General features: G+C 65.3%; 43 protein-coding genes (2 of these 43 running past the window's edge). 19 read left to right on the top strand and 24 right to left on the bottom strand.

Going from position 1 to position 57,671, the window contains the following annotated elements:
* The 3 genes in view from ACFQGD_RS31955 to ACFQGD_RS31945 are tightly spaced (at most 18 nt apart) and all read right to left on the bottom strand, a layout consistent with a single transcriptional unit that may run on beyond the window.
* Positions 1 to 499, bottom strand: partial view of a formate--tetrahydrofolate ligase gene (locus tag ACFQGD_RS31955; RefSeq protein ID WP_345392439.1) — the start only. The gene continues 1,193 nt to the left of window position 1, outside the view; the window shows 499 of its 1,692 coding nt (coding positions 1-499); the start codon lies at positions 497 to 499; its stop codon lies off the left edge, out of view.
* Between the two features lie 18 nt (positions 500 to 517).
* Entirely contained in the window at positions 518 to 1,378 is an 861-nt protein-coding gene (locus ACFQGD_RS31950; protein WP_345391872.1) for a methylenetetrahydrofolate reductase, read from the bottom strand.
* 6 nt (positions 1,379 to 1,384) lie between these two features.
* Entirely contained in the window at positions 1,385 to 2,596 is a 1,212-nt protein-coding gene (locus ACFQGD_RS31945; protein ID WP_345391869.1) for a glycine cleavage T C-terminal barrel domain-containing protein, read from the bottom strand.
* 325 nt (positions 2,597 to 2,921) lie between these two features.
* Between ACFQGD_RS31945 and ACFQGD_RS31940 the strand changes: the two genes are divergently transcribed.
* Together ACFQGD_RS31940 and ACFQGD_RS31935 are read left to right on the top strand one after the other, a co-directional pair.
* The gene (locus tag ACFQGD_RS31940) at positions 2,922 to 3,257 is read left to right on the top strand and encodes a type II toxin-antitoxin system Phd/YefM family antitoxin (RefSeq protein WP_345391866.1); all 336 of its coding nucleotides are present in this window, start codon (positions 2,922 to 2,924) and stop codon (positions 3,255 to 3,257) included.
* On the top strand, positions 3,254 to 3,670 hold the full coding sequence (locus ACFQGD_RS31935) for a type II toxin-antitoxin system VapC family toxin (protein ID WP_345391863.1): 417 nt from the start codon (positions 3,254 to 3,256) through the stop codon (positions 3,668 to 3,670). Before ACFQGD_RS31940 ends, ACFQGD_RS31935 begins: the two co-directional genes overlap by 4 nt.
* A 56-nt stretch (positions 3,671 to 3,726) precedes the next feature.
* Here the strand turns inward: ACFQGD_RS31935 and ACFQGD_RS31930 are convergent, their stop codons facing one another.
* Entirely contained in the window at positions 3,727 to 4,038 is a 312-nt protein-coding gene (locus tag ACFQGD_RS31930) for a hypothetical protein (protein ID WP_345391860.1), read from the bottom strand.
* Positions 4,039 to 4,290: 252 nt separating this feature from the next.
* On the opposite strand from ACFQGD_RS31930, the gene ACFQGD_RS31925 reads away from it, so the two are divergent.
* A complete protein-coding gene (locus tag ACFQGD_RS31925; protein WP_390221133.1) occupies positions 4,291 to 4,860 on the top strand; it encodes a phospholipase D-like domain-containing protein in 570 nt (189 codons plus the stop codon).
* The gene (locus ACFQGD_RS31920) at positions 4,857 to 7,331 is read left to right on the top strand and encodes a DEAD/DEAH box helicase family protein (RefSeq protein ID WP_390221131.1); all 2,475 of its coding nucleotides are present in this window, start codon (positions 4,857 to 4,859) and stop codon (positions 7,329 to 7,331) included. The genes ACFQGD_RS31925 and ACFQGD_RS31920 overlap by 4 nt, the downstream gene beginning before the upstream one ends.
* A 1-nt stretch (position 7,332) precedes the next feature.
* Here the strand turns inward: ACFQGD_RS31920 and ACFQGD_RS31915 are convergent, their stop codons facing one another.
* The 5 genes from ACFQGD_RS31915 to ACFQGD_RS31885 form a co-directional block, all read right to left on the bottom strand.
* Positions 7,333 to 8,079 carry an ESX secretion-associated protein EspG gene (locus ACFQGD_RS31915; protein ID WP_345391854.1) on the bottom strand — a complete coding sequence of 249 codons (747 nt, stop codon included), beginning with the start codon at positions 8,077 to 8,079 and terminating at the stop codon, positions 7,333 to 7,335.
* A 1,241-nt stretch (positions 8,080 to 9,320) separates the two neighbouring features.
* On the bottom strand, positions 9,321 to 10,085 hold the full coding sequence (locus tag ACFQGD_RS31910; protein ID WP_390221130.1) for a DUF3558 domain-containing protein: 765 nt from the start codon (positions 10,083 to 10,085) through the stop codon (positions 9,321 to 9,323).
* 1 nt (position 10,086) lies between these two features.
* On the bottom strand, positions 10,087 to 10,455 hold the full coding sequence (locus ACFQGD_RS31905) for a hypothetical protein (RefSeq protein WP_345391845.1): 369 nt from the start codon (positions 10,453 to 10,455) through the stop codon (positions 10,087 to 10,089).
* A 307-nt stretch (positions 10,456 to 10,762) separates the two neighbouring features.
* Positions 10,763 to 12,148 carry an ERCC4 domain-containing protein gene (locus ACFQGD_RS32030; protein ID WP_465261644.1) on the bottom strand — a complete coding sequence of 462 codons (1,386 nt, stop codon included), beginning with the start codon at positions 12,146 to 12,148 and terminating at the stop codon, positions 10,763 to 10,765.
* A gap of 65 nt (positions 12,149 to 12,213) precedes the next feature.
* Entirely contained in the window at positions 12,214 to 12,387 is a 174-nt protein-coding gene (locus tag ACFQGD_RS31885) for a hypothetical protein (RefSeq protein WP_345391836.1), read from the bottom strand.
* Between the two features lie 17 nt (positions 12,388 to 12,404).
* On the opposite strand from ACFQGD_RS31885, the gene ACFQGD_RS31880 reads away from it, so the two are divergent.
* The gene (locus ACFQGD_RS31880; protein ID WP_345391833.1) at positions 12,405 to 13,055 is read left to right on the top strand and encodes a hypothetical protein; all 651 of its coding nucleotides are present in this window, start codon (positions 12,405 to 12,407) and stop codon (positions 13,053 to 13,055) included.
* On the opposite strand, the gene ACFQGD_RS31875 is transcribed toward ACFQGD_RS31880, so the two are convergent.
* Both ACFQGD_RS31875 and ACFQGD_RS31870 read right to left on the bottom strand, forming a co-directional pair.
* A complete protein-coding gene (locus ACFQGD_RS31875) occupies positions 13,052 to 13,468 on the bottom strand; it encodes a nitroreductase/quinone reductase family protein (RefSeq protein WP_345391829.1) in 417 nt (138 codons plus the stop codon). The genes ACFQGD_RS31880 and ACFQGD_RS31875 overlap by 4 nt on opposite strands.
* Before the next feature lie 22 nt (positions 13,469 to 13,490).
* Entirely contained in the window at positions 13,491 to 13,754 is a 264-nt protein-coding gene (locus ACFQGD_RS31870; protein WP_345391826.1) for a DUF1905 domain-containing protein, read from the bottom strand.
* 200 nt (positions 13,755 to 13,954) lie between these two features.
* Here ACFQGD_RS31870 and ACFQGD_RS31865 point away from each other — a divergent pair, with 200 nt between their 5' ends.
* Complete coding sequence (locus ACFQGD_RS31865; RefSeq protein ID WP_345391823.1) at positions 13,955 to 14,410, top strand: AlbA family DNA-binding domain-containing protein; 456 nt, start codon at positions 13,955 to 13,957, stop codon at positions 14,408 to 14,410.
* Positions 14,411 to 14,786: 376 nt separating this feature from the next.
* Here the strand turns inward: ACFQGD_RS31865 and ACFQGD_RS31860 are convergent, their stop codons facing one another.
* From ACFQGD_RS31860 to ACFQGD_RS31815, 10 genes are all read right to left on the bottom strand, one after another.
* Positions 14,787 to 16,883 carry a DEAD/DEAH box helicase gene (locus ACFQGD_RS31860; RefSeq protein ID WP_345391820.1) on the bottom strand — a complete coding sequence of 699 codons (2,097 nt, stop codon included), beginning with the start codon at positions 16,881 to 16,883 and terminating at the stop codon, positions 14,787 to 14,789.
* Positions 16,880 to 18,199, bottom strand: a complete 1,320-nt coding sequence (brxD, locus tag ACFQGD_RS31855) for a BREX system ATP-binding protein BrxD (protein WP_345391817.1) — start codon at positions 18,197 to 18,199, stop codon at positions 16,880 to 16,882. Before brxD ends, ACFQGD_RS31860 begins: the two co-directional genes overlap by 4 nt.
* Entirely contained in the window at positions 18,196 to 20,856 is a 2,661-nt protein-coding gene (pglZ, locus tag ACFQGD_RS31850) for a BREX-2 system phosphatase PglZ (RefSeq protein ID WP_345391814.1), read from the bottom strand. The genes brxD and pglZ overlap by 4 nt, the downstream gene beginning before the upstream one ends.
* The gene (locus tag ACFQGD_RS31845) at positions 20,856 to 24,578 is read right to left on the bottom strand and encodes a PglY protein (protein ID WP_345391811.1); all 3,723 of its coding nucleotides are present in this window, start codon (positions 24,576 to 24,578) and stop codon (positions 20,856 to 20,858) included. The genes pglZ and ACFQGD_RS31845 overlap by 1 nt, the downstream gene beginning before the upstream one ends.
* A 13-nt stretch (positions 24,579 to 24,591) precedes the next feature.
* Complete coding sequence (pglX, locus tag ACFQGD_RS31840) at positions 24,592 to 28,296, bottom strand: BREX-2 system adenine-specific DNA-methyltransferase PglX (RefSeq protein WP_345391808.1); 3,705 nt, start codon at positions 28,294 to 28,296, stop codon at positions 24,592 to 24,594.
* A 156-nt stretch (positions 28,297 to 28,452) separates the two neighbouring features.
* Complete coding sequence (locus tag ACFQGD_RS31835) at positions 28,453 to 29,235, bottom strand: hypothetical protein (RefSeq protein ID WP_345391805.1); 783 nt, start codon at positions 29,233 to 29,235, stop codon at positions 28,453 to 28,455.
* 448 nt (positions 29,236 to 29,683) lie between these two features.
* The gene (locus tag ACFQGD_RS31830; RefSeq protein ID WP_345392436.1) at positions 29,684 to 30,079 is read right to left on the bottom strand and encodes a UDP-N-acetylglucosamine 2-epimerase; all 396 of its coding nucleotides are present in this window, start codon (positions 30,077 to 30,079) and stop codon (positions 29,684 to 29,686) included.
* Positions 30,063 to 30,671: a UDP-N-acetylglucosamine 2-epimerase gene (locus tag ACFQGD_RS31825; RefSeq protein ID WP_345391802.1), complete on the bottom strand. Its 609-nt coding sequence runs from the start codon at positions 30,669 to 30,671 to the stop codon at positions 30,063 to 30,065. The genes ACFQGD_RS31830 and ACFQGD_RS31825 overlap by 17 nt, the downstream gene beginning before the upstream one ends.
* A 101-nt stretch (positions 30,672 to 30,772) precedes the next feature.
* Positions 30,773 to 31,450 (bottom strand): NUDIX hydrolase, encoded by a 678-nt coding sequence (locus ACFQGD_RS31820; RefSeq protein ID WP_390221129.1) that lies wholly within the window; start codon positions 31,448 to 31,450, stop codon positions 30,773 to 30,775.
* Positions 31,447 to 31,857: a hypothetical protein gene (locus ACFQGD_RS31815; RefSeq protein WP_345391797.1), complete on the bottom strand. Its 411-nt coding sequence runs from the start codon at positions 31,855 to 31,857 to the stop codon at positions 31,447 to 31,449. The genes ACFQGD_RS31820 and ACFQGD_RS31815 overlap by 4 nt, the downstream gene beginning before the upstream one ends.
* A 365-nt stretch (positions 31,858 to 32,222) precedes the next feature.
* Between ACFQGD_RS31815 and ACFQGD_RS31810 the strand changes: the two genes are divergently transcribed.
* The 5 genes from ACFQGD_RS31810 (at position 32,223) to ACFQGD_RS31790 (ending at position 35,381) form a co-directional block, all read left to right on the top strand.
* A complete protein-coding gene (locus tag ACFQGD_RS31810; protein ID WP_345391794.1) occupies positions 32,223 to 33,344 on the top strand; it encodes a hypothetical protein in 1,122 nt (373 codons plus the stop codon).
* An 8-nt stretch (positions 33,345 to 33,352) separates the two neighbouring features.
* Complete coding sequence (locus tag ACFQGD_RS31805; RefSeq protein WP_345391791.1) at positions 33,353 to 33,751, top strand: hypothetical protein; 399 nt, start codon at positions 33,353 to 33,355, stop codon at positions 33,749 to 33,751.
* Positions 33,748 to 34,221, top strand: a complete 474-nt coding sequence (locus ACFQGD_RS31800) for a hypothetical protein (RefSeq protein ID WP_390221128.1) — start codon at positions 33,748 to 33,750, stop codon at positions 34,219 to 34,221. The genes ACFQGD_RS31805 and ACFQGD_RS31800 overlap by 4 nt, the downstream gene beginning before the upstream one ends.
* A 140-nt stretch (positions 34,222 to 34,361) precedes the next feature.
* Positions 34,362 to 34,826, top strand: a complete 465-nt coding sequence (locus ACFQGD_RS31795; protein WP_345391785.1) for a helix-turn-helix domain-containing protein — start codon at positions 34,362 to 34,364, stop codon at positions 34,824 to 34,826.
* A gap of 3 nt (positions 34,827 to 34,829) precedes the next feature.
* Entirely contained in the window at positions 34,830 to 35,381 is a 552-nt protein-coding gene (locus ACFQGD_RS31790; RefSeq protein WP_345391782.1) for a PIN domain-containing protein, read from the top strand.
* A gap of 29 nt (positions 35,382 to 35,410) precedes the next feature.
* Here the strand turns inward: ACFQGD_RS31790 and pglW are convergent, their stop codons facing one another.
* Entirely contained in the window at positions 35,411 to 39,772 is a 4,362-nt protein-coding gene (gene pglW, locus ACFQGD_RS31785) for a BREX system serine/threonine kinase PglW (protein WP_345391779.1), read from the bottom strand.
* A 259-nt stretch (positions 39,773 to 40,031) separates the two neighbouring features.
* Between pglW and ACFQGD_RS31780 the strand changes: the two genes are divergently transcribed.
* The gene (locus tag ACFQGD_RS31780) at positions 40,032 to 43,310 is read left to right on the top strand and encodes a hypothetical protein (protein WP_345391776.1); all 3,279 of its coding nucleotides are present in this window, start codon (positions 40,032 to 40,034) and stop codon (positions 43,308 to 43,310) included.
* The gene (locus ACFQGD_RS31775) at positions 43,307 to 47,959 is read left to right on the top strand and encodes a DEAD/DEAH box helicase (protein WP_345391773.1); all 4,653 of its coding nucleotides are present in this window, start codon (positions 43,307 to 43,309) and stop codon (positions 47,957 to 47,959) included. The genes ACFQGD_RS31780 and ACFQGD_RS31775 overlap by 4 nt, the downstream gene beginning before the upstream one ends.
* 182 nt (positions 47,960 to 48,141) lie before the next feature.
* On the opposite strand, the gene ACFQGD_RS31770 is transcribed toward ACFQGD_RS31775, so the two are convergent.
* A complete protein-coding gene (locus tag ACFQGD_RS31770; protein ID WP_345391770.1) occupies positions 48,142 to 48,879 on the bottom strand; it encodes a hypothetical protein in 738 nt (245 codons plus the stop codon).
* 164 nt (positions 48,880 to 49,043) lie between these two features.
* On the opposite strand from ACFQGD_RS31770, the gene ACFQGD_RS31765 reads away from it, so the two are divergent.
* The 3 genes from ACFQGD_RS31765 (at position 49,044) to ACFQGD_RS31755 (ending at position 52,009) form a co-directional block, all read left to right on the top strand.
* The gene (locus ACFQGD_RS31765; protein WP_345391767.1) at positions 49,044 to 50,300 is read left to right on the top strand and encodes a sensor histidine kinase; all 1,257 of its coding nucleotides are present in this window, start codon (positions 49,044 to 49,046) and stop codon (positions 50,298 to 50,300) included.
* 9 nt (positions 50,301 to 50,309) lie between these two features.
* Positions 50,310 to 51,005, top strand: coding sequence for a response regulator transcription factor (locus ACFQGD_RS31760; RefSeq protein ID WP_345391764.1), 696 nt, complete (start codon positions 50,310 to 50,312; stop codon positions 51,003 to 51,005).
* Positions 51,006 to 51,127: 122 nt separating this feature from the next.
* Positions 51,128 to 52,009, top strand: a complete 882-nt coding sequence (locus ACFQGD_RS31755) for a hypothetical protein (RefSeq protein ID WP_345391761.1) — start codon at positions 51,128 to 51,130, stop codon at positions 52,007 to 52,009.
* A gap of 45 nt (positions 52,010 to 52,054) precedes the next feature.
* On the opposite strand, the gene ACFQGD_RS31750 is transcribed toward ACFQGD_RS31755, so the two are convergent.
* Positions 52,055 to 52,870 carry an alpha/beta fold hydrolase gene (locus ACFQGD_RS31750; protein ID WP_345391758.1) on the bottom strand — a complete coding sequence of 272 codons (816 nt, stop codon included), beginning with the start codon at positions 52,868 to 52,870 and terminating at the stop codon, positions 52,055 to 52,057.
* A gap of 145 nt (positions 52,871 to 53,015) precedes the next feature.
* Here ACFQGD_RS31750 and ACFQGD_RS31745 point away from each other — a divergent pair, with 145 nt between their 5' ends.
* From ACFQGD_RS31745 to ACFQGD_RS31735, 3 genes are all read left to right on the top strand, one after another.
* Positions 53,016 to 53,678, top strand: a complete 663-nt coding sequence (locus tag ACFQGD_RS31745; protein WP_345391755.1) for an alpha/beta hydrolase — start codon at positions 53,016 to 53,018, stop codon at positions 53,676 to 53,678.
* Positions 53,679 to 53,747: 69 nt separating this feature from the next.
* Positions 53,748 to 54,368 (top strand): L-threonylcarbamoyladenylate synthase, encoded by a 621-nt coding sequence (locus ACFQGD_RS31740; protein ID WP_345391752.1) that lies wholly within the window; start codon positions 53,748 to 53,750, stop codon positions 54,366 to 54,368.
* A gap of 94 nt (positions 54,369 to 54,462) precedes the next feature.
* Positions 54,463 to 57,671 carry the 5' portion of a DEAD/DEAH box helicase gene (locus ACFQGD_RS31735; protein WP_390221127.1) on the top strand. Its footprint extends 79 nt past the window's final position, so the window shows 3,209 of its 3,288 coding nt (coding positions 1-3,209); it begins with the start codon at positions 54,463 to 54,465; its stop codon lies beyond the right edge, outside the window.

The following is a 57,671-nucleotide window of genomic DNA, read 5'->3' as shown; positions in this document are numbered from 1 at the left end:
GCACCCGCCGCCATGAGATCGAGAACGGGTCGATGTCGAGCGGGTTGCCCTTGTGCAGGTGGTTGTCGAGCATCGCGGCGAGCAGGTTGTGCGCCGAACTGACGGCGTGCAGGTCGCCGGTGAGGTGCAGGTTCACCGACTCCATCGGTGCGACTTGCGAGTAGCCGCCACCTGCCGCGCCGCCTTTGATGCCGAAGGTCGGCCCCATGGACGGCTGCCGGATGGCGATGACCGCGCGGTGTCCAATGTGGCCGAAGCCCTGGCCGAGCCCGACCGTTGTCGTCGTCTTGCCCTCGCCGAGCGGGGTCGGGGTGAGCGACGAGACGACTACATAGCGGGCACGCGGGCGGTCGGCCAGCTCCTCGATCGCGTCGAGCGAGATCTTGGCGACCGAGCGGCCGTATGGCTCGATCAGGTGCTCACCGATGCCCATGTCGGCGGCGACGTCGGTGAGCGGTTTGAGCGTTGCGCTGCGGGAGATCTCGATGTCCGTTGGCATGGTTGCCATAACCCCTCCTTATGCCGCCCGCCGGTGCGTGTTGCGCACCCAGCGAGCGGTCGCCGCGACGTGGTTGAAGGTGTAGAAGTGCAGGCCAGCGAGGGTGCAGTCGCCATAAGCGACGCGGCTGGCGAGTTTGCGGACAAGGCCGTCCGGCCGGTAGCCGCCCGGTCGCAGTAGCTTGCCCGTGACCGAGGCGTTGCCGCGCGCGAACCGCAGCGAGTCGCCGACGCCGATCTTCAGCCCGACCCGCAGCAGCTTGGTGACATCGACGACCCCTGGCGCACCGACCACCACCGGCAGCGTGATGCCGCGCCGCCGCGCCTCCGCGGCGAACCGGCAGATGGCGTCCGCGTCGAAGCACAACTGCGTGACGGTGTAGGTGGCGTACTCCTGCTTGGCACGCAATGACGTCCACAGCGTGGCATCGTCGATGGTGTGGTGTCCCTCCGGATAGGACGGCACCCCGACGTCGGTGGGCAGTCTGCCCAGGTCGGCCATGCCCCGCAGCAGGGCGAGGCCGTCCGCGAAGTCGCCAGCCGGGTCGTGGTTGTCGCCGCCGACGACGAACACCTCGTCGATGCCAGCCGCGTCGAGGCGGTCGAGGACGCCGGCCAACTCGGCGCTGTCACGGAACTGCCGTGCCGCGAGGTGCGGCACGGCGCGCATCCCCTGCGCCGCCACGTCCTCGACGAGGTCGATGGTCGCGTGCAGGCCCTTGTGCGGTGATGCCGTGACCGTGACGACCGAGCCCGCCGGGAGTTGCTCGGTCGCCTCAAGGGCTCTCGGCAGCGGCAGGATTTCGTAACGCGGCGCGGCGAGCAGCGGGGCGACGGCCCGCCGCGTGCGCGGCACCTTCGGGAGCGGCTGGAAGCTCATACCGCGTCAGCCCTTCGGGGTTTCCTTGCGCGGGTCGATGAAGGGCTTCTCGACAACGGTGCCGGTCCGCAGGCCGGTCGGTGTGCGCACCGTGACGGTGTTGCCCAGTTCGGTCAGCTCGATCGGCAGCATGGCGAGCCCGATGTTGCGCTCCAACCGGGGCGAGTAGCAGGCGCTAGTCACCCGGCCGACCGGTTCGGTCGAGCTGGCGTAGACGTCGAATGGCTCGATCATGGAGCCGTCGTTGTAGGTGCCGAGCGGTGGTCCGTCGATCTCGACGCCTGCCATGCGGCGGGTGATGCCTTCCGCCTTGATACGGGTCAGCGCGTCCTTGCCGATGAAGTCGGCGTCCTGGTCGAGGTCGACCATCCAGTGATAGTCGTAGCCGACTTCGAGCGGATTGGTGTCGAGCGTGATGTCGCTGCCGTAGGCGAGCATGCCGCCTTCGATCCGACGCATGTGGCACGGCCCGATCGGACGCATGCCGTGCGGCTCGCCCGCCTGCCACACCGCGTCCCACAGCCGCTCGGCGTCGCGGGAGGCGTTGTAGAGGTAGATCTCGTAGCCGATCTCGCCGGAGTAGCCGGTGCGGCTGACCACGACGTCCATGTCGTCGACGGTGAAATCGCGCAGCCGGTAGTACGGCACGTCCAGGATTTCCGCGCCGAACAGGTCGGACATGACCTGCTTCGACTTCGGTCCTTGGATCTGTAGCGGGGCGACGTCGGCCTCGCGGATCCGGACGTTCCAGCCGCCCGCGTGGGCCAGCCCCATCGCCCACAGCCCGACGTCACTGTCGGCGAGCGAGAGCCAGAACCGGTTCTCCTCGACCCGCAGCAGCACGGGGTCGTTGATGATCCCGCCGTCCGGCGCGGTGACGAACACGTACTTGCACTGGCCGACGTCGCACTTGCTGAGGTCGCGCGGTACCAGCATGTTCGTGAAATCGAAGGCGTCCGGGCCGGAGATCTCGACCTGCCGCTCCACGCCGACGTCCCACAGCGTCACACCCTGCAACAGGGCCCAGTACTCGCCGACGGGGTCACCGTAGTGGCGGGGGTGATAGGTGTGGTTGTAGACGCTGTACGCGGCGACGCCGTGGGCCCGCGACTTCCAGAAGTACGGCGACTTCCTGAGCCGCGTGTAGAGCATCACGGCTGGCTGGTCCACCGCCGTTGTCGGGTGGGCCGCTGGGTAGGGGTGTAGTACGTCTGTCATGAGGGACACCTCGCTGTTGCGCCTGGGAATCCGGAGTAGGGAGATGTGGCGGACTGGGTGGCCGGAGCCGGGTGCCGTAGCTGATGTGCGGCCCGTAGCTGACGATGCGTGTCGCGGCGCTCGTTGCGTAATGCACATCAGTTGTGTTCTACGCAACACCAGTCTGCGACTGGAGTGGTCAAGCCGTCAAGGGGAGATTGCTCGTCCGTTGGAGCGACATCGCGGGTGATGGCGCACTTAGGGAGCGCTTTTCGCCAGCGCCACGCGCGGTTCGTGTTGGTGTGGTTCTTGACCATCACCAGAACGTGCTGTCTAGACTGTCTAGATGGATCGTCGATGGCCCACGCAAGACGCCAAGCAACGCCTCAGCGAACTGCTGCGGGCGGCTCGGGAGGACGGTCCGCAAGTCGTCACGAAGCACGGGGTAGACGTGGCGGTGGTGCTCGACGCCGCGGAGTACCGGCGGCTGGCGGGTCTCGACGTCGAGGTGGATCTCAAGCAGGCACTGGTGGGGGAGGCGGCTGACGGGGCTTCGGGTGACGTCGCTGGCTCGGCTTCCGGTATCGCTGTGTCCGCCACGGCGGCCGAGGTCCTGATCGACGTCGTCGCCGACCGGGAGCGGGATCAGCCACGTGATCTCGACGTGGGCGGGGCGCGATGAGCTACCTCATCGACACCGACGTCGTGGTCGAGATCCGTAAGTCCGAACCGGACCGGGGTGTCGCCGCGTGGTGGGAGCGAGTGTCAGCGCACGAGCTGTTCCTGAGCGCGGTGACGATCGGCGAGCTGCAGCGGGGCGCGGAACGCCTACGGCAGCGCGGCGATGACGCGGAGGCGAGCCGGTTGCACGACTGGCTCGGCGGGATCGTGACGCGGTTCGATGACCGGATCCTGCCGGTGACGGCGGCGGTGACCAGCGCGTGGGGACGGCAGGACAGCACGCAGCCCATCCCGGTGCTTGACGGCCTGATCGCCGCGACGGCCAGTGTCAATGGACTTGCCGTCGTCACCCGCAGGAGTGGTGACATGGCAATGGCGGGCGCACGTGTACTGAATCCGTACGCGGCTGTATAGGGCGGCGCGGCTGTCGCGGCGCGAGCGTCATTCACCGCCCGTGGTCGTGACGTTCTTCAGGCGCTGCGGGATCGCGTTGACACGGGACGTCCGGAGTTGGCCTGATCAGCCGAGGCGTTTCTGGTGAACGGCGGCTGGGACGGCCAGCTGTAGTGGTACTCCGCCGCGATCGCTTTCCGGAGGTTCACGATCAGGCGTGCGGCGTCGTTCGGTTCGAGGTACACGGTCTCGCTGTCCTCACCCACCCGGAGCGCGATGTTGAGCTTGCCGTTGGCCTGGGCGAGGCCGACGACGACGGGACACGAGCGGCCCGATGGTTCGGCGCCGTGCACGATCAATGCGGTGTGCAGTCCATGCTGTTCGGCCATGACATGCCTCCGAGTCCTGCCGAAGCGGGTTTGGGCGTTCGCAGGACGGTACGGCGAGGTTGCCGGTTCTACGAGCGCTCTTGCCTGGTCATCGCATCACCGGCCCTATGCGTTTCGCTACGTGACGAATTGATCCCAGTGCTTACTCCGCGTAGACGACCCACGGGAGTGGTACCAGCCGGTCCGTTCGGGTGCGACAGGGCGGTACCAACCTCGCGAGTGTTAAAGAGGGTTACGTGGCAAAGTTGGCGCATGGACCCGCTGGCCGACGGTATCCCCGACGCCGTCCGCACCATTCGCCTTGAGCGCACGCTCGCGGTCCTGCGCACTCGCTTTCAGCCGGGGGCATCGGTCGGCCGTGCTGCCGAACCGGTCCAATCACCCGAGGCCATCGCGCGGCGGGTCGCCGAAGCCGTACGCCGACGTATCGAGACGGAACCGGACGACGAACGGCGAAACGACCTGGTCAACCGGGTGCTCGAACTACTAGACGACGATGACGGCGGCTCAGGCTCGCTCGACCGTTTCATGGCGTTCACCGGCTTCGACTCGGGGGCGGTTCCGCGCCAGCAGCTGCCGGCGGCAGGCGATGGGGTGGCTGCCATCGGTGCGGCCGCCAGCCGGTTGCTTGCCCACAGGTCGTCGTCCGACGACGTGCTGTCCGGCGGGACCGCGTCGTCATCGCTTGCTGTCGCCTTGCGGGCTGAACTCGCCAGCGCCGATCGAGTGGACCTACTGTGCGGGTTCGTGCGCCGCGACGGTCTGTCGCTACTCGACGATGCGTTCAACGACCTACGCCAGAGGGTGTACCGGTCCGGGTGATCACCACGGCAAGGCACGGCGCGACGGAGCGTGCGGCCATCGACCACTTGGTCGAGCGCGGCAACGCCGAGGTCCGCATCGGCTACGGCACGGAACCCGAACGGCCGCACGCCAAGGCGTGGCTGTTCCACCGCACGTCCGGGGACGACACGGCGTTCGTCGGCAGCACGAACTTGTCCCGAGCGTCGCTTGCCGAGGGCATGGAATGGACGCTGCGGCTGTCCGGCACCGCGACCCCTGAGCTGCTACGCAAGTTCCAGGCCGCGTTCGATAGCCACTGGACGTCCAGTGCGGTCGAGCGGTATGACCCCGCCCGTGATGCGCCCCGGCTCGACGCGGCTCTCGCCACTGGCGACGGCGTCCCGCCGACGATCGGGCACGCTGGACTTCAAGTCCGGCCGCTACCGCATCAGCAGGAGGCGCTCGCGGCGTTGGACGTCGAACGCGACACACACGACCGGCACCGCAATGTGGTCGTCGCAGCGGCCGGTACCGGCAAAACCGTGCTTGCCGCGCTGGATTACCGGCGGCTTCGGGAGCGACGCGAGACGAGCTTGTTGTATGTCGCGCCACGGGGTGCGTCGTTGGAGTCGGCGCTGCGGACGTTCCGCGAGGCACTTGGTGACGACAAGTTCGGCGCGATCCACATAGCGGGTAGGCGGCCGCGTCGTCGGCACCTGTTCGTCAACATCAGCGACCTCGTCGAGCACGGGATCGACGAGTTACCCGCTGGCCGTTTCGACGTCGTCGTCGTGGACGGCTTCGACCCTGGCGCGGCCCCCGGGTACGCGCGGCTGTTGGGGCATCTGCGACCCAGGGAACTGCTCGGCCTCACCGCAGCGCCGGACGACGAGGTGTTGCAGCATTTTGACGGCCGTTCGGCGTATGAGCTGTCACTGTGCGACGCGGTGGCGGCCGAGCTACTGGTGCCGGTGCGGTACTTCGGCATCGCGGACGACGTCGATGTGTCTGACGTGAACTGGAAACTCGGCACGTACGACGTCGACGCCCTCGACGCGCGCTACACCGGGAACGATGCGCGGGCGAACATCGTGCTCACCGCGCTGCGCGAGAACGTGTCCGATGTGAGCTCCATGCGGGCGGTGGGGTGGTGCGTGTCGGACGCGCACGCCGAGTACATGGCTCGCGCGGCCTGCGAATCCGGTATTCCGGCGCTGGCTGCTACCGGTGCCGGCCACGATGAGGCGGTCGCCGCGCTCCGGACGGGCGACGTTCGCCTCCTGTTCGCGTCCGACGGCGACGAGGTGGATGTTCACGGAGTCGACACCGTGCTGCTGCTGTGGCCCACCGACAACCCGGCGCGATTCCTTCGGCAGCTCGGTGTCGGCCTGCGCCGCGCGCCGGGCAAAGCCGCGCTGACGGTGCTCGACTTCATCGGTACGCAGCGCCCGGAGTTCCGATTCGACGTGCGGTACCGCGCACTGACCGGTGCGAGCCGACGTGCGTTGCGACGTCAGGTGGAACAGGGCTTTACCGCGCTGCCGTCTGGTTCCCGTGCGGTGCTCGACCCAGCCGCGCGGCGCATCGTGCTAGCCAACCTCGGCGCACCGTCGCGGCTGTCCCGGGGCCAGCTCGCCGCCGACGTCCGCTCCCACGGCGATCTACCGCTCGCCGCGTACCTGCACCAGGCCGACCGCGCGGTGTCCGACGTCTACCGCAACGGTGGCACGTGGATATCCGCTCGCCGTGCGGCCGGGTTCGTGACGCCGTCCGGAGGTCCCGACGAAGACGTCCTGCTCCGGCGGGTGGCGGCGTTCGCGCACGTCGACGACGCCGAACGCGCGGAGATGTACCGGCGTCTGGTCGACGTCGATGGTCCGCGCTATGGACAGCTGACCGAGCGGGAGCAGCGGCTGGCGCGGATGCTGCTGTTCACGGTGTGGCCGAAGCGTGGCGGGTTCGCGTCGTACCCGGCGGGGCTGGCGCATTTGCGACGGCATCGGGCAGTCTGCGCGGAGATCGCGGAGCTGATCGACGTCGCGCTAGATCGCGCGCGGCATGTGGCAGTGTCCCTCGACGCCGAACTGGCGTCGGTGCCGTTGGCCAGCCACGCTCGGTACTTGCGCGCGGAGATCCTGGCCGCGCTCGGCTACGCGACATTGCGACGTCCGCCGGGTGGCCATAACGCGGGCGCGGCGTGGTGCCCGGCGACCCGCACCGACGCGCTACTGGTGACGCCGGGCGCTGGCGAGCTGGTGAGCACTGAACTCTTTCGCTGGCGGCCGAGGCACCGGTTGTCGACGTCATCCACGACGGGCCAGCGCTACCTGCGCCACGCCGAACAGGGCAGCCACGTGGTGCTTTTCGTGCGGGAGATGTCTACCGGCGACAGCCCGGCGCCCTTCCGGTGCCTCGGTCAGGCCTCGTATGCCGAACACGGGGAGGACCCGCTGTCGATCACGTGGCGACTGCATCGCCCGATGCCATCCGAGCTGGTGGTCGAGTGGTGAACTAGCGGCCTCGCAGGGCATCCTCGAGTTGCGCGAACCGCTTGGCCAGCTCGTTGGGGCCCGCAGGGCCAAGGTTCAGCCACCCACCATCGGCGTGCACCAAGAGGCCGCGTCCGGTTTCGTTGTCGATCCAGCAACTCAGCGGGGGCTTCGTCGCGATGCGTTTACCGTGCGCCTCGTGCCGGATGGCCGCGTGCATCTCGCCGACATTGGTCCGCTCAAGATGCAGCCAACGCTGCATGTGCCGTGCGTCGGTGACGCTGGGGCCCGGTGGTGGGCGTTCGCCTTTCTCGATCGCTTCGAGGATGGTGCGGTCACAGCTCATCGAACGGATCCGCGCGGCAGGCGTTTCTGGCAGCGCGCTCGCCACTCGGATGCCGAGCTGGTCATATGGGATCGGCTCGAGGTCGACCATGCCGCCGCCCGCGATGACCAGCACGGCGTCGCGGCCGATCACCGCAGCTCGGACGGTGACATGATTGCCCTCCACCTTGGCGAGCGTGTAGTACTCGCGGGCGGCGCGTTGCATCACGACGAGCGTTTCCGCGAAATCGTCCGAGACGGCGTTGCCCGTCGTCAGACCTTGCTCGGCGAACTCGGCGAGAATCTGCCGGTCGCGCACCGCGGCGTCGTTCGGCGGATACCACAGCGCGCCCCCGATCAGCGTCGGATGCGGTTCACCGAGATTGAGCCACTGGATGGCTCTGGTGTACGCCTCCACCGAGATGGAGACAGCGTGCTTGATCACGTCGAGAATCCCCCTGTCGAGTGGCGTGCTATTCGCCGATGACCGGCGGGACGACGGTAAAGCCCGTGCTCTCGTCGACCAGCTTTTCGCCGTGCTCGTCGTACTCGACGTGCAACCCCGGGTCCATTTCCTGCTTGATGTAGTACTTGTCCTGGTGCTCGCCGTCGTCATCGCCGCCTTGGCCGCGGCCTGCGCCAGCGCCCCCCATCATGCCGCCCATGCCGCCGCGACCGGGGCCGAAGCCCGCTCCGCCCTTAGCGGCCATTCCGCCGGGTGCCGCACCCTGGCTTGGCATCGCACCAGCGGCCTTGCCGCCGCCGAGCGGTTGCCCGGCCATACCTGATGCCGAGCCCGCCGCCGCACCGCCACCGGCGACGGCACCGCCCGCCAGGCCAGGACCTGCCGCGCCGCCAGGGCCATACCCGCCGTCAGCGCCGGACCGGGGTCGCCCGGTACCGAGTCCTGACGTCGTGGTGCTGCCGGGGCGGATCAGACGGCCGTCCGGAGTGCGCACGGTGCCGTCTGGGTAGCGGATGGTGCCGTCTGGGTAACGGATCGATCCGTCCGGCAGTCGCTCCGCCCCCGGCGGGAGGCCGGTGGACGGGCCGGTCGCTGACGGGCCCGTAACGCTGCCGCCGGAGCCCGCCGGGCTGGTGCCGCCGTAATAGCCACCCGCACCAGCGGGTGACTGGACCTGCGGGGCGCTCGTGCTGTAGGAACCGCCGCCATACGCGCCACCGCCGTATCCCGATGCCGCCGTTGGCGCCGACCCCGAGCCACTGGAGCTTGGGCTCGTCGCGCCGCCACCACCGGCAACCCCGCCGGTCCGGCCCTTGTCGCCGGAGTTCACGTCGTCGCCGATCTTGATTTCCGGGAACGGCTCGTTCATCAGCCGCTGGTTCTGCTGCGAGCGGCTGTAGAATTTGTCGTATTCGTTGATGTTGTGTTGGTTATCTGCCTGCCACTGCGCGTTCTTGTCTTCTTGGCTGTCAAAGCCGGGGAGGACGCCGTACCACCCTGCTTCTTCCGGCTCCGCATCCACCGGGTGTAGCCCGTTACGCAAACTCGCGTGACTCGACGATTCGTCGTCGTAGCTGTACTGCGCGGGCTCCATGTTGGCCTTCGCGACCGTCGCGGAGACCTTCTGCAGCTCCATCATCTCGGCCTTGGCGGCCTCAGCGGCCTCGCCCTTCCACGCGTCACCGAGCGACTTGACGATCCGCGACAACTCGGTGTCGACTTCATAGTGCGATTTGTGCAGATCCCCGAATGCTTGAGCGCCATTGCCGAGTGCGTGTTCGAAGTCCGCCCTGGGGTTGACTCTGCGGTAGATCTCGTACCCGCTTATGCAGTAGGGCAGCATTACCCTTCCCCTTCATAGTCTTCACCGCGAGGTTCGCAATCTTTTGCGCGAAAGCGCAGGGATCGTTAGTGATCTCCTTGTCCTCGTCGGTGACTTCCACACCATATGCAAGGTCGTTACGGACCCCGACCGTGATGCCGCAGATACCTCGATCGCTTTCATCCTTATATTCTGCCCGAATAGCTGGGTGTCCTGCGATGGGTCGGAGCTCCTGCCAGACCTTGTAGTCGCCCAGTTCGCGTCGCTCGTAAAGGCGACTCAAACCTTCGGTTGGTGGATCGCCGGTGATAAAGGCACCACTGAACCCAGCGAGGGTCGCGTTCGAGGGGTACCAATCGCACGTCGGGCCAGCCTCTACGTGGGGGTTCGGTTCTGCGTCGACGTCATCGAACCCGATTGACGAAAACTGCTTCGCTGATATCACTGAGCATGGATCGGATTCCCACTTTTTCGTGTTAATCGGTTGAGCGACAGCGGGGGCGCCGCTGTGCGGCAAGTCGCCGTTGGGGCTGGTCAAAGCCGAACTGTTGGCGCCCGCGTCGTCGGAAGATGCCGGTGCGCCAGCTTCGCTATCCGAACAACCCGCGAGCACTACACCGGCCACCAGTATTAGAGCAGGAAGGGTTAAACCTGTTTTAGCCATGTCAGTGCTTCATTCCCTTGTCAAATCCCCAACTCAGGTCTTCCTCGCGGTTGATATAGTCGACTCGCAGCTTCTCTAGTTTCCGGACGAAATTTTTGAGTGCCTCGACGTAATTATCGTTGAACTCGGTGTAGCGCTCGGCATGCTGTTTCGCGAATGCTACGAACTGGTCCCCCGCAGGGTGATCCGGTGGATTCAGCATTCTTTCGAAGATGTTTGCTGCGTCACGCCGCGCTCGCATGAGTTCTCGCTGGATTAAGTCGTTCGTGTCGTCGATGATGCGCTGTATCCCATCGGCATCGAACGCGATGTCCTCGACGTCACCGGCTGCGGCCGATGTGCTCGCCAGATAGCCGTCGATCCTGACCATGACAGCAGATCCCCTTTCGTCCCCATGCGTCGCGCGGCCACTGTGGCAGCTGTCAACGCTCTGTCACGGTATCCAACCGGTTAAACGGTCACAATCGAATCCGTCACATCGTCGGACGCGACCACCCACGTCTGGGTTCCATCCGACGATCAGTTGCATTCGCTAACAGCGTGATCCCGTCAAGTCTGCCATATCGGGCCGCAGCCTTGCCCGGCTCAGACGAAGATGGGGCTGGGCTAACGCTTGCGCGTGCGTCAGCGGTCGACAGTTCGGAATCAGCGGTCTCACCTGCTACGCGGTAGGAACATTAGGCTCCCCTCTTCATGGTCTTCACCGCGAGCGTTGCGAGTTTCGTGGCGACAGCACACGGGCCGTCGCCCAAGTTCTTCTCCGGGTCGGTGACACTGACGCTGTACGCGAGGTCGTCACGGAGCCCGACACCTACTAAGCATTCGCCTCGTGCCCGATCGTCGTCTTCGAGCGCCGCCACGGCGGGATGGCCTTCAATGGGATCCAGTTCCTGCCACAGCTCATAGTCGTATGCGTTGTTGTTGGCGTATACCGTGCTCAATCCTTGCGGTGAGTAACTAGTTGGACTGGCTGTAATGAACGTTGCTCCCAGTAATCCTCGTCCCTCTGGATACCAGTTGCATTTGGGCCGGCCATCGCATCGTCGGACGTGGCCACCCACGATTAGGTTCAGTCCGACCGTGACCGGCATGCTAGCGGTGTGCGTCCCGCCAAGCCTGCCAGATCTCGGGCCGCAGCCTGCCCCGATCGGACACAGGCAGGCCGTGGTCCATAGCCCACGCGCGGACCTCGGCTGTCGATGGTTCGGGCGCCGCGGGCGCGTCACCGGTCTCGCTGTCGGCGGCGGGGGCGATGCGGGGGAGTGCGTCTCGTTCGGTGTACGCCCACTGCCGTGCGGCGGCGAGGTACCGGTATGTCCACTCTTCGGCGAGTTGACGGTTCTCGCAGAACACGATGGGAACCTCGCTCCAGCGCACTGGAGCTCGGCGAGGCCGTCAGCGACGTCGGCTGGGCGCATCCGGTCGAGCTTGAAGATCTCCGAGTATCGATCTTCCACGACGACGGCGGCGCGAGGCAGCGCGGCGAGCTCTCCGAGGGCATAGCGCAGTGTGCCGTTGATCAGACTGGTCACGAGGTCGCCTAGTGACTTCCGCTCGACCGCCGCTACCAGCCGTCCGTCGACCAACGTGCCGTAGTCTCCACACGGCAGCGTTCGCTTGACGACGTTCACCTGCTGGGTGCTGAATCGGTACGCGTAGTGCTCGCGGCTATCGACGATGATCTCCAGGTCGGCGATCCCGGCCGCGCGTGCGCTCGGCGTCCGCAGGTTCGGTCGCGCCTGCTTACGGGTACGCGGTGACTGCCAGAACACGGCGTCTCGACCCCGCGCCTTGGTGAACACTAGCTGCGAGCGGTTCTCCCGGTAGCGGTCCAACACGACGTCGATCGCGGCACCTCGACGTCGACAGGACCGCAGCGGCGCGCGCTCCACGATGTCCGGGTCGTCCGGCCACTCGTCAGCCGACACCGGGTAGCAGTACAGCGCTTTGGTGCGCGGCCAGGTCCCAGACGTACGGAATACCAAGCCGCCCTCGATGGGCAGCCGCAGCAGGTAGGCCAGCCGCGAGTCCGGGTCAGGGTTGCTGGCAATCAGCAGTTCCACGGCGGCAGTGTGGCAGGACAACTCACGTGGCTCTACTCGACACGGTCTTCAGTCCGATGCGGTCCTCAGCCCGACGCCGGCTTCTCGGCCGGTGAAGCTTCAGCCAAGCGGGCGTGCAGGCGTTCGCGGATCTCCTCGGGCGTGTAGGCCCGTCGACGTCGCTCTGCCCTGGCGATCACGACCCCGGTGGCGGCGACACCGGCGATGCCCGCCAGGCCGAGTACCTTCCACCAGCGCATGTGCTTAGGCTACAACCGTGCCAGAAGCGCGGATCACGCTCGATGAGGCTGTGACCCTCACTCGGACCGGTGACGTGTGGCTGTTCCGCGGTCACACGATGGCCGACCGCGCGATCCGAGTGACGACGAACAGTCCCGTCAACCATGTCGGCATGTCCGTGGTCATCGAGGACCTGCCGCCGCTGATGTGGCACGCGGAGCTTGGCCGGTCGCTGCCGGACATATGGGCGGGTACCCGGCAGCGAGGTGCGCAACTGCACGACCTGCGCGATGCGGTCGTCGTCTGGGGTAACCGGTACGGGCAGCGGGCGTGGTTGCGTCAGCTGGACTACGACGTCACCCGGGAGATGGAGGACGCCGTACTTCGCACGATCGCGAGGCTCAACGGAACGCCGTTTCCGTCGACGGCACGGCTGGCGTCGCGGTGGTTCCGGGGTCGGATGCCGACGCGTCGCCGGCCTGCGGCCGGGGGCGGCCTGGAGACGGCCTACTGCGCTGAGATCGTCGCCGTCACCTACGAAGCCATGGGGTTACTCGCCAGCGGGCGGCGGCCGAGCTGGTACGACCCCGGACGGTTCTGGAGCGGCGACGACCTCGCCTTGGCCCTGGGCGCTCGGCTTGGCGCGGAGATCGCGGTGACGGTTCCGCCTGGTCGTGCGCCTGCTTAGTCGAGATCGATGCGAATTGTTAGCAGGTCGGTGCCGAGCGAGCGGACCGCTACGGCATTGAGCCGAGCGCTCAGCCGCAGTCGGCTGAGCTCGCGTTGGCGTTCGCGCGGGTCGTCGTCGGTGAGGATGTGCGCGGTTCCAGTACGCCACTGGCGACCGACGCGCACGCGCACCCGGGGATTCGCTTCGATGTTCCGTACGTAGGCCGAGCGACGTCCGTGCTCGGCGACGATCCAGAACACGTCACCGTCTAGGCCATCGCCGACGGGAACTCGGCGAGGTTGGCCGGACTTGCGGCCGGTTGTCTCCAGTAGCGCATAGCCCGGTAGTGGTATACCGCGCAGCAGCGCAGTGCGGATGATCGGGTTCGCGATGCGCCGTTGCACGAACGTCACCAGCTGGTACTTGTCCATCTGGGTATTGTCCCGCTGGTGCTCAACCACGGCGAATGGTCACGGTGACCGGGTCGCCTTCGTCGAGGTCGTTGGCCTTGCGGACGGCGGCCTTGATCGCGACGAAACGTGAGCCATCGCCCTTCGGCATGACCGACGTCTTCCACCGGCTCACACCGACTTCAGCGATGATCGGGATGAAGCCGTCGTGCTCGAACTCGTCGCCGATGTCGTCCGGAACGTCGACGTGGTACCAGCCGCCGAGACCGGTGAACCGCTCGATCTCGCCAGTGAAGCTCCACTGCATGGCGGCAGTATTGCGCGAAGGACCGACGTTTGACGCTGTCGTGGCACGTGCAATTGGAGAAGCATCGTCCCTGTTGCCATGTTCGGCATGGGCAAGATGAGTCTCCATCCTTGTCGCGGGGACGTCTGGGGCCTGCGACTGTTAGGAGCATGCTCACCTCGTTGGTGTGAGCATGCTAATTAGCATGCTGGAGGCTGGGCATGCTGGACGATGAGTTAGCCGAGATCGTCGACACTCTCCGATCGCTGGGTGCTGATCATGCCGACGTCGAGGCCAAACGGGCCGAGGACAGACTGCCACGCTCGGTGAGGGAGACTCTCTCGGCCTCTGCGAATGGGCGCGGCGGCGTGCTCATCCTCGGTTTGGATGAGACGTCAGGTTTCCACGCGTCCGGAGTGCGCGACGCCGCCAAGATGACAGCCGATCTGGGGGCACTCTGCTCTGAGGATGTGGAGCCGCCCCTTCGTCCAACTATCAAAACACACCGGTTTGAGGGTGCTGATCTTGTCGTTGCGGAAATCCCCGCAGTAGAACTTTCGCGCAGGCCCTGCTACTACCGTGGCGCGGGCATATTGCAAGGCAGCTACATCCGGGTTGGCTCCGGGTGTGGAAACGGACGCAGCTGGCGAAGAGACGCAACAGGCGCACCGGGCTGATCGGCGAGCACAGGTCATCGCAGCTATTGGTGAGCAGGTTCGTTCCCGATCCGAGATCACGGCAGCCACCGGGCTTGCCGACAAAACCGTTGCTCGTTGGTTGCGCATTCTTCGACAAGAGGGATCAATCGAGTTGGTTGGCGGCGCCGATCGCAGTCCACGTGCTCGTTACCGAAGAACAAATAAGCTCTCGCTCGATGAAGGGTCGGAGCACATCTGATAGATCGTCTCGGCGTTGCCGTAGCATCGCGAGGCCAGCTACGTGCGCGTCGTCTCAGCGGCCACGTCCACCGATGACGCATCGGTCATCGTTGTCGATCCGGCGTCGTAGGTGGAACACCTTGGCGAGCGACCGATCGCGATTACTGGAGGAGAGCTACTGCGCGTCGACGTAGAATTTCCTGGGTTGCTCCAGTACGGCAGTGGCGCTGACATGGTCGCCCAGGCGCTCCGCGATCGTGCGATGTGCGAGGTCAGGAGGAAGCGCAGCGGCGAACTTCAGGCCTCGGATCGCGGACTCGTTTGTCGGCGGCGGGCTGAGGTCACCGACCTTCGAGAGCGCCTGGCTCACCTCCTTTGCCGTGGCGTCGGGGTGAAGGCGAATCGATCGGTCACCGATCCGCTGACGAGCGTCGACGAGCGTCGGCAAGGATGCGTGGAGGGTGCGGTTGGCGGCGGTACCGGCCCACGTCCACCAGTGCAGGTTTCCAGCCGCACGGAAGAACACCAAACCGTCGTCGGCCACGTGCCGACTGTGTTCTTCCCGAAGCTCGTTCAGCGCAGCCTGCGCGCGCTGCGTGAACGTCACATCGGATGGCTCCGCTCCGAGCAGCACGGCCCGCTGTGCTTGAGTTAGGTCAAAAGACAAGCCCCCGCTGCCACTGCCCCACTTGGCTTGGCCCGGCAGGTCGGTCGGCTCGACGTAGCATCGCCTGCGTTTCCAGTCGATGTGACCGACCTGCCACGCACGGCCGGCAAGTAACAGCACCCGTGGACCGTCTTGGTCATCGGTCATCAGCACGTCGTCGCCGACGCGCCCGATTTCCGAACGACCAGCGAGCACGGTGAACTCAGGCGGCGCGCTGAACACGGCAAGCAGATCGGAGAAATAGCGACGACCGAACTTGCGCTCGGCCTCCGGTCCGATGAACGCCATCGCGCCGTCGCGTTCTAGGTAGCCCTCGCTGAGCAGGTGCTCCAGGAGTTTTTGTGCGTCATCGTCGAACAGCGGCAGGTCGCCCCACCACTCCCGCCACGTTTTCGTGCCGATGGTGTGTTCCTGCAGCGCAAGCGCGAGGATCTGTTGTGCGGCGATATGGCGCGGCGCGACCGGTGGCACGATGGGTTCAACCCACCCTGCCGCCCAGCGCTCGAGCAGACCGGCTGCCACGAGCACCGCGTCCGGCTCAAGACACAGAAACAGGCAGTTCCGTGTGCTGCCGGAACGCCGACCGGTGCGCCCCAGCCGCTGCAGAAACGACGCTACGGAGCGCGGCGCGTCGATCTGAATCACCCGGTCCAGATCCCCGACGTCGATCCCCAACTCCAGCGTCGAGGTCGCGACGATCACGCAGTCTCGTGCGTCCGCGAACGCTTGCTCGGACCGGCGTCGTTCATCGGACGACAGCGATGAGTGGGAGATGAACGTCGTGACGTCTCGTGCTCGGAGCGCGGCTCCCAGCTCCTCAGCGCGGCGCCTGCTGTCGACGAACACCAGGCGCTTCTCGCCCTGGTGCAGCAGGGAGATGACCTTGGCGGCGTTAACGATCGAGCCGACGTGGTCGACGGTCACGTCCACTTCAGCCGCAACGCCCGCAGCCGGTGCGACCACGACCCGTGCCCGGCCGTGCTGCGATCCTTGCAGCCACCGCAGCAGTTCGTCCGGGTTGCCGACAGTTGCCGACAACCCAATCCGTTGCAGCGGTGCGCCGGCCAAGCGAGCCAGCCGCTCCAGCACGGCAAGGAGGTGCCAACCGCGATCATCACCAGCGAACGCATGAACCTCATCGACGACGACAGCCCGCACGTTCGCGAAAAGCTGCCGCGCATCAACCTTCGACGACACGAGCATGCCCTCCAACGACTCCGGCGTTGTAAGGAGAATGTCGGGTGGTTCGCGAAGGATGCGGCTCCGTGGACCTGCTCCGACATCGCCGTGCCACAACTCAACAGTGCGGCCGAGCCAAGCGGCGTAGCTGGCGAGCCGGGGCTGCAGGTTGTTCAGCAGCGCGCGCAGCGGACAGATGTAGAGCACCGAAAGTCCCTGCCAGTTGTGCTGCTCCATCGCGCTCAGCAAGGGAAACGTCGCTGCCTCTGTCTTGCCGCCCGCTGTCGGTGCCAGCAGCACCACGTCCTTGCCCGCAAGGACGGGCTCGATCGCCTCTTGTTGGAGGGGTCGCAACTCGCGCCAGCCGAGCGTGTTGACAAGGTGGTGCACGAGCGCCGGATGCAGGCGATCCAGCGCCGTGGTCACGGCAGGTCCAGGTCGATGTCTTCGGCGCTGGCGGCGTTGCGTTCCGCTTCGGTGAGCTCGCTCGCCGAGACGGTCACCGGGTAGTGCACGCGCGGATCGAACTCGGCGAACTCGTCCACCCGGTCGAGCACGTCTTGCACGAGCTTGCGCAGGAAGACACGAGGTGCCACGCCGACCTGTCCGCCGAGCCCACCTGTGACGGCAGCGGCGAGTTCGGCGATGAAGCCGTCGTCAACCCGGGCAGCGATGCGTTCGGGAGCGCGCGCTGCTCCTGCGTACAGGTCGCGCACCGTCCGTCCCAGTTCACCGAGCCGTTCCAAGTCGAAGCCGGTCAGCCGCAATTGCACGGCGCGCGGATTGTCGAAGCGTGCGTCCGTGGTGAAGTCGGTTGCCAGTCGTTGGGCAAGCGGAGGTAGCCGCTGTGCTCCCTGCTGACCGTCGTAGAACGCTGGGGTGCCGGTGATGAGCAGGAACAACCCGGGGAATCGTCCTGAGTCGATCTCGTCGAGCAACTGCCGCAGGGCGTTGAGCCCCTTCTCGCGGACGTCGCTGCGTACCCGCTGCAGTGTCTCGGTCTCATCGAGCACGAGCAGCAGGCCGGGGTGGCCGCAGTCGCGCAGCACCGTGAGCAGTCCCTGCAGGAAGCCGAGGGCGGCGAAATGGTCGAGCTCGCCGCGAACCCCAGCCGCCCGTCGCGCGGATGCCGCCACTGAGGGCTGGCCGCCGAGCCACGCGATCAATGCTTCTGCGGTTGCTGCGTCACCTTCGCGCTGGGCCTTCCGGTAGCCGCGCAGAGCCGCCGCGAAGGCAGGCGTTGTGCGTGCGACACCAGCTAGCCGCTGTTCCATCAAGGTGTTGACCGCCGCAGCAAGGGCGGTTTCGTCGTCCTCGTCGACGGTTTCCGTGTCGAGGACCTCCTCCTCGAGGGTGTAGAACCAGGCGTCGATGATCGGCCGAAGCGCGCTGGGCTGGTGGGTCGCCGTGGTGAGACGTTCGGTCAGCCTCCGGTAGACCGTCTCAAGTCGGTGCAGCGGCGTCTCGGTCTCGGAGACCTGGATTTCGGCGGTCGCCAACCCAGCCCGTTTGGCCCGCTCGGCAAGCCATCTGGCGAAGAACGTCTTACCTGACCCGTACTCGCCTCGCACCGCATGGAACGCCGAACCACCGCGTGTGATGCTCGCGATGTCGTCGTCGAGCGCGTTGGTGAACCGGTCGAGACCAACCGCGAACAGGTCGAGACCCTGCTGCGGGACGGTGCCGCGGCGTAGCGCGTCCAGCACTTCGCGGCGCCGGGCCGCACTCACCGCTGCGGTCACGTGTCACCCACCTTGAACTGCTCGCGAAGCAACGGGACGTTCAGGGTGACCCGGCGCCCCGAATCGATCTTTTCCAACACAGGGTAGCCCTCGACGTTGAGCAGTCGCTCCAGCGTGGTGAGCAGCCCCTCCGCCCTGCGGGCAGCCTTGCCGGCCATGGCGGCGACCGCTGAGATCGACACCCGGTCGCCTGCCTCAGCGAGTCCGTCGACGATTCGTACGACGACCTGGGTGTCGGGAGCCCGGCTGACGAACGCCTTCTGGCCTTGGTAGACCTCCGACGCGACGACTAGTGATCCGAGGCTCTCCTGCGCTGCGGGCGTCGGTCGCGGCAGGTCGAACAGCGCGCCATCCTGTTCGGTGGGCCTCCGCTTGCGCGGGGCGGCGGGCACGGACGTGGTTGACGGCGCTTCGCTGGGGGTCTTCGGCTCCCACCAGTCAGGTCGCACCGTTTCCGTCGCCAACGTGGACCAACCCCGCGGGACGCCGTCCACAGCTGGGACGAGTGCGAGCACGGGCACCGTCATCTCCGCGGGTGCCACACCACCGTGGTAACCGGCCTTCCGGTACGTGTACCGGACGTCTTCCCGCCATGGCACGACCACCTCGTCGCCGTACACCCTCGGCCCAGACCCCGCGACCTCGCCGTCGTCTGGTTTTCCCGTGCGCCATCTGGCACCACGGTCGCCGTTCGCGGGCCGAGGTCCGTCGCCGCCGCGGTCGACCACATGTCCATGGTCGGCGACGAGCAACACCGGCCTGCCGTAGTTGCGTGCCTGCGCGAGCAGCTGTGGCAGAAACCGGATGTCCGACAGCTGCCATCCGGCTTTCTCCCTGCCGTGGTCGAGCGCGTCATCGATGGTGTTGAGGACGACACCGACCACGTCGTCGCCCGCGAGCGCGGTGACGACCTCTGAGCTGAGTTGCTCACCAGCACCACCGCCGATATCGGCCTGGTGGAACAGGTTGGCCTGCTTGTGGCGGCGCTTCCAGAAGGCGCTGAACCCGGCCCGCTCGACCGGTTGGCCGCCGTCGGTGAACTTCCCGCACAGCAGCGATGCTCGGCTGACCATGGTGATGGACGGGATCGTCGCCACGGCCACCAACCTGCGGTCCGGTTCGGGAGAGACTTCGTACCACGCGTCGGCGAGTTGCTCGCCCAACTCGCTCGCGATGGCGCCGCTCATCCCGTCGACCACCACGATCAGCGGTGGCCCGCTAGCGGCAAGGGGAACCGCAGCACGATTGAGCACCTCCTCCACGAGAAGGCACCCATCAGGAGCATGCACGGAGGCATGCTTCGCCCAGGGCACGACGCGGGTGGCGAACGCCTTGTCGACCTCGGTTCGACGTCGCACTGCTTCCTCGACGAGCCGCCGGTACGCCTGGGTGACGTGTGGACCGGCGTGGTCGTCGCCCGCCCAGAGGACATCGAGCGCGCGATCCACCCAGCTCCATTCCGCCAGGTACTGGGCGACGCCGTTCGCCACCGACGGCACGTCGGACGTTGGTTGCGTCAGCCACCTGGCGATGCGCACCGCCATCTCCGCTGCACGCAGTTCGTGCTGCCGCAGTCCGGCGAGCTGGTGGTCCTGCGCCTGCCGCAGGGCGGCCCCGGCCCGTGTCGGGTCGGGGAGTGCGTTGGCTAGCTCGCTCAGTCGGGCTCGGAACGCCGACGGCAGCACGGTGCTGGAGGCCAGTGCGTCGGTGAGTCCAGTCTGGGAGGCGAGTTGATCGGCGCGTGCGAGTGCTGCCGTCACTGCCTCAACCCGCTCATCACCGTTACGCCTGCTGTGGATGGTGGCCAGCGTCCGTGTAATGACGTGCTCGACCGCGGTGGCGAAGGTACGAATCGCCGCGGCAGGAATGTTCGGGAACAACCCGCCAACGGCGGCAGCGACATCGGTGCTGGCCTGCGGATCGTGTATGGCCGTACCGACGACACCGAGCGCCATGGCGTCATCGGCCCTGCCAATTTCGACGAGTGTGAGTAGCGGTGCGACGGCGTCACCCGCCGAGGCCGCCAGCCACTCGCTGATGCCCTTCCGTTCCGCGTGGTCGAGCTGTTGGAACCGCTCCGGGCCGCCTGGAGTTTGCGTCCACGCCAATAGTCCGTCGAAGTCAAGTCCGTCACCGGGCACACCGAGCCTCGCGGCCGTGAGCGCACGCAGGGCGGCGTCGTAGGTCAGGACCCCGCCGGTCCTTGGCCAGCCGTCGGCCGGTTCGGCTGCGAGCAGCGCTGTGAGTAGCCACGGCTGCTCCCATACCTGGGGATCCAGCCTGCTCGCCCCGAACTTGAGCTGGACAACCTCGATGGGGTCGACGTTGAGAACCGCCTGCTTGACCACATGCCCGAGCAGGTCCCAGTCGAGTTCGGTCTCGTTGGCCGTGGTGGTGACGACCAGGACGCTCGTTGGGTCCGCCCGCTCCTGATGGTCCAGCCACGCGGACGCGATCCCGAGCACGGAGGGTTGGTCGGTGACGTGCACCGAGCGCTTGTGACCACCGTTGTTGATGGCGACATCGAACTGGACCTGGCTACTCGGGTCGTAGGTACCGTAGACGAGCACCAACCGTCGGTCGCCCGCCTGACGCAGCCGGTTTTCCAGCAACGGCGCTAACAGGCGGCGGTCGAGCAGCGGCGGCGCGGTGGCCATCAAGCTGGGCCGTCCTGCGACACCGGACGCCAGTCGATCTCGATGACAGTTCCGGGGTGCTGGTCACTGTAGGCACGGATCTCGGACTGCACGTCAGCCAGGATCGCAGCGATATCCGCTTCCGCGGCGCTCGGTGTGATCCGGCGTGTCCGGTGGGTGTTCGCCGGGCCTTGTGATGCGGGTGCCGCTGACGCGGGGGCCTGCGGCGGTGCGGGCGCGGGAGCCTGGGTCGCACTCGCCGCATCGGTGATGATCTGCGCCGCCTCTGCGTTGGCGCGGGTCAGTACCGGTGCGAGCTCGGTGGTGAACTCGCTGGCGCTGGCAGCTTCGGTGACGTCGGTCAGGAGCCGTTCGGACCGGTCACCGATGCCGTCCTGGTGGCCGGCCAAGGTCGCCAGGTTTGCCAGCATGCCCCAGTTGCAGGTGTCCAGCGCGCGCAGCACGGTCTCGGCGGACGTGATCGTGCGGGAAAGCTCACTGTCCGACTCCTGGCCGGGTGCAGCTGCCAGTTTGCGCGCCAACTGGGTCGGGCTTTCGGCCGCGGACAAGCTCGCCAACAGATCGGCAGCCGCTCGGGTGGAGCGAACCCTGGGTGCCGAGGCGTCGATGCCGAGCTGCTCGGAGTGCTTGTCCAGCGACCGATGCAACCCGTGCACCGCCGGCTCGTAGGTACCGACCTTCTCCCGGACGGCACTGGCGAGCTTGGTGACGTTGCCGGTGTAGCGCACCGCCGAGACCGCGACGCCGAAGAGCCTCCCGGCGCGCTCGCGTGCCAGCTGGAACTCGTCCTCACTAGGCAGCTCCTGGGCCCGCAGCGACCAGCCCGTGCCGATCTGCTCAAGCGACGGGGGGTTCTCCACGATCCCGTGATGCACCCAGGCGCTGTCGGTGAGCAGCGCGTACGTGGCGATGATGAGGTTGCTGACCAGCTTGTCGAGACCGGTGTAGCCGAGGTCGGCGATCCACTTACGGATGTCCTCGACCGCGTAGTCGCCGGTAGCGCCGACGCGGGCCGCGTGCTGGTCGATCCGCTTGCGCCATTCCGGCGAGGTCGTCAGCGGCCCGTCGTGCACCTCGCCGAGCTCGAGGGGGTGCACGATCCTACCGACTGGGGTGAGCTGGTTACGGTCCAGCTCGACACGGCCGCCTTCCTCGGTGGCCCTGGTGATCCAGTGCAGCGCGTTGCGCAGCTCACTGGGGGTGACGGGCTTCCGATCACCCTTGACGTCGAAGTTCGGATGCTTCGGATAGCGATGGCCGAACAGGTCGTCGGCGAGGGCCAGCATGTTGAACTCGAAACCGGCACCGCCTTGCAGCCGAGGCTTGTGGTCCGGGTAGAGCGAGAACACGTGGCCCTCATCGCCGACTTCCGCGCCAGCATTGGCCGGGTCGAGCCTGCTGATGCCATAGAGCTGGCCGAGGACGCCGGTGAGCTGGGTGGTAAGCGTGTCGCGCTGCGCCTCGAGCTGGTGACGCACCCGGATGCGATCGTCGCTGGACAGCGTCGACGTGTAGCTCTCCAGCCGGTCCGGGCGCTCGAGCAGATACCGGATCTTGATCAACCTACCGAGCTGGGTCGAGCGCTGATCGGACAGGAACGACGGCAGCCACACGATCGTCGGCTCGTGAACGTCCGCCCGCTGCAGCTCGCGTAGCCGCGCCAGGTCATCGCTCGGGTACTTGTTCGGGTCGTCGAACGGGTAGTCGAAGACGAACCGGATGCTGCCGGGATGATTCGGGGTGAACTGCTCGTTCGGCAGCGTCTGCCGCTCGCGGACGTTGCCGCAGACGAACTCGGCGGTGCGCTTGCTGCCACGCCAGACGACCTCGCGGGTGCAGACGAAGGCGCCGTCGTCGGTGACGCCGAGCGCGTCCCAGAGCTGCTCCCGGACCCAGGCCTTTCGCTGGCCGAGGGTGTCCACTTCGCTGACCGCATCGAGGATCGGCTCGATGTCCAGGTCCGAGAGATGCAGCGTGAACACGGGGTCCTCGTCGCCCTCCGCGCGCAGCTCGCCTCCCATCGCTGCTTCGATCTCCCGGAGCCGCTTGACGGCCATCGAACCGGGCTCGACCGTGCGGGAGCGCAGCGAGCCGTGGTTAAGTGCGGCGAGCCTGCGGCCGGTGAGCCGCTGCAGCGCGGGCACATCCGGCGCGAGCGAGGCCAGCAGCAGGGTCTTGATCAGCCGGTCGTCGGCGATGTAGTTCGGGTCGTTCGGCGACGGGTACTTGTCGTCGAGAAACGCGCGGACCTTGGCATGGAACTTGGCCGCGGACTCCGCTTCCTTGCGCAGCCGGTCGGTGAACGCCGCCGTGCTGCCCTCGGCCAGCACATCCCAGAGGTCGCCCAGTGGGATGAGCTCACCGAGCTTCATCGTTTCGCGGCGACGGTAGAGCAGGTCCTGCAGGAGCTTGAGTCCGGTGCGTTCGCGCTGCAACGCTCCCGACAGCGCGACGAGCACGTTCAGCAGCGCGGGCGAGAGCGGATAGACCTTCCGGAAGTCCGACCAGTCGGCGTGCGTGGCGCCGTTGGCATCGAGCAGCGCGTCCTTGACGTCGGCCTTGGTGGACTCGATCGCACCGAACGCGGCATCGAGCTGCGCACGCGCGTCATCCGAGCGTGGCTTGAGGACACGTTCCTTGATGATCGCGGGGAGGTTGCGATCTTCGAGACTGATCGTGTCGAACCGCTCGGCGAGGTATTGCACCTGCTGTTCGAGGTTCTTGACGTCCGAGCCGACGAGCTGGGTGAGGTCGCGCTGCCGGGAGATCAGCGACACGATCGGCACCGGGCGGTTGGTGTCACCGGACTCGATCAGCTTGACTAGCTTGCTGACCTGGTCGTTGACGAACTCGCGGCGTGACAGGTGCGCCTGCAGCCACAGGATCAGCTCATCGAGGAACAGCACAATCCCGTCGTAGCCGAGCTGCTTGGCGTGCTGGCTGATGACGGCGAGCCCGTTCTCCAGCGGCAGGAACGCCTCGGCTTCGCCCTGCTTGGCGGACGCGTACGCGGACAACGGCCCGGACAGCAGTGCGGACACCAGCGCGCTCCGGCGGGTGTCGCCAGCGGGGGCCGCGAACGCGGCGTCGAGAGCGGCGCTGGTCCAGCGGCCGCCGGTGTCGTCGAGGACGTCAAGATCATCGAGGTCGTCCTCGTCAGCCGCACCCGCGCCGTCGCCGAGCAGTTCGAGGAACTTGTCATCGCCGAGGGTGTTGCGCATGTTCTCGGCGTCGCGCAACATCTCGTCGCTGCGGTAGACGGCCGGGGTGGGTGCGTCCGGGTGCAGCTCTCGCACGGTGCGGACATAGCCGCCAAGCAGGGCCGAGTCGAGGTCAGCGGCACCGACGAGGTGGTACGGCACCATGAGGAACTTCCGGCCGCGCAGCCACTCGTCGTGCTCGTCGATGACCGGCTGCAGTCCCTGTTTCGCGCGCGCGACCGGGTGGTTGTTCAGGATGGCGTGCAGCACCGTGAGGAAGTGGCTCTTACCGGCGCCGAACGAGCCGTGCAGGTAGGCAGCGTGCGAGCTGCCGTCACGGAGCGCGGCCCGCACCAGGTTGAGCGCGCGGCGGAACGCGTCCTGGAGTTGGTCGGTGACGACGTAGTCCTCGACCATGGACTCGGTGGCGGTGAAACCCTTGGAAAGGTCGACCTTGAAGTCGCCTGCGTGCACCGACTCCGGGAGTCGAAGGACATCCCGGAGGTAAACCTCGCTGCTCACGGTGGGTCCGCCCTCACTTCTTCTTCCGTCCGCGTGTTGTCGGCGCGGGGCGCCAGGCCCGCAGCGCCTCGGTCGACAGCTGGTGCTTGGCCCGCTGCTCGTCGAGGAAAGCCTGGTACTCCTCGGCCGGGTTACCGCCCCACTGCTCGTCGTACTCGCCGTGCCACTGGTGCACCCACGGCATGAGCTCGGCCAGTCCGGCCAGCAGTGGGGTGATTTTGTCAGCCCCCCATCCTGCCTGCTCGGTACGGTCGTTGACCAGATTGACCAGCGCTTGTGCCTGATCGGCATGATCCCAACCTGCCCAGCCAAGCTGCAGCGTGTTGTCCGCGTCCGGGTTCGCCTCCGGGTACGAGATGAACCGCTCCTTCGGCACGTCGAGCTTGCCGCGATGGGTCCAATAGGACGTCTTGCGGAAGTCGGTGGACTTGTACTTCGGCGGCACCGGGATGTCGAGGCGCTGCCCGGTGCGGTCCTCCTCGCGTTGCTGCTCCCAGACGTCCTCCCACTGATCACGCTTGCGCAGACCGGTGTCCTTGTAGCGCATGGCGGCCAGGTAGGGGACGTGCTGGTCAGCGATGAGCTGTTCGAGGATCTTGGCCAGCGACCAGTTCGGCTTGTCGAGGTGATCGGATGCGTAGAGCTCGGCGACGCTGGTGAAATCTGGATCCTTGCGCATCAGCTCAGCGAGCTGGTTGACCGTCAGTGTGCGCGGCTGCGTGAAGTGGTCACGCATGGCGAACCACAGGTCGCGGTCCTCGCAGCGGTCCAGCAGCCACGTTTCGAGCGCTTCGCGTTCCTTCTTTTCCCATGGCTCGGCGGACCACCGACGTTTGCACTCGGGTCGCTCAATCAGCGCGATGTCCCGGCGCTTTTCGATCGTCTCGATCCGCTTCGCGACGACTTGGCGGTACGGCTCAGGCCAGTGGGCGGGGATCTCTGTGATGGGCGTCGAGCCGTGGCGATCGAACCACGCGGTCTCGGCCTCGCCTGCCGCCATCTTGCGCGCGAGCGCGATCTCGAAGGCGCGCTCTCCGAGGTTCAGTTCGGGCACTGTGTCCGGGTCGGCGCGCAGTTCGGCGGCTTCGGTGTCGGTGACCAGGCCGTAGAGCTGGTAGACCTCCCAATCGAGTTCTTCCTGCCGTGCGATCATTCGACCGCGGATGCGGGTGTGCCCGGCGCGCGCAGCATCGAGTTCTGCGCGGGTGGGTGTGGCCTCGGCGACGGAAGCCGACGGCTCGTGGGCAGCGAGCTCCTGGGCGAGCGAGTCAAGCGCGCGGCCTGCCTCCAAAGGCAGTTGTTCAGGGAGCGGGTACCTCGCAATATTGCTGGCATTGAAAGCGTATCTGTCCGACCATGACTCGGCACTGACTCGGGCACCGCTATCACCGATTGGATCGCCGCCCTTGGGGTAACAATTCTGTTTGAGCCAGAAGCACGCTGTAGAGGAGTTCAGCACTCCAAGCAGCATGAGGTGGTCTTCCTCGCTCGCTCCCTCCGGCAACTTAATCACCGGCGCTGTTTGCGTGAAGGTTTTCCCGCCTCGATCTAATACAAAGTGATTATGTGTGGCGACCTCAGCAAAAGCTATAGTTAAATCAGTCTTGAGTTTGGATGTGTACAGTTCCCGGTATTCGAACCACTGAATCGATTTAATGGACTCCACGGGTTTACCGAAACGTTTCCTCTTTTGCAGAGTATTGCGATTGCGCCAGAGGTGACGATACCACCTATCCCCCATGGTCATGGAGATCGGTTTGCAGTATTTGTCGTATGGCCATAGGGATTTGGCCTGTGGGTTAGCGATATAGTCACGGACGGTATCGCCTGAGATTACCGCGATCGAGTTTTCAACGCCAGAGCGGTGAACTGTTGCTTGGCTGTCAAGGAAGAAGGCTTCGTCCTGGCCTGTTATAGAGACGAGGCCGAATAGTTCTATTTTTGAATGGAGTTGGCCACCGGCTGCGCCCGCGTTTAAGCTCGTGACTAGGTCGTCAGCGCCGCCACCGCTGAGCGACCAGGGGTGCTTGGCAAACAGTTCGCTAGGTGTGTCGTTGACGGTGATCCATTCGGACTCGCTGCCGGGCTTGCTAACTTGCTCGACTATAGCGCGCCATACGTGGCCATTCTCGGGCTTTTCGGGAGTGGAGGGTTCTCCGCGAATGCCTAGAATCGCACGGATGGTGGTGCCGCTGCCGGCGAAGTCCTTGCGACCGATAATGACGACCGTGGGCGTGCCATGGCCGGGAATGTATGCACCCGAAGTGTCTATGACGTGCGATAGTGACACCGTGGGAAAGAATTTTTCGATCAGTTTTTTCCCGAATTCCCTCTTCATGAATGAGTTCGCGGTGATTTGTCCTATATATCCACCGGCCTGCTGGCGTGTGCCCAGATGGAACATTCGTTGCACGAACGGCACCGAGAGGGCGTATTCACGATGGCAGGCGCTCCAGCGTTCACGGTAGTTCTCATTTTCCTGCTTGTCTTTGACTGTGATGTAGGGCGGGTTGCCTACTACTACGTGATACGAGACCGGCGTCAGCAGCTCGCAGGACTTCACGTACTCGTTCACGTCTTCGGTGCGGTACGTGAACTCTTCGGCGCTTGCGAAGAGGTCTTCCTGCTCGCCCTTCACGTCCCGGCCGTGCATGAGGGAGTCGCCGGTGGCGACGTTGATGGGAAACGCGGGGGCGGCATCGAGTCGCTGGCCTCCACCGGCCTTCATCGCTGCTACGAGTAGTCGGAATCGTGCGATCGAGACCGCGAACGGGTTCTTGTCGCAACCATGCACGGATTCCATGGAGCGGCGGATGAGTTCCCAGTCGTCAACGCCGGGTGCTGCTTCGCGCCATTTGGCGAGCAACCGGTGGAAGATGCCCAGCAGGAAGTGACCGGATCCGCAGGCAGGGTCGATCGTGCGCAGTCCGTGCATTATCCGTTCGACTTCGCCGCCCGCACGGCGGATCTCGACGGTCGGTTCGAGCCCGAACTCCTCGACGGCAGGTTCGAGCGTGAGATCCAGGATGAACTCCTCGACGAATTCAGGAGTCTGCAGCAGCGCGTAGGTCTTGCGGGCGTTCTCGGAGAGGTCCTGGTAGAGGTCGCCGAGGAAGCGGGTGTTCCAGTCGGCGTCGCTGAAGTCGTGCACGATCTCGCCGTCCGGGCCGAGCCGACGCCAGAACTTCAGCAGCGCGCTCGCCGCCTCGTAGGACGGCGTGATCTCCCACAGCGGGTTGTGGGCGTGATCGAACAGGCCCGCCGCCGTCGGGTGCGCAGTGGCGAGGTGGTCGAACGCCGCTTCGATCCAGTCGCGGTCGTTCTTGTGCGGGTGCTCGCGGAAGAACTGCTCGTGCCGGGCCTGGGCGGTGGCCTGTCGGTCACCTGGCCCCGCCAGATACGGCTCGGGGATCAGCTGGTTGTCCTCGCAGAACCGCACGAACACGCAGCCGAGAATCCAGCCCACCGCAGCCTGCGTGACGCGTCCCTCAAGCCACGTCTCGTAGGTGGCCGCTGTTCGCTTGGCGTCGTAGGCGGCGTTGTATTCCCTGCGTAGTGGCTCGTGGAACTGCTTGTCAGTGGCCCGCTCCCTGAGGTCCACCGTGAGATCTTCAAGCTGCTTGCGTAGGTCCCTCAGCAGGGCCTTCTTCTCTACTCCGCTCGCCGTGTCTAGCACCGTCACGCTCTCGCACCTCAGTCTGCTCGCTTCCTCCCGCATCATCGCAGGCTGGGTGCCGTTCGCTACGCAACGTACCGATTTGTTACTTCCACTGCTCGTACGGTGGCGGAGGCCGCTTGAGGGAGCGACTTGTGTCGGCTGCCAGGATGCGGTCCCTCATGGGAAACTGAGACCCATACGTAGGACATACAAGGGTCAAGAAGGCGATATCGTCTGCCAACCCGCGTCACGCTCCCACAGGGCAATGGGGGAATTTCCAGAGACCGCGATCCAGGCACCCGTGTAGTCAGACGGGACGGAAGGGGGAGTCGTCGGCAAAAACTCCGACCTGAGTGCCTGTTCAACCGCGTGTCTCACAGGTTCTGAGGGGTTACCCACCCAGATAAATAGGTGGCGGTGGTCGAGACTGGATGACCGCAGCTTTATAGCGTTGTCGTTTCGATCTGGATCGTTGACGACATCTGAAACGATGGTGGACAGAATTTCGCCGGTAGCGTTCGATGTCCCGACTGTCGTGTTGGCGTACAGGATCCAACCTGGGCCTGCTACGGCGTATACTTCAAGTAATGCCAAGTTGCGAAGTTGCCTCACGTAAACCTCTTTATCGTGTCCTTCGCTCCCAGGTGGTTGCTGTGCATTCTCGCGCAAGTTGTAGATTCCTGCTTGTTCAAGATTGCGAAGCAGAGTGATGATGGATTCTGCATTTTGCTTGATGTTAATCGTCTCGGTGAATCTAACTATCCAGGTGTAAGAAAGTGTGTCGATTGGCCCAGTTAGGTATTTCTTGAAATGGTCTTGTAGTCGCAAGAAGTCAGCTGAAGTTAATTGAGTGATCTCAATTGCAATTCGCCGTCCGTCCGTGGCATCGACGATGAGATCTACCTCGCTATGCCCTGAATTTTCGTCTCGTTGGATTACGGCACCGTCCAGGGCTCTCGTGACTATCTGCTCGGCTAATTCTTCTTCGGGATTGGTCATATTGCCTCCATAGAACGGGCCGCCGTCCTCGCACGACCTGGGAGCCCACGTGCCGCGGCGACGCGGGCGCGGCATGCGGGCACCGGGCGAGCGATGGTTCGAGTTCGCCAGTGACCTCATCGAGTGGAGTTCGTGGAGAGGAATCTCGGAGTCGCTCAGCGTCAGTGCGAGGACCTCCTCGTCGGTGATGAGGCCGCAGTCGAATATCCCTGCCTTCGGGTATCCGATCGGGTGATGAAGGGAGCTTCACCGGTGTCGACTGCGCCGCCGGGGATGTCCCAATGTGGTTTGCACGACTGGTTCAACCAGCGAGACACACGTGTCCGCCTCCCGCAGCAGCACTCCAACCGACGTCCGCTTACGTTGGCAGCGACCGGACGGACTCGTCAAGAATGGCAGTAGGTCCACAGTGCGAGGCTATCGGTCGCTATCTCTTATTTCGGCTGACTCAGGCGCTGGTCGGGCGTGAGTCGTGATCACGGCGTCCGGCTACGCGATCCCAGATCGCGCGAACGATCTGGGCCGACGTGGTGCCGTCTCCGTACGGCGACGGAGTATGTCGGAGACGGTCATGGACCGCTTCGAGGTCAGACAACCAGCCGCTGATGATGCGGGCGATATCGCCAGCAGAGAGCGCCCTGGCGCCGTGATCGGCCTCAACCTCTGGACGCTCGTTGCTGCGGCGGATAACGACCACAGGGCGCGCGAGGACCGTGGCTTCCTCCTGGATTCCTCCGGAGTCGGTGATGACGGCGGCGGCGTGTTGGATCAGCCCAAGGGTGTCCGGGTAGTCGAGCGGTTCAGTGAGACGAAGCTGGTTGGCGAGTTCAGTAAAGGCCGTGATCTTGGATTTGTTTCCGCGTCCTGGGGTGAAGTGGTAGTACGACCGGCACGGGCAGGTTGGTGAACTGGACGAGGAGTTGTTCCATTACCGCAGGATTATCAGCATTCTCTGGGCGGTGCACAGTTGCCAGGATGTAGCGCTGGGTGGTGACGCCGAGCTGTTCGAGGATCTCGTCTTGTCGACGCGGGGCGGGTAGCGCCTGTCTTGCGGCTTCGACGATGGTGTTGCCGGTGATGACAATACGTTCCGTGGGGATGCGTTCGGCCCGGAGGTTGTCGGCGGCCGTCGTGGTCGGTGCGCAGCACAGGTCTGCGAGGTGGTCGATGAGCACGCGGTTGTGTTCCTCGGGCATGGCGCGGTCGAAGCTGCGCAGGCCTGCTTCGACATGGACGAGTGGGATTACCGCCGCGTTCGCGGCGAGCGCTCCGGCCAGAGCTGAGGTGGTGTCGCCATGGACGATAACCATTTCAGGTGGGTGCTCGCGGAGCACGGTAGCGATCTCTCTGGTGAGGTGTCCCAGTTGCTGGCCCCGGGTGGTATCGCGCGGAAGCGGACCCAACTGTATCCGTGTCGCCGGGAGATCCCCAGTCATCCCCGTGCTGTAGTGCTAGCCGGTGTGGATCACGTGGGCGTGTTCGCCGAGGAGTTCGGCGATCGGCGTGAGTTTGGTGACCTTGGGACGGGTGCCTGCGATCAGGGCGATAGCCATCGATGTCTCCGGTCACCAGTAGAGGTGTCGTCGTTCACCCGCGCTGTATCGACGCGCGGCAACGAAGATGCGCAGGTATAGCTGGTCGATCGTGAGGAAGTTCGGGACGAGGTCGGCACGCGTGAGTTCTCCTCGTGGTAGGTCAGTCCGGTGCCGGTCCGGGTGGCGTATCGCGCCGGGACGGAGTCGCCGGCCCCCTCAGCGAGCGCGATGGCGTCGTCGATGTCGAGGTCGACGAGCCCGGAGACTTCGGCATCGGCCAAGGGGATAGCGTCGAGGTCGATCCCGAGCGGCAACAGGTGCCAGTGCTGGAACTCCCGCTCGATGTAGTCCGGGGCGAGCGTGACGGCTGTTTGGCGCAGGCCAATGGGGTGGAGGTCGGCATACTCGATGTCGAGCCCGAGTTCCTCGTGTACCTCACGGATGCCGTCGGGGATGGTCTCGCCAGCGTGATAGTGCCCGCCGACGGTGATGTCGGCATAGTCGGGCCGGTCGAATGAGTACCGGCCTGGCGCCTTCTTTTGCAGCATGATACGTCGTGTGATCGGGTTGAGTGCCAAAGCCGAGAACGTGCGGTGCCAGAGCCCTTGGCGGTGGGCCTCCTTCTTGTCCTCAGTGCCGAGGTGTTCGTAGCGATCATTGAAGATGTCGATCGGTTTCACAGATCCTCCGAATGCCTGGTCAGGTCGACGTGGGACATTTCCCAGAACGTGCGCAGCGCGTCGAAGTAGCGGGCTGGATCGCCGACCATGACCCAGCGACCGATGATCCGGTGGGCGTTCACGAAGCCGTTGGATGCGAGCTCACCCACGGCAACACCGAGATCGACTTCGCCTCCGGCCTTGTCGGTCGGTTTGAGCGTATCGAGGATGGATGGTCGCAGGATGAGTCGGGAGACGACGGCCAGCGGCTCGGAGACGGTGGCGGGATCGGGCCGCTGCAGGATTCCTGTTGCGCGGTGCGGGGCAGCGGGATTGGTGTCGATGATGCCGAAAGAGCGAGTCTCGTCGCGGCCGACACATTGCCCTGCCACGACAGCGTCGACGCCATTGCCCAGGCGGTGCCGCATGGTGGCGAGATTCGTTCCGATGGCGCGTTCGCCGGCTGCCGTTCGAGAGCGTCGTCAGCAACGAAGACCAATGCCGACCGGAAGAGTCGTTGCCAGATCGCAGAAACGCGCCGGGAAACAGCATGGCAAGACGCCCAGTCCGGACGGGCACTTCGCGAGTACGGCTTCACTGCAGCGATGTCTCAAGCGGATTGAGCATCCCGGTGTCAGCCTGCATCTCGACCTGAATGCCAGTGGAGTCTGTGCTTCGTCAGCACTACGAGCACGCCACCGCCGAAGAGTGAACCTGCCAGATCACGTTACGTGCAAGGTGATCGTTGAGTAGTCTGCGACGCGCACAGACTCCGTTGATCAGGGGGCGTTCCATGGGGTTCTCCGTCGAGCCGGACGCGGTCGCCGGGTTGAGTAAGCAGTTCGACCGGCTGGCCGAGCATGCGACGCAGGGCAGGTCCTACGTCGCAAACCACACGGACCTCGATCTGACCGGCGAGGGCCTGATCAATCTGATCGCCGGCGGCCACCAGCAGGTGCAGGACCAGGTCGAACAGTTCCTCAAGTCTCTGGCTGACCCGACGGCAACCAGTACCGCCGGGGCTTTGGATGCGGCGGCGAAGTACTACCGGGCCACCGACGACGCGAACGCGCGTGAACTCGACGCGACGTACCCGTGCGTCGATGTCGGCGCGGCGAAAGTCGGCACCGAGCGTGTTGAAGCGAACGTCGGTGCGTTCCAGGAGGTCGCTGATCCGACGGCCCGGTACCAGCCGCCGCAGGACTACAACGAGGAGATGCCTTACGAGCCGCATTGGTCGGACCTGGCCAGTCCGACGTCGCTAGTGCGCGACGCCATCTGGAATGTCACCGGCGCTGCGGCGTCGCTGGGGATCTGCGACCGCGCCTACGACCCGTTCGAGGTCTTTCTCAAACCGGTGGTCGGTGACTGGGCGGGTATGCGCGGCTGCGCGGACGTCTTCCGTAATGTCAGCGCTGCCGTCACCGAGATGGCCGACAACACCCGCTGGTACGCGCAGAGCCTGCCCGGGGCGTGGACCGGCAACGCCGCCGACAGCTGTCAGGTGCACTTATTCGTGCTGGCCAAGTCGCTGGAGTCGGCACGGCAGCCACTTGAGGACATCGCTAAGGAGTATGAGGGAGCCGCCGTCGGGGCTCAGAAACTCAGCAGCTCGATCGGAGTGCTGCTCAGCGACATCGCCGACGCTGCGCTGGCCGCTGCCGCGAGTGCCGCGGTCAGCGGGGCCGCAGGGGCGACTGGCGTCGGCCTACCGATCGCGTTGGTCATCGGCGCGTTCACGCTGACCAGGATCTATAAGGTCGTTCGCGGTGTGATGCAGCTCCTCGACCTCATCGCCCGCATCCGTGCCACCGTGGATGCGTTTAGGGGCGCGGCGGGAGACTTCGGCAAGGTGGACGCCACCACGCCACTGCCGAAGCTGCCGGCGAACTCGATGACCCTTCCCAGCGTGTAGGAGTAGCCATGGCCGATAACCAGAATCTCGGGCAGCCCTCCGTCGAAGAGATCCTCGACAAGATCGACCAGTCCCCTATCGGGGAGATGTTGCGCGACGAGCAGGCCATGGAGCGCATGATCTTTGACCTGATGACCCGAAGTGAGGACTCGGTGGTCCGTGAGATGGGCACCGAACTGCGCGAAGGAAACATCACCATGCGCGGCCTCGCAGACATCCCCGCGTACCGGTCAGCGATGGAGGCGGGGCTCGAGCGTGTCGGTGAACTCGACCTCGCGAGCATGTCCGAGCAACTCGACGAGTTGATCGCCGAGCAGCAGGAGTCCGCGCCGGACGAGGACGCAGGGGAGAGCGACGAGGAGCCAGACGAGTTGTGGCAGGGCTTCGGGCGGCTGGACGATCGATGACCCAACGCGGATGGATGGCGGTGCGGTGGGCGATGCGCCTGGTCGGGGCCGTACTGATCGCGTTCGTCATCCTGACCGGGGTGTATGGGCAGTTCGCTGCGCCGACGATGGGCGAGGGCGGTGTGGCGATGACGCAGGGCGACACAGCTGATAGGTACCTCGTCGCGGATACGTTTGCCACGGATTGTGTGTTCACCGGCAAGGACGGCGGTGAGGTCCGCCTCGGCACGCAGCCACTCGGTCGGTCGTTTCTGAAGGGCACGACATTCTCGCCGCCCGGGGTTGCGGGCACACTGACCTGCGACCGCGAACTCCGGGTGATGTCGGGCGGTGCGGCGAAGCTCGCTCAGGTCGCCGAGCATGAGTTCCTGGTCGCCTTCCTGGAGTTCTGCTCATCGCGATTGCGCAGGTGGTGGGGCCGCGCCGAGAACGCAAGACCCGGCGAAGTTGATGCCGCTCAGCCCAGTTGACCCTGGTCGTTCGCCTACTTCTCGAATCCTCCTGGCCCGAACGGCAAGGCGAACGACTGAGGACACAGCCTAACGGTTGCGGATGTTGCGAATATTTCGGATACTGCGATAGTAAAGACTGCTGTGCTGAGGAGAGAGCCATGGCCATGACTTCATTCAGTGCTGACCAGGTCACGCCTGCTCAAGCCGATAGCAGCATCGCTCATGCAGCCTTGCCGCACATCAAGGCCTATCTAGCGAAGCACCAGTCAGACGAGATCCTGCGCCTCGTCGTTGACGACCAGTGTGACGAAGTCTTGGAAGTCCCTCGGGGCGCAGTTGAGCTCCTCGCCCGAATACTTGCCCATATGGCGGCAGGCGAGGGAGTGTCGATCTTGCCATCGCATGCCGAGCTGACGACTCAACAGGCCGCCGATCTGCTGAATGTCTCAAGGCCGTTTTTGATCGGCTTGCTTGAGGCTGGCGAGATCGAGTACCGCACGGTTGGGAAGCATCGGCGGGTGAAGGCCGAGTCGCTACGCAGGTACATCCGTGAGGATGACCTTCGTCGACGGCAGGCAGCGGACGAACTGTCGGCTCTCAACCAAGAGATGGGGTTGACCTGAGCAGTGGCCTTCGTCGTTGTCTACGACGCGAGCGTTCTCTATCCCAACACCCTGCGCGACCTGCTGATCAGGATCGCGCAGGGTGGTCTTGTTCAGGCGAAGTGGACCGATGAAATCCTCGACGAGGTGTTCAGGAACGTCGAGGCTAATCGTCCGGACCTTGACCCCAACAAGCTCGCGCGTACTCGGATGCTGATCACTCGATCGGTCCGTGACTGTCTCGTGACTGGATACGAGCCACTGGTCAAGTCCTTGGAGCTGCCGGATCCGGATGATCGGCACGTGCTGGCGGCGGCCATCAAGGCCCATGCTCAGGTCATTGTGACCAGCAACCTCCGGGACTTCCCGAGGGACGCCCTCGAACCATGGAGCGTCGAAGCCAAAGATCCGGACGCGTTTGTGCTTGACCAGATAGACCTGAGGAAGAGTCTGGTCTATGGGGCCGTGCAACAGATCGCAGACTCGAGATGTAACCCACCGGAGACGGTGCAGGACGTGCTTGTCCAGCTTGAACGAGCTGGTTTGGTGGAGTCTGTCGCGGCGTTGTGGGGCTGACTACCGTCAGCTTCATCGGTGTGTACGAACTACGCCGCCCCGGTCTCGCGTAGCGAAGCTACGAACTCCTGGCGGAGTACCACACGTTCGTGTTCGCCGAGCACCTCGACGATCCGCCCTGCTAGCTGGGGCGCGTCGCGGGGCGCTTCCGCCGGACACAGCAGCCATACGCCGTGTGGCTGGTCGCTCGCCCTGCGCGCCGCGTTCTGCAGTTCGGTGAGGAACTGGCGCCCGCCGGAGTCGAAGTATCTGCCGAGAAGCCCTGCGTCGTGCAGGAGCAGTACCGAGCCTTCTTCGATCAGGTGAGCGCTGAGCCGCTCCTGAACCCGCTTCCAGGTCGCCTCGACGTACGACGCCAATCCTTTCGGTGCCGCTCCGGACATGCTCATGCGGGCGTCCGCTGCGAGCACCTTGCTCCACGCTTGGTTCTTCTCGCTGGCCAGCGTCCGGAACTCGTCGACGAAGACACGGTTCAGGTCCACGGCGACGACGTTGTAGTGGCTGGTGAGCGCTTCAACTGTGCCAGGCAGGTGCTTCGCCCTTATCGTGAGCGCGAGAAAGCCGCCACGAGCCGCTGCGTCCGCGAGCTGTGTCGACGCCGCCTTGAGCGGGTCACGGCCAAACGAGTGTGTGCCGTCGACAGACGACAGGTAGCTCGACGAAGTCGAAGCGCTCGTGCGGCGCCACACCTGCTCCGGTGGTTTGAAGACACCGCTACCCGGTTCGTACGTCAACCGACTCCCGGCAGCGGCCAGGGCTTCCTCGACCTCGACGTAGGTCGGCTCACCGAGTCGCACCTCCGGGAACCGCGCGCGCACCTTGGCGAGCAGCGTCTTCAACGTGATGCCCTTGCTGGGAACGCCGGCGCCCGCCTGCGAGATTCGGAGCGCCCGGGACAGCTCGAGGTTTCGCGGATACAGTTCAAGCCGCCGGGAAGCGGCAGCGTGGTGAGACAACCCAGCCGCCAGCGCGACGAGTCGAGTATCCGCTAGCGGCCGCATCCCCTCGGGCGCGACGACTGCTCGCAGTTCGCGCAGCACAGCGCTGCTGCCGGGGAGCGGGTCAGCCTCCGCCAGCTTGTCGGCGACCCTGCCGAGTGCTGTGGCGTAGTCGGCCAGCTCCTGCGGGCTGGGTTCCTCCGAACCTGCCAACGACTCCGACGCGAGAACCACTACGGAACCGCGACGAGCAACGGCGATCCGCGGCTCGCTTTCCTCACTGGTCTCGCCGGCGTACTCGGCGGCAAGCTCCGCCTCGACCGCGGCCCGAACTACGGCGAGGGCGTCGCGCTGGGTGCGTGTTTGATCTTCGTTGGTGGTGCCGTGCTGTGCCCGCAGTTCCGCTGCGATCTCACTCGCCGTGCCGACCCGGCCAAGGTCCTCCAGGATCTTGGCTACCTCACGCCTGATCGGCACCAGCCACTCGGTTGTGCGCCACGACTTGGCCGCCTCGACAAAGTGCCGAGACACGCTGGGCTGGCTCACACCGAGATGCGCGGCTATGGCACTTTGAGTGGGCCATGTGTCGAGTGGTGATGGTCTGCCCTCCGCATCTGGCAGGCCGAGAGCAAGCCGTTCGACGTCAGGTCGTTTTGAGCCCTTCCTGGCTTCCTGAGGTTGCAGGCGCGCAGCGAGGTCATTGATCGAGAGTTTCGCGGGAACGAGTGGCGCGGGCGTTTCCGCCGGCTCCGGCTCGCGAGCGGCCCCAGCGTCCTTGAGCAGCCGGGTGTCCCATTGCTTGTGCCTGCGGTTGAGCTCCTTTCTGGTCAGCTGACCAGCTCCCCGTGCACGAGAGATCTGGTAGCGCGGCACATCGAGCAGATCGCGCACCGTCGTGGCGCCGTAGGAGTTCGCCACGGACACCGCGCGAGGGGACAGACCGGCAGCATCCAGTGGCGTATCGAGTGTTGCTGCCTCCGCTGCGGCGTCGCGGACTTGTTCGATGTCTGTGTCGGCCGACTTGGTTGTCTCGACGGTGGCAGGCGTTGTTGCTGGCGCTGCGGCGTCTGCTTGCTTGAAGACGGCCCGCCAGGCGTCCTCCATCTGCCGGAGGGTCTCGAAGCGTCGTTCGGCGTCGCGGTGTAGCGCGCTCTGGAAGAAGGAGGTGAGCCCGTCCCGCAGTGCAGGCTCGAAGAGGTCGGCTTCGATGCGAGGCAGCTCGTCGTCGGACATGTCCGGCGCAGTGAGGTCATCGCCCCACTTCACGCGCTCGCCGGAGGCCATCTCGTAGAGCGTCACTGCGGCCGCATAGCGCTCCGCATGTGCGTCGAAGGCTGGTCGGCGCGGTGTTCCGATGAACGGGTCGAGGTAGCCGCGGGTGCCGGCCTTGATGTCGGTATCAGCGGCGTTCGTTAGCGAGAAGTCGAACAGCTTGAGCTGTGTTGTGCGGTCCTTGCGTTCGAAGATGCCCAGGTTGTCTGGCTTGATGTCGCGGTGCTGTACGCCGTTGGCGTCGAGCTGGTCCAGCGCGCGAAAGAGGTCCGAGCCGTAGCGTTCGAGGTGGTGGTAGGACAGCTTGCCCTCGTCGCGGAGGCGTTTGCCCAGCGTTGTGCGTCCTGCGAACTCGAGCTCAAGTACCGTGCGCCCGCCGATCTCGCGTGACCCGCCTTTGAGCTGCACAATCGAGCCACCGCCGACCAGATGCAGCGCTCTGGCCTCGTCATAGAGCCGCTCGGCCTTCTCTTCGTCGAGCGCGATCTTGAAGACGCGCTCTTCGATGACGGGTTCCCCGTCGAACTCATCGGTCAGTCGCTCGACGAGGAGCGCCCGCGCTGTCGCTCCGGTACCGAGGATCTGTGCGACCTCCCAGCCGTCCTCCAGCTCCTGCTTAGTCGTGGCCGTCAGGGGGTCGATACCCGTTGCGGATGGGGCGGGGGCTGCTTCCTGCTCCGCGGCATCCAGCAGTTCGAGAAAGGCGTCAGCGGACTCGAGACGGTGGGCGACGTCAGGGCAGGTCGTGTACTGAATCAGGTCGTTGATCTCGCCCGGGATGGAATCGTCGACAGCTGACGCCAGTAACCCCTGCTCCTCGGTCAGTCGTTGCTTCAGCTCAGCGCGGCTGGCTGCCGGCGGCGTTCCGGTCAGGATGAGGTAGGACACCGCTCCCAGACTGAAAACATCGAGGTCGACCGGGTCAGGGTAGGGCTGATCCACCTCCGGAGCGAGGTAGCGCTGGGCGATGTCTTCGATGAACGCGCCATCCAGCGAGGAGTCGCCGATCGAGCCAAGTGATGTGGTTTCGAAGTCTCTCGCGGCAGTTTGCCAGTCGGTGAGGTGCAGAACGGGTTTCCCGCCGTCGGAGCGGCTTGAGACGTAGATCGAGCGCGGCGAAAGCGCCCGGTGGTAGAGCGAGCGATTATGCGCATAGCGCAACGCCTCAGCGAGCTGGCGAACCATATCGAGGCGGGTTTCCAGCGACAGGGTTGCCCCGAAGGTAGCTAGGTAGGTGTCCAACCTTCGGTCACTTGCCGAATGGCGGAACAGGATCGCTGGATGCCCCAGGTGCTCCCGGAACTGGACTGCTTGAACGATCCCGCGGTGGTTGATGCCCTGCAGGACCTGGTACTCGCGGAGGGCAGCGCGCTTGATCCGTTGTGCTTCGGAGGCCGCGGCGCCTTCCTTCACCAGGTACGTCCGCAGCCGCCCCTCCTCGCGGATCAGACCGTCGTCACGCTTCGCGAGCCGGTCCTCCCAGACGTTTCCTGCGTCGAGCGGCCGGGGCTCCAGTTTCCAGTCATCGCCGAACCGAAGATGCGCCGTGGATGCCTTGATGCCGATCGTCTTAAGCAGGTCAGGCAATACCTTCGAAGCGAAGTTCGCGGTGATGCGGTGCGACTCCCGGTGTGGTGGCCGGGCGAGCAGGTCATCCCACACCTCGGGCAACCCACTCTTCCTGCTGCGCGCGTACACGTTGGGCTGCTGGAACTCATCGAGCTCGCTCTTCAACCCGGGGTCGGTCAGGAAGATCGCCGGTTGGATCCATGGGATGCGGATCTTGAGGCCGCGTTTGTGTGCGGCCCTGGTGAGCTGCCCCTTGAGCTCCTTGGCCTTGAGGTCAGTGAGTTCCAAGGGATTCTCGAGCGTGCGAACCTTCCCGTCCGATGGGTCTCGGACGTACCAGGTTGACCCGTTGTTGGTGACCCTGCCGGGGTGCGCCTTGAGCTCGAGCAGATAGAGGCCGCTGGGTACCGCGATCAGCAGGTCGCACTCGTTGACCCGGCCGGACGCGGCGGTGAACGTGAATGTCGCCCATGCGCGGTACGGCTCAGCATCCGGCATCCGGCGCTTGATGAAATCGAGCCCTGCCTGCTCCCAGTCGTAGTCAGACTTCGAGCGCTGGATCCACCGAGAGTGTGAAGCCTGCCCCTTGCCTGGCTTCGAGCTGGCTGACACAGCGCTGCCTCCTCACTGCTGGCTGTAGGGAAGATCCTATCGAGGCTGCCTACCGTTACGGCTTCGCCGAGTACGCGAGCACGTGGACAAGCGATAACGATGCGGACTCAACCAATAACACCCCCTCTTGCGGTGCCGACGTAGACCGCTGAAGGGTGAGTGAGGGTAAGTCAAGTGCTTGCCTGGGTGTCGGTTTAGGCGGTGACGTTCGAGTATGTCAGGCGAGCTTGCGGAGTCCAGCCGACACAAAGTCTCCCTCGTGGAGTTCCTTGAAATGGCGGAAACCAGACTAGAGCGAACACTGCGCGGAGTCTCCCTGGTCGCAGAGGTCGACGTGCCCGAGGGGTTAATCGATAAGCTCGCCGCGTCGCTTGGACAGGAATACAAGTGTCGACGAACCGAGGGCGCCAGCGTCGAGGTGATGTTCAAGCGCCGGCCTGCATGCGTAGCCGTAGCGATGGCGGGAGTGGCCGCTCAGCGTTACCAGAAGGGAACTTACTGGCCGGCGTTGTGGAAGGCAGTGCGGTACGGCGGTTACCAGGAGGATCAGCGCGTTTGGGGCGATGGTTTCCGGGTAGCGCTCGTCAAACTCGGTCTGCCGGTGTTCGCCGACAACCCACTGCCCTACGTTGGCCCGATCGTGATGCACGCCGGCATACCGACCTACTGTCTCGAGGACTTCTTCAGGCTGCTACTGCAGCGTCAGTCTCAGGATCCGAGATTGGATGCGGAGACGTTTCTTGCCTGGGCTACTGGGTCTGGCCGGGAATCGCGCTTGTACAGCCTGGACGTACCAGCTCGGCGCTTTCTGCAGTATGGATCAGATTTCGCGCTTGACATTGTCGAGCGAAGCTTGGAGTTGTTGGACCGGCTGCGCGAGTCGGGCGAAAGTCTAGACGGTCTTGGGTTGCCGAGTCGTTTCGTTCAACGGGCCCAAGAGCTGGCCGAGCAGGGGTTGTTCGACACCTCCCCTCCGGTTGACGTGAGCCGAAGGAAGCAGCGCCAGGAAAGGCCACGTCTCGAGCTTGATCCGTATGGCCGTGGTGTCGCTGTCTGGCTGCCGCCCATAGGCGACGCTCCCGACGGCACCGCACGTTGGCACGTCACGGAGGACGGGGTCCCGCACACCGTTAAGAGCCAAACCATGTGGGTCGATGCCGCTGAGGGAGTTCCCGCGACGACGCATGCCCTTTCCAGGCCGGTGCGATCGGTACAGGTCCGCCTTGCCGGTTGGGACCACGATGCTGAGCTACGCGTCGTGGATAAGACGGACCCACTGCTCCTATTCGGAGACGATGGTCGGCTCATATCAGCCACGTTGCCCTTGCCGCCGAGTTCGGTGTGGGCGCTGTATCCAGCAGGCCGCGATCTTGACGCGCATGGCACCTTACGTGTGATCGGCGACGGCATCCTTCCAGTGGGCTGGAGCGACTGGCGCCTGCAGCACCTCGACCTTGCTGACGTTACCTCGCTGGGCCTGGCAGACGGAACGCGTCAACGGGTAGTGCGTGGCTATACCCGGCCGCGACTCGAACAGGGCGCTCCGGTGCCCGGGGTCACCACCCCGTACGGCTCACCCGTGTTCGCCGAACTGCCTGTGCTGTGGCTGCCAGGTGAGCCCGATGCGCAGACAACCTGGCAGGTCGAGATCCGGTCCCGGGTGACAGGCGAGGCCATCGTCCGCCGATCGATCGAGACGAGCGCGCCTCAGCTGGTTGACGACCTCTGGCGTGGTGTCCAGCGGCCTTTGCTCGGCGCCTTCGATGTGAGCATCCGTGGGCCCCTGGCGCGAGGCATTCGGCGTTCGCTGTTTATTGCCGAAGGGCTGTCAGTGCGCTACCTATCGGACGTGCGCCTGTTTACGCGTAGCGGCCTTACGCCGGCACAGGCAGAGTTGTCAGCACCGACCGGCGCACACGTAGCTCCTGCTCGGATGCGGTTTGCTGAGCAGGGGCGCGAGCAACTCGTGGCCTTCGATGTCCCTGCGCTCAGCGAGCCGCTGGTTGTATCTCCGCCTCATGTCCAGGTGTTCCACGAGCACAGCGATGAGTCCTCCGCTTGGAGTACCGGTGCACTTCGGCTGACTGTGGAGTCGTTCTTGACCCCGGGGTCGCTCATCGTCCATGTACCAGGCGTCTTGAAGTTGCCGCCTGTTCAGGTCCGCGGCCGACCTGGCGTCCTTCAGGAGCTTGAGCCGACAGGCCGGGTCCGTGATGGCATGGCTCGCTACGACCTGAAGCGAATCGCCGATACGGTCGCCGAGCATCGACGGGTGGACCTCGTGCTGCCCGTTGGCGCAAAACCTTGCGTGCTCGCCAACGTTGAGCCAGAGAAGCTGGCCTCGGCAGTTGAGCATTGTGGCGACCGGCTGCGCCTTGTGGATGCAGCTGAGGTCGAAGGTGTGATTGCTGGGATCTATGTTCTCGCGGCTCCGTGGCGTGCGCCTGTGCGGCTGCCTGTGATGAACGGGAACGTGGAGCTTCCCTCCGAGCTACGCGCGTGCGGTCCGCTCCGCGTTGTGCTGCGGGTGGGGGATCCATGGGTACCGGTTGAGCTTCCGCGTTGGCCTGAGGCGGGAAGCTCGTACTTCTGTGATGCGACGGGATGGTTCGACACTGGTGACATCGAAGAGGCTGAGCTATCGCGCTTCCTCGTAGGCCAGGGGGCGTTTCCGGCCACGGTTTGGGACATGACCCGTCTGTGGGTGATGGTTGATCTCGCTGCTGAGCTGTCCATGCTAGTTCCGGAGAGCCGTATAGCAGAGCATTGTGGTCACTTGCTGAGGGCACACACCGCCCGGGCGTTGCAGGCTCTCGTCGATGCCGAACTGCAGCCCGAGCGATCTCTTCGCGCGCTCATCGCTACTGGCATGGCCGCGAGTAGGCCGGACCGTCCTATCGGAAACACCAGGCTTCGCCGGATGTGGGCTTCGAACCCCGCGGTTGCCGCAATGATGGACGCAGACGATGACGACTGGTGGGACTGTGCGGAGATGGAGTGCGGGCAGACAGCCGTCACCGTCCTTCTGGGGGATGAGGACCAAGACGCAGCCGTTGGTGGCTTCGGCCGGGAGGTGGACGCTCTCGCCGCCATGACGGTTGAACAGGTGGACTACGTTTGGCAAGCCGCGATGGTTGTGCCGCAGGACCTGCTTGATCCGGACAGCCGAGTGGTCGCCGCCCGCCAACTGTTCGACCAACGGCTGACGGCCGATGCCAGAGCGGCAGGCAACGCGGCGCGGCATTCGTTGAGCGCAGCAGACGAACTGATCGCGCGAAGCTACCACCCAGAGCTCGCGAAGCACGTGGCCGCTCGGCGTCACGGCGATCGCGGCGGCTGGCGCTTGCTTCCCGCTGTCTCATCAGCAATCGCAATGGTTGCACGGCTCGCGGCGCGTGGCGATGAGGCTGCTGCCCAATGTGAGGCGCGTCTGCGCGCTGAATGGCTTCACCTTGCCGCCATCGCTCCAAAGCTGGTCACGATCGACTTGGTGCTTGCGGAGTTGCTCATCAAGGGAAGAGAAATGGAGCTGGCATGAGCTATACGCTCGATCCCCTCGGAACGAGCCGTCTGGTGAGCGACACCTACCGTCGCTATCTGCGCTCCTTGCTTCCAGTGTGCGATCCGGATATCGCTGCAGCCCTGGCTGGGGAGATCACCTCGAGTCCGATGCTGACCAACGGCCCGTTCTTGGAGGCCACACCGCCGTTCGCCGCGGGCGCTTCCCTCCGGAAACTGATTGACGAAGGCGTCATCGACGGCGGCCTGTCAGCTCTATCCGGACAGACGCTCCCGCTCGATCGGCCGCTCTATCAGCATCAGGAACTGGCCATACGCAAGGCTGCAGCGGGGCGGAACCTCGTCGTCGCTACTGGTACGGGGTCCGGCAAGACGGAGAGTTTCCTCTTGCCAATCTTGTCGTCACTCGTTGCCGAACGAGCTAAGGGAACCCTCGGACCAGGCGTGCGTGCGCTGTTGCTGTATCCCATGAATGCGTTGGCGAACGATCAACTCAAGCGGTTGCGGCAACTGTTGGCGGGGATGCCTGAAATTACCTTTGGTCGCTACACCGGCGACACTCGTGAACGAGCGCAGGACGCTGCGGAGGTGTTCGAGGAACTCAACCCTGGCGAGCCCAGACGTCCCAATGAACTGCTCAGCAGGGAGGAGATGCGGGTAAGCCCGCCGCACCTTCTGCTCACCAACTACGCCATGTTGGAGTACCTGCTGTTGCGACCTGCCGATCTGGACCTCTTTGAGGGAGAGTACGCAGGTAAATGGCGCTTCATCGCGCTCGATGAGGCGCACGTCTATGACGGCGCTAAGGCTGAGGAGCTGGCCATGCTCCTGCGGCGATTGCGCGATCGGGTAGCGCCGGAGCAAAGGCTGCAGTGTTTCGCTACAAGCGCGACGGTCGGCAGTGACCCGATGGCAGTGGTGAACTTCGCCCAACGACTGTTCGATGCACCGTTCGATTGGGCAGACGGGGATCCGAACCGACAAGACGTGGTGACGGCCAGTCGAGTCACGACGCCAGAGGGCCCGTACTGGGGGCCCCTTGTCGGTGATGCTTATCAGCGACTCGCACAGCAGGAAGATCCACGGTCGGCGGTGCTGGAGATGGCCGGATCTCACGGGTTCACCACCAATGACCCGGCATACGCCCTCGCGCACGAAGCGACGATGGCTAAGCTTCGCGGTGAGCTTGCGACCGGTCCCCAGCTTTTCGACGACCTAGCCACGAAACTGTTCGGGAACGATGAGTGCGCTGCTGAATCGCTCGCAGCGTTGGTGACCGTTGGCAGCCAGCTCGCCGACCGGGCTGGCTCTCCATTGCTTTCGGCGCGGTATCACCAGTTCGCTCGCGCCACCGAAGGAGCGTTTTGTTGTCTCACCGACGCCGGGCCTCATGTTTCGTTGAGCAGACACGAAGAATGCACGGAGTGCGCTGGCTCGATGTTCGAGCTCGGTGCCTGCAAACGATGCGGAGCCGTTCATCTGATCGGCGCCATCCGTCGCGTCGAGGACGGCCTGCGTTTTGTCGCCCGGATCAAGCACAACGAGCGGCGGGTGTGGTTGCTGGTGGGGGAGCAACTCGGCGAAGCAGACGAGGACGATGTGGCCCTCGAAAAGGTCAGCGAACTTGAGGCGGACGAGGCCTACCTGTGTGCCACCTGTGGGCTACTGTATGGCTCATCAGTCACGGCCTGCACACGAGACGGATGCACTGGCTCCGTACGACACGTGCGCAAGCTTAAGACGTCCCAGGGCTCGCCGTCAGGGTGCCTTGCCTGCGGGGCTCGTGGGCCCGCGATGATTCGGCAGTTCGAGAGCGGTGGCGATGCGGCGGTGTCCGTGTTGTCAACGGCGCTCTACCAGTCGCTACCCCCCGCGACCGATGATGCGATCGCCGATCGGCCTGGCGAAGGCCGAAAACTACTGATGTTTAGCGACAGCCGGCAGTCAGCTGCGTTCTTCGCGCCTTACCTCGAGGACAGCTACTCGGCGATTCAACGGAGACGGCTGGTCCTGCAGGGCTTCGAACGCGCGACGCGTGACGAAGAGGAGGTGGGCATCGACGATCTGATCTTCCACGTCGCGAGGGTCGCTGGCGACTCCCATGTCTTCGAGCGACGCACATCCAAGCAGCAGCGCGAACGCAAGACTGCGCTCTGGGTGATGCAGGAGCTCGTGGCGGTGGACGAACGTCAGTCATTGGAGGGCCTTGGCCTGCTGCGCGTCAGGCTCGATCGAGCGAAATCCTGGCAGGTTCCGTCACCACTGTTATCGCTTGGCCTGAAAGAAGAGGAGTGTTGGAGCCTGCTGGCTGAGCTTGTCCGCACAGTGCGGCAGCAAGGTGTGCTGACCATGCCAGAAGACGTCGACCCCCGCGACGAGGCGTTCGATCCTCGTCGCGGTCCGATCTTCTTGCGGAAGGACGGGTCAGAACCCGGCAAGAAGGTGTTGAGCTGGCTTCCTACGCGGGGTGCGAACCGCAGGCTCGACTACCTGCAGCGGGTGCTCGATCGACTGGGTGTGAGCTCGGATGCTCGTGAGCTGTTGGACGGCACCTGGAAGTTCATTACCAGCGCCCAGGACGGGTGGCTGAAGACGGACACCGTCAGGAACCTCGGTGCGGTCCGCCAAGTGGATCACACCTGGCTACAACTGTCGCTAGCCGATCAGGCGAAGCCACTCTATCGGTGCAGCTTGTGCCGGAAGATCAGTTCGATCTCAGTCAAGGGCATCTGTACCACGATCGGCTGCGAAGGGGTGCTTGAAGAGTACGTATCCACTGATTCTGACGACCATTACCGGACGCTCTACCGTACGCTGAAGCCCATTCCGCTGGTCGCCCGTGAGCACACCGCGCAATGGACGAGCATGGAGGCAGCGAGCATTCAGCAGCGGTTCCTGCAGGGCGACGTTAACGCGCTTTCGTGCTCGACGACGTTCGAGCTCGGTGTTGACGTCGGTGAGTTGCAGTCGGTTGTTCTGCGCAACATGCCGCCCACTACCGCTAACTATGTGCAACGTGCTGGTCGTGCCGGGCGACGCACAGACTCTGCCGCGTTGGTTGTGACCTACGCCCAACGACGTTCGCACGATCTCTCGCATTACCAGAGCCCCCGCACTATGATCTCTGGCGAGGTACGTGCCCCATATGTGCCACTCGGGAACGAACGCATCGATCGTCGGCATGCTCATTCGATTGCGCTGGCAGCTTTCTTCCGAACCGCTAAACGCGACCTCGGTGAGCAGTGGAGGACTGCAGGCGAGTTCTTCCTCGCGCCGAATGGCGGGACCGTACCGTGTTCGCGCGTGCGGCAGTTCCTCACGCCCGTCCCACCGGATGTCCTTACCTCGCTTCGGCGCGTGCTTCCCGCCGACGTGCAGGATGAAATCGGCGTCGACAGCGGCAAGTGGGTTGCACACCTCGCAGACTTGATCGAAGAGGTCCGACAGCAGCTTGATCAGGATGTTGCTGCGTTCGAAGAACGGCGTCGCGCCGCGTTCGAGGACCGTAAGGACCACCTGGTCCAACGCTACGCACGCACTATCAACACCCTGACGAAGCGCCACCTGCTTGGGTTCCTAGCCAACCGCAACATCCTGCCGAAGTACGGGTTCCCCGTCGATACGGTGGAGCTTCGCACAACGTACTCGTCCGAGGCAGTCGGCTCGAAGCTGGAGCTCGCGCGCGACCTGTCGAGCGCGATCTACGAGTACGCGCCTGGTGCAGAGGTTGTCGCCGGGGGCTATCTCTGGAAGTCGGGTGGTGTCTATCGGCTCCCCGACCGTGAGCTGGAGGGCAAGTATTACATGGTGTGCGAGCACTGCCAGCACTACTACGAGGACGATGAGCCATTGGATGGCATATGCCCTGCCTGCTCCCATCCAAGTCGAGCTGCGTCAAGGCAATACTGCGTCCCAGAGTTCGGATTCGTCGCAGAGCCGGAGGCGCGTCGGAGTACGGTGCCGCCGAAGCGCAGTTGGAACGGCACTACGCATGTCGTCTCGACCGCTGTCGATCCAGTTCTCCGAGAGTGGCAGGCATCGGGTGGTGGTGTCGTCACGAGTCGTGCTGGGGAGCGGGGGCAGCTCATCGCCATTTCCGAAGGACCGAACGGATCAGGTTATTTGATCTGTGATTGGTGCGGCTGGGGATGCGCCATAGAAGGCCGCCAGATCAAGTCCCATCCGCACCTGCTCAAGAACTCCGAGTGCCGCGGGCCGCTGCAGGCACGATCTCTTGCGCACAAGTACGAGACCGATGTCGTGGAGCTGAGCTTTGATGGCATCGATCCGTTGGTGAATTCCGTTCCCGAGCGATGGTTGTCCGGGCTGTTCGCTCTGCTGGAGGGTGCGTCGTCCGGGCTGGAAATCTCTCGGGACGACATCGGTGGCGCGCTCTATCACAGTGCTGCCAGTCGCACAGGATTGGTGATCTTCGATACCGTGCCGGGCGGAGCAGGTGGGGCGATGCAGGTAGCGGAATCGCTGGACGTTGTCACGCGTGTGGCGCTGGACCGCGTCACTGGTTGCGACTGCGGGGAAGAGACCTCCTGCTACGGCTGCCTGCGCAATTTCGGCAACCAGCGCTTCCACGACGAGTTGAGCCGTCGCGCCGCCATAGAATTTCTCGAGCCACTTGCGGCGCGCGCGGGTCTCAGGCAGAGGTCATAGGGATCGATCTGTCTGGTCGACCCGACCAGGTCCCGATGCAGGCACGTGCGGCGGCTCAACGGCTCGTAGCACACGCCACGTTGCGATGTGCTGCTAGGCGAGGATGTCCCACCGGAGCTGACGCACACTGACCCAGCCGTCGTTCCCACCGACTCGCGCCGGTGGGAACGGCAGCCAGGACGTCAGACCTTCCCGACGAACACGGCTTCCTGGCCAAGGATGGGGTTGAAGACGAGCTGCAGCTCGCCGGGCTTAGGTCCAACGGCGTACGCGACGTCGTAACGGTACGTCTTGCCTGGCAGCACGGTCGTCGACTCCATGCCGCCATCTCCGCACTCGCCGTCGGAGTCGAAGATCGTCTCCGCCTTGCCACCGTTGAAGGTCGCGTCACCGCTCGGGGTGAGGTCGACGATGTTGACCGGCTCGTCACTGTTATTGACAACGGTGACGGTGAACTTCATGGCGCGTTCGATGTTCTGCGGGCTGGCGAAATCGCTTGGTGTGCATGGGGTTGGCTTGGAAACCTTGACGGCGACGCCGGACTCCCAGGTGAACTGTTCGCCCCACGTCGCCTGTCCGGAGTCGCCGGATTCACCCGATGCCGACCCCGGCTCGTTGAGTGCGTTCTCCAACTCCTTCACCGTGTCGCCCTGCACCGCGACGGTGATCGCGATTCCGGCCACGCAGAGTCCAATCCCAATCAGCGCGAGGATCCGCTTCGTGCCGAACAGCGCGATGACGCCGAGGATGAGCCCGAGGGCCGCGACGATCGCCGTGAGGTTGTTCAGGAAGATGATCGGCGAGCCAAGGATCCCGACAATGCCGAGGATGAGTGACGTCCAGGCGAGCGCGCCGAACTTGGCGGGCTTCGGCGCCTTCTGCGCCGGAGGGGGCGAGCCGAATTGCTGTGGCTGAGTCATTGTGTTCCTTCCCTCTTGTGATGGCCCCATGCAACTGGAGCTGAGGGGGTCGTCGCGTCGTCCGCACGCATAGACCCAGCTACGACGAAAGTCGTCGTTTTGGACGGTCAGATCAGCTGTTCCGCCGATGCGGAGTTGTCAGAGCCTGGCCGTACTCTTGGCGCATGACCCAGCCCGCAGGCAGCTCGCGCCCGCATGTGATGCGTCGTGTCGGCGCTGTTTGCGTCACGGTGCTTGTGGTGTCGCTGAGCATTTTCAGCTCGCTGATGGTGCTGGTCGCGGAGGGTTTCGTACCGGGTAGTGAGGACATCGAGCCTGGCTGGCGAGGTGGTCTCGGAGCGCTGTTGGCTATCGGTGCCGCCGTCGGTCTTGTCTGGCGGCACCGGCATCCGGAGTTCGTGACGGCCGCCGCCGTCCTACCTCCCCTGGTCTTCATCACAGACTCCCTCGCGGCGTTGATCGCCCTGGCGGCGCTCGCCGCCGCCCGCCGTGACTACGTGCTCTGGATTGGTACGGCGGCGGTATACGTCGCCACGGCGATCGCCGTTGGCTATGACGCTCGCCGGCATGTCGACTACTCCATGGTTCAAATCTTCGCGGGAGCACAAACCGAGGCGGAACGGGTCGACGCACCGTTGTTCGCGATCTTGCTCATCGCGGCGGTCATGACAGCGATCCCGCTGGCCGTCGGGGTGCTGCGCGGCACTCGGCGGGATTTGACCCGCAGCACGCACGCGGAGCGTGAACTGTCCGGCGAGATGGCGCGTCGGGAAGAGCGGACCCGCATCGCCAGAGAGATGCACGACGTACTTGGCCACCGGCTCTCGTTGCTCTCACTGCAAGCTGGCGCGCTGGAAGTCAGCGATGACCATGAGCGCGCCGCGGAAGTCGCTCGCGGTGTACGTGGCACGGCGAAGGAAGCGCTCAACGACCTGCGAGAGGTCGTCGGTGTGCTGCGTGACGGCCGAACGTTCTCGGGTGGCTCGACACCCAGTGGATCAGACACCTCGCCACGAACGTTGGCCGATCTTCCCGAGCTTCTTGACAACTCACGCCGTGCGGGGCTCGCGATGAACGTCACCGTGCTGCTCGACGACGTGTCGATCGCGCCCGCGCCACTCGGGTCGGCCGCGTACCGGATCGTTCAGGAGGCGCTGACGAACGTACTGCGGCACGCCCCGGACACGACCGCCGACGTGACGATTCGGGGCAGCCCTGGTGTTGGTCTCAGCATCGAGGTGTCCAACCCCCTCCGCGGGGACTCGGAAACGGTGGCGGGCGCGGGGACGGGGCTCCACGGTGTCGCCGAGCGGGTGGCACAACTCGGCGGCACTGTCAGCTCCGGGCCGACGGATGCTGACACGTTCGTCCTCGCTGCCTGGCTGCCATGGTCAAGGGATCGTGACGGTGGTGAGCCTTAGCATGGGCGCGTGACAAACCGCGAACATGGTGGCAATTCGGATACGCAACCCTTGCGTGTCTTGCTTGTTGACGACGACCCGTTCGTCCTCAGCATGCTGTCCATGATCTTGGAGAGCCAGGACGACCTCGTCGTGGTCGCTCACGTTCAGGACGGTGACCAGGCTGTGACGGCGGTGACCAGCCATGCGCCGGATGTCGTCGTGATGGATATCAAGATGGCCAGGATGGACGGCCTCGCCGCCACCGCGGCCGTGCGCGCGCTGCCACGTGCGCCGAAGGTTCTCGTGTTGACCAGCTTCGACCTCGATGAGTACGTCTTCGACGCGCTGGCCGCCGGTGCCAGCGGCTTCCTGCTCAAGGAGTCCGATCCGAGTGACATCATCAACGGTGTGCGAGTGGTCGCCGCTGGCAACGCCATGCTGTCGCCGAGTACGACCAAATCGCTGATCCAGCACTACGTCACCGCACGCGCCAACCCTCGCCGCCGTGCGGCCGTGAGCAAGCTTGATGCGCTCACCGACCGCGAACGTGAAGTCGTCGTCGCGGTCGCGCAAGGCAAGTCGAACGCCGCTATCGCGGCCGAACTCTTCATGAGCGAGGCCACGGTGAAGACCCACATCACCCGGACGTTCGCCAAGCTCGACGTCGGTAGCCGGGTGCAGCTGACGATCTTCGCCTACGAAGCCGGGCTTGTCGGAGCCTGACGCTTGGACCGCCTGCGTGTGCGGGAGCTGGTGAGCTGGGCTGACGTGCGCTCGTATCGCTCAGGTGTGCCATAGACACGCCTATTCCGTCGCGCACCGTGCGGCCGTGGCACCATGTGCGCATGCCAACGCCCGAACAGCCCAGCGACGACGGCAGGCACCTGCGGGCCGTGCCAGACGAGTCGCAGCAGGACGACATCGACCTCGACGCCATGCGTAAGCAACTCGAAGAAGCTGGCGCCCCAGCGGAGCTGCTGAACAGCCTCGACGGCGTGACCGACCCGGACGATTTCCTCCAACGGATCGCCGAGGCCATGCCGGAGCCGGACACGACACCCGACGCCGTGATCGAAGGCTTCGCCGACCTGCTTACGCCGGAGACGAGCCCGCTCGAGGCCGAGCTCGCGGGCGCCGACTTCCTCGGCATGGTACGCAGGGCAGCCCCGGACGTCGACGTCACGCGCGAGCTGCTCTCCGACCTGATCGCGAGCGCCGAGAAATCCGCCGAACCGCACGGTCTCGCCATGCTGCGCGCGGTCGCAGCCGCTGGTGCACCAGGCGTGCGGGAGGCCGCCAACGAGAGCGCCGCGAAGCTCTCCTCCGCCGGTGTCGCGGAACCGCCGTGGCTCGAGCGTCTCGGCAAGCCGGAGTTCGATCGGGCGTTCGGCTACCGCGATGACGACGGCGGGCAGGAAGCCATCGCCACCGTGTTCCACTACGACAACGCCGAGCACGCGGTTGTCGTGCTGATCGATCACGGCATGGGCGGTGGCGTGAAGGACGTCTTCTTCAGCGACCAGACCGACGTGATCCGCGGCGAATACGAGCGCGCGTCGGAGGCGATGGGCATCGAGCTCCGCGAGCATGGCCGTGAGCAGGCGCACCACATCCTCGCGTCCGCCCTGGAACAGCCGTCCTGTGCCGAGCACTCCGAGCAGGTGGACGACGTCCTGGACTACCGCGACCTGCTGCGCCGCAGGGTGGAGACTCTGGCGACGGCGTAGCGTCCCGGCCGATACCCGGCGTGCGTAGGCGCTGCTCACCCGGCCTTAGCGCTCGGCAAGCCAACGGTGCAGTCGCGTCGCGAGCCGCACCGGCTGGTCGAGCTGGATCAGGTGCCCGGCGTCCTCGATCACCTCGAACCGCGCGCCGGGGATGGCATCGGCGAGAGCGCGCCCACGGTCGAGCGGGATCCAAGTGTCCTCACGGCCCCACATCACGGTGACCGGCAGGTCCAGCTCGGGATAACGTGGCTCGATCTCATCCGTGTAGGCCTGGTCGGCTTGGGCGATCTGGCGGTAGAACGCGGCTTGTACGACGTCGCCAAGCCACGGCGTGACCAGCATGTCTGACTGATCCTGTGTGAGCCCGACGTGGCTCGCCCCGTCGACGTACGCCCGCACCGCGCCCTCGTGGACAGCGGACGGCAACGCCGCGAACACCTCGGCGTTGTCCCGCACCAGCCGGAAGAATTCCGACCCCCACGGTGCGACCGCGACGACGTCGACCAGCGCGAGCGAGGCGTAGGCCGCGTCGTGCAGCAGGTGCGCTCGCAGCGACACCGCGCCGCCGTAGTCGTGCGCGACGACGTGTGGTGCCGCCAGCCCCCAGTGACGCAACAGGTCGGCGAACAGTTCGCCCTGCACGTCGAGCGACACCCGGTGTTCAGGGTCCATAGCGGACTCGCCGTATCCCGGCATGTCCCACAGGTAGCAGGTGAACCCGTCCGCCAGCGCCTCCGCGTACGGCAGCCATAGCCTGCTTGACCATGGCGTGCCATGGCAGAACACCACGGCGGGGCCGCTGCCGATCCGTCCCCATCGGACCCGCCTGCCCCGCCACTCGAATGTCTCCGTCAGCCCCATGGCGATCAAGCGTACGGGCCCGGGCCCGCGTGCACCCGCCGACGGACACGCGTCGCGATCTTGAGGCGTCCCGCTCGTCATGACGCCCTGAACGTCTCAAGATCCACCCCGCACGGGGCGTGCGGCACACGTCAGGATGGACGGTATGGACATTCCATCCGGGGACACCACTCTCGCCGCCGATCTCGTCACGCCCTCGACACCGAGCGGCGCCGGGCTACTCTTCGTGCACGGTTACGGCAGTAGCCGCCGCAGGCAGACTCTCCGCGCCAGGGAGGTGAGCCAGCGCCTCTGCCACACCGGACTCGCCGTCGACCTCAGCGGACATGGCGACAGTCCCGGTGACCTGCGGGAGCGCACCCGGCAGGACCACCTCCGTGACGTCGTCGCCGCCTATGACGCGCTGGCCTCGACAGAGGACGTCGAGCGGATCGGTGTCTGCGCCGCGAGCTACGGTGCGTATCTCGCCTGCCTGCTGCTCGGCGAACGTCCGGTCCAGCGTCTGCTGCTCCGCGCGCCCGCGCTCTACATCGACGCGGACGGTCCCGACCCTGAGGCTCGCCAGCACTTGCGCGGCCTGATCGACACCAACGCCGCGCTCGCCAACCTCGCGACGTTCGACGGCGACACCCTCGTGCTGGAATCCGAACACGATGAGGTGATCCCGCGACGCTCCATCGATGCGTACCTGCACGCCGCACGCCACGGCACCCACCGCGTGCTCGCGGGAGCCAAGCACGCCTTGATCGACGACGCCAGCGACGCCGCGTTCCTGACCGAGATCGTCGACTGGTTCGCCGACCTCTGATGCCCCCTACGGTCGCCGACGCGACCGGCCTGCGTGCACGCGGAGCGACATGGCCATTACTCTCGCCGGATGGCGAGGTACTACGACGTCCATCCGGTCAACCCCCAACCACGCGCGATCGGCCAGGTCGTCGCGCTGCTGCGTGAGGAGGGACTGATCGCCTACCCCACGGACTCCTGCTACGCGCTCGGCTGCATGATCGGCAACAAGCAGGGGCTGGACCGGATCAAGGAGATCAGGAAGCTCGACAGCCGGCACCACTACACGCTGATGTGCCGGGACTTCTCCCAGCTCGGTCAGTTCGCCGAGGTCGACAACACCGTGTTCCGTGCGATCAAGTCGGCTACCCCCGGCGAGTACACGTTCATCCTGCCCGCCTCGCGCGAGGTGCCGCGCAAGCTCATGCATCCGAAGAAGCGCACGGTCGGCGCGCGAATCCCCCGGCACCCGGTCGCGATGGCATTGCTGGACGAACTCGGCGAACCGCTGCTGTCGTCGACGTTGCTGCTGCCCGACGTCGAGGAGCCGATGACCGACGGCTGGCTCATCAAGGAGGAGCTAGACCACGTCGTCGACGCTGTGATCGACTCGGGGGAGTGCGGCACCGAGCCCACCACGGTGATCGACTTCTCGCACGGTGAACCGGAGATCGTCCGCTATGGCGCGGGCGACACCGCTCGCTTCGAGTAACGAGAAGCACCGCACGGCGCATTTCACCGAACTCGGGCGCCAGGTGCGGCGGGTGAGCCACTTGGCGGTCGGTCCCGGCCGATATCCTCGCGGGGTGCGTTACGAGGTGCCTCTGGACATCGATCCGGCCGAGATCATCGAGGTGGTCGGTCCGGAGACCTATGCCCGTGGCCTGAACTACGCACGTCAGGGCAGGGTGGAGCGGGCCGTGTACCGTGCGAGGGCCGGGGCCATCGTCGGCACGGTCAACGGCAATGCCCGCAAGCCCTACACCACCACCGCCCGGCTCGCCCCGGAAGGCGGGTTCGACCATGGGCAGTGCAGCTGCCCCGTCGGCTTCAACTGCAAGCATGTCGTCGCGCTGCTGCTCGCGGCGGCCGAGGACGGTGACGCTCCGGGGGAGCAGACGTCGAGTAGTTGGGAGCAGCCGCTGCAGGAACTGTGCGGCACGAAGCAAAACGCCACCCCCCACACGCCGCTCGCGATCGAGCTGATGGCGTCGCGCGGCCTGCGCGGGCGGGAGCACAACATCTCCGCGCGGCTGGTTCGGCCGGGTAAGCGTGGTGGCTGGGTAGCCGGTGACCTCAGCTGGACCCGCCTCGACGCGCTGCACCTCTACGGCGACTATGACGACGATCAGGTGCGGCTGCTGCAAGAGCTGTACTCCCTCGCCCAGCCGCCAGGCGGCGCGCGCTACCCCGGCCGCTACTCCGGCTACTCGTCGGCCGACGACAAGTACCTCGACCTCTCGACATTCAGCTCCCGGCAGCTCTGGCCCCTACTCGACCAAGCCCGTGCGGCCGGAGTGCGGCTCGTGCACGGCACGCGGCGTGGCGAGCTGGACCCGGTCTGTGACGCCGAGGTGTGCCTCGACGTCACCCGGGGGAAGTCCGGCGGCCTCGACGTCACGCCGCTGCTGCGGGTCGATGACGGCGGCGCTGGCTTCCTCGACGGCGTCCAGCCTCGGCCGTTGCGGTTCATCGGCCGCAACGGTCACGGCCTCGTCTTCACCGATCGCGCCGCGGCCAAGGGCGACCCGGGCGGTTGGCCGTTGTGGCTGGCCAAGCTGGCGAAACCGGCGTCGGAACAGTTGCAGCAGCTCGTGCTCGACGGCCGCAAGCTGTCCATCCCCGCAGGGGGCGTCGACCGGTTTCGCGACGAGTTCTATCCGCAGTTGCGACACACCGCCACCATCGTGTCGTCCGACGACTCGTTCACGCCGCCGGAGATCTCCGAGCCGGAGCTCGTGCTGACCGCCGACTACCGTGAGGGTCACGAGCTCGAGCTGAGCTGGGCGTGGCGGTACCACATCGGTGACTCGCCGCTGACAATCCAGCTGGACGGCCCCCTCGCGGAGAGCGGCGTGCGCGACCTGCCCGCCGAGCAGGCGATCGTGGAACGGCTCGACTCTGGCCTGGAACGGTTCTCGCTCGCGCGCGGTGGTCAGAGCCACGCGCGGGTACTGCGCGACACCCGGCTCAGCGGCGTCGAGACCATGCGGTTCACCACCGAGCTGCTGCCGCTCCTGTCCGACACGCCCGGGCTTGAGGTCGCGGTCACCGGTGAGCAGCCCGACTACCGCGAGGCGGGCGAGTCCCTGCGCATCGGGCTGTCCACGGAGGAGTCCGACGGCAGGGACTGGTTCGACCTCGGCGTGTCGATCACCGTCGAGGGCCGCGAGGTTCCGTTCAGCGACGTCTTCAAGGGCATCGCGCGCAACGAGTCGCACCTGCTGTTGCCGGATGGCGCGTTCTTCTCGCTGGAGAAACCAGAGCTCCAGACGTTGCGGCGGCTGATAGAAGAGGCCCGCTCGCTGCAGGACGTCGACAGCGACACGCTCCAGATCAGCCGGTTCCAGGCTGATCTCTGGGGCGAGCTGACCGAGCTCGGCGTCGTGGAGAGCCAGGCGTCGGAGTGGCGGCGGCAGGTCGACGGGCTGCTCGCACTCGGCACGCTCGACCCGCCGAAGCTGCCGACGAACCTCAACGCGCAGCTTCGGCCGTACCAGGAGGACGGCTACGCCTGGCTGGCGTTCCTGTGGCAGCACCAGCTCGGCGGGGTGCTCGCTGACGACATGGGCCTCGGCAAGACGTTGCAGACGCTGGCGCTGGCCAGCCACGCGAAGGAGACCAGCGGTGGGGACATCCCGCCGTTTCTAATCGTCGCGCCAGCCAGCGTGGTGTCCAACTGGGCGGCCGAGGCGCAGCGGTTCACCCCGGATCTCGACGTCGTGCCGGTGGGCGAGACGCTTGCCCGGCGCGGCGAGTCGCTGGTCGACGTCGCCGAGGGCGCTGACGTCGTCGTCACGTCGTACACGCTGCTGCGGCTTGACTTCGAGGAGTACGAGAGTGTCGCGTGGTCCGGGCTGGTGCTGGACGAGGCGCAGTTCGCGAAGAACCACAAGTCGAAGGTGTACCAGTGCGCGCGGCGACTGCCAGCGCCGTTCAAGCTCGCGATCACCGGTACGCCGATGGAGAACAACCTGATGGAGCTGTGGTCGTTGCTGTCGATCACCGCGCCGGGGTTGTTCCCGAACCCGACACGGTTCAAGGAGTACTACTCCCGGCCCATCGAACGTGGCGAGGCGCCCGAGCTGCTGACGCAGTTGCGGCGACGGATCAAACCGCTGGTCAAGCGGCGCACCAAGGAGCAGGTCGTCGCCGACCTGCCGAGCAAGCAGGAGCAGGTGCTCGAGGTCGAGATGCACCAGCGGCACCGCACGATCTACGAGCGCCACCTCCAGCGGGAACGGCAGAAGGTGCTCAAGCTGCTCGACGACGTCGACCGCAACCGCTTCACGATCCTGCGGTCGCTGACGTTGCTGCGGCAGCTCAGCCTGCACCCCGCGATGGTCGACGAGCAGTACGCCGACGTGCCATGCGGAAAACTCGACGCGCTGTTCGAGCACTTGCACGAGGTCATCGACGGCGGGCACCGCGCGCTGGTGTTCTCACAGTTCACCGGCTTCCTCGACCAGGTGCGCAAGCGGATGATCGACGAGGGCATCACCTACACCTACCTCGACGGCAAGACCCGCAACCGCGCCGACGTGATCGATCAGTTCAAGCGCGGCGACGCGCCAGTGTTCCTGATCAGCCTCAAGGCGGGCGGATTTGGCCTCAACCTCACCGAGGCGGACTACTGCTTCCTGCTCGACCCGTGGTGGAACCCGGCCACCGAGTCCCAGGCGGTCGACCGCACCCACCGTATCGGGCAGACCCGCAACGTCATGGTGTACCGGCTGATCTCCTCGAACACCATCGAGGAGAAGGTGATGGCGCTGAAGGAACGTAAGGCGCAGTT

The sequence above is a fragment of the Haloechinothrix salitolerans genome (genome assembly GCF_042662605.1).
GTDB lineage: Bacteria > Actinomycetota > Actinomycetes > Mycobacteriales > Pseudonocardiaceae > Haloechinothrix_A > Haloechinothrix_A salitolerans.
The sequence above is the reverse complement of the archived record's forward strand: the minus strand, read 5'-3'. Positions and strand labels throughout refer to the sequence as shown.

Coding starts and splice junctions, on each gene's coding strand:
- ACFQGD_RS31950 (WP_345391872.1), bottom strand. CDS start 1,378: ATGAGCTTCCAGCCGCTCCCGAAGGTGCCGCGCACGCGGCGGGCCGTC.
- ACFQGD_RS31945 (WP_345391869.1), bottom strand. CDS start 2,596: ATGACAGACGTACTACACCCCTACCCAGCGGCCCACCCGACAACGGCG.
- ACFQGD_RS31940 (WP_345391866.1), top strand. CDS start 2,922: ATGGATCGTCGATGGCCCACGCAAGACGCCAAGCAACGCCTCAGCGAA.
- ACFQGD_RS31935 (WP_345391863.1), top strand. CDS start 3,254: ATGAGCTACCTCATCGACACCGACGTCGTGGTCGAGATCCGTAAGTCC.
- ACFQGD_RS31930 (WP_345391860.1), bottom strand. CDS start 4,038: ATGGCCGAACAGCATGGACTGCACACCGCATTGATCGTGCACGGCGCC.
- ACFQGD_RS31925 (WP_390221133.1), top strand. CDS start 4,291: ATGGACCCGCTGGCCGACGGTATCCCCGACGCCGTCCGCACCATTCGC.
- ACFQGD_RS31910 (WP_390221130.1), bottom strand. CDS start 10,085: ATGGCTAAAACAGGTTTAACCCTTCCTGCTCTAATACTGGTGGCCGGT.
- ACFQGD_RS31905 (WP_345391845.1), bottom strand. CDS start 10,455: ATGGTCAGGATCGACGGCTATCTGGCGAGCACATCGGCCGCAGCCGGT.
- ACFQGD_RS31885 (WP_345391836.1), bottom strand. CDS start 12,387: ATGCGCTGGTGGAAGGTACTCGGCCTGGCGGGCATCGCCGGTGTCGCC.
- ACFQGD_RS31875 (WP_345391829.1), bottom strand. CDS start 13,468: ATGGACAAGTACCAGCTGGTGACGTTCGTGCAACGGCGCATCGCGAAC.
- ACFQGD_RS31870 (WP_345391826.1), bottom strand. CDS start 13,754: ATGCAGTGGAGCTTCACTGGCGAGATCGAGCGGTTCACCGGTCTCGGC.
- ACFQGD_RS31865 (WP_345391823.1), top strand. CDS start 13,955: ATGCTGGACGATGAGTTAGCCGAGATCGTCGACACTCTCCGATCGCTG.
- pglZ (WP_345391814.1), bottom strand. CDS start 20,856: ATGGCCACCGCGCCGCCGCTGCTCGACCGCCGCCTGTTAGCGCCGTTG.
- pglX (WP_345391808.1), bottom strand. CDS start 28,296: ATGCGGGAGGAAGCGAGCAGACTGAGGTGCGAGAGCGTGACGGTGCTA.
- ACFQGD_RS31835 (WP_345391805.1), bottom strand. CDS start 29,235: ATGACCAATCCCGAAGAAGAATTAGCCGAGCAGATAGTCACGAGAGCC.
- ACFQGD_RS31825 (WP_345391802.1), bottom strand. CDS start 30,671: ATGACTGGGGATCTCCCGGCGACACGGATACAGTTGGGTCCGCTTCCG.
- ACFQGD_RS31815 (WP_345391797.1), bottom strand. CDS start 31,857: ATGCGGCACCGCCTGGGCAATGGCGTCGACGCTGTCGTGGCAGGGCAA.
- ACFQGD_RS31810 (WP_345391794.1), top strand. CDS start 32,223: ATGGGGTTCTCCGTCGAGCCGGACGCGGTCGCCGGGTTGAGTAAGCAG.
- ACFQGD_RS31805 (WP_345391791.1), top strand. CDS start 33,353: ATGGCCGATAACCAGAATCTCGGGCAGCCCTCCGTCGAAGAGATCCTC.
- ACFQGD_RS31800 (WP_390221128.1), top strand. CDS start 33,748: ATGACCCAACGCGGATGGATGGCGGTGCGGTGGGCGATGCGCCTGGTC.
- ACFQGD_RS31795 (WP_345391785.1), top strand. CDS start 34,362: ATGGCCATGACTTCATTCAGTGCTGACCAGGTCACGCCTGCTCAAGCC.
- ACFQGD_RS31775 (WP_345391773.1), top strand. CDS start 43,307: ATGAGCTATACGCTCGATCCCCTCGGAACGAGCCGTCTGGTGAGCGAC.
- ACFQGD_RS31770 (WP_345391770.1), bottom strand. CDS start 48,879: ATGACTCAGCCACAGCAATTCGGCTCGCCCCCTCCGGCGCAGAAGGCG.
- ACFQGD_RS31765 (WP_345391767.1), top strand. CDS start 49,044: ATGACCCAGCCCGCAGGCAGCTCGCGCCCGCATGTGATGCGTCGTGTC.
- ACFQGD_RS31755 (WP_345391761.1), top strand. CDS start 51,128: ATGCCAACGCCCGAACAGCCCAGCGACGACGGCAGGCACCTGCGGGCC.
- ACFQGD_RS31750 (WP_345391758.1), bottom strand. CDS start 52,870: ATGGGGCTGACGGAGACATTCGAGTGGCGGGGCAGGCGGGTCCGATGG.
- ACFQGD_RS31745 (WP_345391755.1), top strand. CDS start 53,016: ATGGACATTCCATCCGGGGACACCACTCTCGCCGCCGATCTCGTCACG.
- ACFQGD_RS31740 (WP_345391752.1), top strand. CDS start 53,748: ATGGCGAGGTACTACGACGTCCATCCGGTCAACCCCCAACCACGCGCG.